The organism is Pseudomonas sp. 65/3-MNA-CIBAN-0223 (assembly GCF_040310425.1).
In the GTDB taxonomy this organism is placed as follows: domain Bacteria; phylum Pseudomonadota; class Gammaproteobacteria; order Pseudomonadales; family Pseudomonadaceae; genus Aquipseudomonas; species Aquipseudomonas gregormendelii.
This window is the reverse complement of the sequence record NZ_JBEOPV010000003.1, coordinates 1-57,671: the sequence shown is the minus strand read 5'-3', so window position 1 is coordinate 57,671 and position 57,671 is coordinate 1. Positions and strand designations below refer to the sequence as shown.

Genomic DNA, 57,671 nt, shown 5'->3' with positions numbered 1-57,671 from the left:
CTGGCCAACTGCTCGAAGCTCAGCGGCTGCATGCCGTTGGCGGTGAGTTTGCCGTCGACCCAGTGCGCGTCTTCCCGGCGCACCACGTAGGGGTTGGCCTGGCCGCCATAAGGTCCCTGGCGCCAGATCTGCAGCGCGGCCGGCCACAGGCCGTGGTTGAACAGCACGCGTGCCGCTTCGCGGGTGGCGTGGCTGAAGTAGTAGGCCGAGTTGGTGGCCGACGAAGCCGACGCGAGTTTGCCGACCCAGCGCGGGTTGCGCAGCAAGGTGTCCTGCTCGGCCTGGCTCATGATGTACGGGTTGCCGCCGGTGATCAGCTGCAGCTCTTGCCATTCAGTCTCGCCGGTCTTCACTTCGTGAGCCGGGCTGCCGAGGAAATCGGCCACGACCATGGCTTGGGAGGTGGACATGCCGGTGCCGATTTCAATCCCGATATGGCGCAGGTGAATGCGCCCTTCGGCGTTGAATTCGATGCTCGCCATCGGCGCTTCGGAACCGGTGCCGAAGTCCTTTTGGCAAATGGCGAAGCCGACGCCGTACCAGTGGTCCGGGTCCTGGGCTTCGCGTTGCTGCTTGAGCTTGTCGCGGTTTTTCCAAACCTCGTGCACAGCCGCTTTGTCGAGAATCTCGTGCAGGCGCAAGGCACCCGCCGGCACCGCACCCTGGGTATTTTTCATGCCCGAGACCATGGCGTTTTTCTTGCGCAGGTCGATGGCGTCGATGCCCAGGCGACCGGCAATTTCGTCAACCATCATCTCGGTCGAAGCCATGCTCTGCAGGGTGCCGTAGCCACGCATCGAGCCGGCTTCCACAGCGCGGGAATGGTAGGCCGTGACCTGCAGATCGTTCTGCGGCATGTAGTAGATCGACTGCGCCGCTGTGGCGCCAACCGCCGCTACCGACGGGCTGTAGTTGACGCGTCCGCCACCGTCGACGCTCATTTCGGCGCGGAAAATCTTGAAGCTGTGATCGGTCTTGTCCACCGCCAGTTGATAGCGGATATCGAACGGGTGGCGCTTGATGCCGCTCTGGAACTGCTCGTAGCGGTCGTTGGCCAGGCGCACCGGCACACCAGCCCCGTACAGGGCGGCGAGGGCTGCGTAATAGACAAAAATATTGTGGTCTTTGGAACCGTAACCCACGGTGTAGCCCGGGTGCATGTTGAGGTTGGCCAGGCCGAAACGCGACGGCGCGATCATCTTCGCGGTCTCGGTGGCGGTCTCCAGCGGGCACTGGGTGGCCACCACGAAATGCAGGGTCTTGGTCGCAGGGTCGTACCAGCCGTTGCCGTTGTCCGGCTCCATGGCTGCAGGCTCGATGGACGGCGTCTTGTAGCGCTCGTCGAACACCAGCCAGTTGTCGGGCGGGGTGTCGATCTGCTGCTTCATGCGATCGGCATAGAACAGCCCGCGCTCGGTCAGGTTGCCGTGCAGGTTGGGCTGCGAATCCCAGACCGGACGACGGTTGCGCAGCATCGGGAACAGGATCGAATCCTTGAGGCTGGCGAATTCATCTTCGTCAGCCGAAGTCGGACCGCCGACCCGCACGTAGCGGAAGCTGCCGTAGGGATCACCTTCGTAGTACGGCACCTGGGCACCGTAGCGAATGGCCTTGTCGTTGAACTTGAGTTTGGCCTTGGCCTGGCGGAAGCGCTCGAAGTCATTCCAGATGAGTATCGCGACCGGATGACCGATGAACATCGGCACCTTGCCGACTGGCAGCAGCGGGTCCGGGGCATGCTCTTCGGGGAAGACGATGCCGTCTTTCTCCAGGTCTTCTGCGGTGACGATACGGTCCGGCTGCAAGTCGGCACCGAGCCACGCCAAGTCATAACCGGCGTATAGGCGGTCGGCCTTGGTGATTTTCAGCAGCATGGCGTGACCTTGCTGTTCGGGCCAGCCCGGCATGTCCTTGGCGCGGATGTCGCGAGCAAAAACCTTGCTGCCGCACACCTTGGACAGGGCATCGTTACGCGAGCGCGCCTTGCCGTTGTTGCCGAGCCATTGCTCGGACGGCACGGTCACGCTGTTCTCCATCAAGGCGGCCAGGGCCTGGGAGCTGAGCGGCGTAAGCGTCACGCTCACCCCCGCCACCAGCCCGCCCTGTAGGAACGAGCGCCGGGATATATCACGGTTGGACATGGATCATCCTCTGAGCGGTTATGGGCCCGCCCTTCTGGTTATGTTCTGGGAATCTCGAGTCTTGCAGGAACCCTTTTAGGACGGAGCAAAGGGCTGTGGTGACAGTGCAAAGCTGACCGAAAGGTTAACTTTAAAGGTTTATGCGCTCGGGGCAAACAACCAGTTACAAAAAACTGACTGGAAGATCAAAATTTCCGGATTTGCGGGGGTGTCTGGGCAGTCAAATTGCTGTCGGATGCACCATCGTCTTCGCGGGCAAGCCCGGCTCCCACAGAGATATCTGCCGTACATAAATGCTGCGCCCACCACCAATACCTATGGGAGCGGCGGTGCGACGATTCGACTTGACCGCGATGGCAATCTTCCTGCCACATCAATGTCGAATATGCAGATGCCATCGCCAGCAGGCTGGCTCCCACAGTGGTCTGCGCCGAACACAAATACTGCGTCCACCACCATTCCACTGTGGGAGCAACTGTCTTCCCCCTGCCGATGACACCTGAACCGGGGTCATCGCAGGCAAAGGCGCGTGAGCGATCCTAGAAATCCACTGTCGCCGAAAGCAGGTACGTGCGTGGCGTGGATAGCGTCAAGCCAGGCTCGCTGTCATCTGAGGCGCCTGCGGAGCTCCAGTAGCGTTTGTCCGCGACGTTCTCGACGTTGCCGCGCAGGGTGATGGTCTTGTCGTCGACCTTGAACGCGTAGCGGGCGCCCACGTCGAAGCGTTCCCAGGAGTCGATTTCCTTGTTGTTGGACTGGTCCAGGTACTGCGAGCTGGAGTAGATGCCACGCGTGGTCAGGGTCAGGCCCTGGACGGTGGGCACGTCCCACTCGGCACCGAGGTTGACGTTGTATTTGGGCGTTGCGGGCGCGCGGTTGCCGTCGAAAGTGCCGTTGGTGGTGTGGGTCAATTCGCTGTCGATGTACATCACCCCACCGAGCAGGCGAAAGCCATCCAGGGGTTCGCCGAACACACTCAGCTCCACACCTTTGTTCTCGCGTTTGCCGTTCGGGCCGAAGACCCGTGTGGTCGCGTTGGTTTCGTATGCCGGCTGCTTGATGCGGAAGACCGCCGCCGTAACCGCGAACGGGCCGGCGTCGTATTTGGCGCCGACCTCGACCTGGCGGCTGACAAAGGGCGGGAAGATTTCGTCTTCGTTGACCGAGGTCGACGGGGCGATCTTGCCCTGGCTCAGGCCCTCCATGTAGTTGGCGTACAGCGACAACTTGTCAGTGGCCTTGAACAGGATACCGCCCGACGGCGAAACTTTTTCTTCGTCATAGGCAGTGGCGCCCTTGATGTTGTCGGACCAGTCATCGACCTTCACCCGCTGCCACCGCGCGCCGAGGGTCAACAGCAGGCGATCCTCGAAGAACCCCAGGGTGTCGGACAAGGCCACACCGCTGAAGCGGTTCTCGGTGTAGACCTTGGCATCCTGGCGGGTTGGCCTGGCCGGGGTGGGGGTTTGCACCGGATCGTAGAGATTGCTGGGCGCGGCAGCATAACGGGCGCCGCCGTTTTCGAAATCCATGTAGAAGTAGCTGGCCGCGAGATTGACCTCGTGGCTGACCGGGCCGGTTTTAAACCAGTTACGCACGCCGGCCGTGGCCGTGCGCACATTCTCGTCGCGGGTGAAGTCGCGGGGTTGGACGCTGAAATCGCCAGCATCGTTGGTGACCGAAACCGCATGCCGGAGGAAGTCATGATTACTTTTGCGTGCGCCAACTCCGCCATACAGCATGACCGAATCGTTGACGTCGAACTCGCCATTGACGGTGCCGAACGTGTCTTCGGTGCGCGCCTTGCTCCAGGCCTGCGCGTAGTTGTGGCGGACATCGCCTGCCTGCGGGACCTGGGCATTGACGCCAACCTGCACCCGTTCCTGGGGCGCATCGGTATTGCGCTCGGTGTGGCCGATGTCTGTCGAGAGCCGCAGGCGCTCTGCGCGAAAGTCCAGGCCGAGTACGGCCATCTCGCGGTCGATGCTCTGGTGATCCCACTCGGTGTCGCCGGACTGTTTCACGCCGTTGAAGCGCAGACCGAACTTGTCGTCTTCACCAAAGCTTCGACCGACGTCCACGGCGCCGCCGAGCTGGTTGTTGGACGCGTAGCTGCCGGTGAATGAAGTGATCGGCTTGTCGGTGGCACGCTTGGGTACCACGTTGATCCCGCCCCCCACGCTGCCCCGCGGCGAGATGCCGTTGATGAGCTGGCTGGGGCCCTTGAGGATGTCCACGCGATCAGCCATTTCCATATCGATGGTGTATGTCGGCAATACGCCATAGAGGCCGTTGTAGGCGACGTCACTGTTGAACAGGCTCAGCCCGCGAATGGTGAACTGCTCGTAACGCCCGCCGGCAGGGTTGGTGGCGCGAACCGATGGGTCGTTGGCGATCAGGTCACCCAAGGTCCGGGCTTGCTGGTTCTCGATCACCTCGCTGGTGTAGGTGGTCATGCTGAAGGGCGTTTCCATGAAGTCTTTCGAGCCGAGCAAGCCTTGGGAGCCGCGACGCGCAACCTGGCCGCCGGCGAACACCTCGCTGCCCTCCCCGCCGGTGGCGCCGAGAATCGAGGTGGGGGCCAGCTGCAAGCTGCTGTTTTCCGGGGCCGGGGTGAGAATGTACGCTTGCTCACCTACCGCCTGCAGTTGCAGACCGGAACCCTGCAACAACCGGGCAAAGCCCTCCTCGACGGCGAACTCACCGGACAGCCCGCCACTGCTGCGGCCGCTGACCAGGGCCGGGTCCACCGACAGATTGACCCCGGACAGACCGGCAAACCGGGTCAATGCATCGCTCAGGCTGCCGGCCGGCACCTGATAGCTGCGCCGGTTACCGTCCTCGGCCCAGGTTGGCGAGATCAACCATGGACTGGCACTCAGGCCCAGCATCAGGCTGAGGTGCAACAACGGTCGCAGGCGCGGGGAAGAAGCGTTAGGCATTTGAATAGGCTCTCTTGATTCGTTCACATGCCTTCAATGACAGGCGAGTCGAAAAAAGGGGCCAGGTTTTACACACTATTTTTGCGCGGCAGCAACGTGACCCAGTAGCGAGTCCGGGAATGCACCTCCAGGGGCAGACTGGCGGCGAGCAGCGCGAGTACCCGGTCAGTGTCGTCCAGACGGAAGCTGCCGGTGACTCGCAGGGTTTCCAGCTCCGGCTCCCAGCGCAGGACACCCGGTCGATAGGTGCTCAGTTCACGCAGAAAGTCCCCCAGCGGCTGGTCCTTCGCCATCAGCACGCCCTCGCGCCAACCCGGCGCCAAGGTGTCGAATGCGCTGATGGATCCGGCACCGGCGGCCTGCAGGCTGACCTGCTGGCCCGCGCGCAAGGCCAGGGCCGCCCCATGCAAAGGCTGTAACTGGACGGCGCCGTTGTAGACCGAAACCCGACAGCCGCGTGCGTCCTGGCGAACGCAGACTTCACTGCGGCTGACGATGACATTGCCAAAACGGGTCTGGATCGTCAGCGGCGAATCACCGGGCACTGTCAGGGACATTTCGCCCTCGATCAGCTTGACGCGGCGTGCCTGCAGGTCCACATCGACCGCGCTGGCCGTGTTGAGCTGCAGCGCGCTGCCGTCGGCAAGCCGGGTCTGCTGACGCTCGCCGGTGGCGGTGTGCAAATCGGCGCGCCAGGCATCCAGCGGCAGTTGCCGACTGATCAGCCACGCCGCCGGCACCAGGGCCACCGCGCCCAGGGCGCGCTTGAGCACTTTGCGCCGCGCCGGATCCGGACGATCCAGGCTGCTCAGTGCCAGCCCCGATGGCAGGTCGGCAAAACGCTGGCGCAGCGCCTGGGCTTTCTGCCAGGCCTGCTCGTGGGTGGCGCAGGTATCACGCCAGCGCTGCAAGTTCGCGCGATCCTGCTCGTTGGCACCGCCGGATTCCAGCAACGCAAGCCATTGCGCGGCTGCACGAACGGCCTGGCGCGAGTCGGACGCCTGAGTGTTCACAGGTCCACCAACAGGCAATGTTCATAAGCCTGAGCCATGTAACGCTTGATGGTACGTTCGGACACTTGCAGGCGTTCCGCGATTTGCCCGTAGGTCAGGCCTTCGAGCTGGCTCCACAAAAACGCCCGGCGCACCGCCCGCGGCAAGCCGTCGAGCAGCTCATCCAGCGCTTGCAGCGTTTCCAGCAGCAGCCAGCGTTGCTCGGGGGATGGCGCACAGTCCTCCGGCATCGCCGCCAAGGCGGCGAGATAGGCCTGTTCCAGGCTCCGGCGCTGGTAGAAGTTGCTCAGCAGGCGTTTGCCCACAGTCAGCAGATAGGCACGGGGCTCTTGCAGGTCCGCGATCCGCTGCGAACTGGCAAGCACCCGCAGGAAAGTGTCCTGGCTCAGATCAGCCGCATCGCAGCCGTTGCCCAAGCGCCTCCCCAACCAGGTTTCAAGCCAGCCACGGTGATCGCGGTACAGGTCGTGAAGCGTTGGCTCCTTCGGCATCACTGCATCACTCATCTAGAAGCCCTGTGCCAGGAGTTATCGTAAATGAGAGTGATTCTAATTAATGTCGGTGCCGGGAAGGAAGCTCTTTATGCATTGAGCGCGCAGAAAGGCCCTCCTGCAGGGGCGAGCTTGCTCCTACAGGACGGGGGCAGCAGTTCAGGAAAATGGCAAATCGCAGACACAAAAAACCCCGGTCTTTCGACCAGGGTTTTTGCTATCGACTCGAAGTCACCAACGGCTTCTTCGTAGCTCCAAGGCGTTCAGTGGGCCTTGTAGCAGATATGGCGCAGCGGACGGGACTCGAACCCGCGACCCCCGGCGTGACAGGCCGGTATTCTAACCGACTGAACTACCGCTGCGTATCGCTTTGGACTTGCGTCCTAACTCGTCTGATCAAAAGCTCCGAGATTTTTCAATCTCTCTTTTGATCTCGAATCAGGTCAGACCTGACTCGGAAAATATGGCGCAGCGGACGGGACTCGAACCCGCGACCCCCGGCGTGACAGGCCGGTATTCTAACCGACTGAACTACCGCTGCGCGTCGGTGGAGGCTTTTAAGGCTTCCATCTTGCTTTCGCAAGACTCTCAGAAGTGGTGGGTGATGACGGGATCGAACCGCCGACATTCTGCTTGTAAGGCAGACGCTCTCCCAGCTGAGCTAATCACCCGTTTGCATCTCCGAGGCCGCGAAATTTACGCAGGTAGCGAACCTAAGTCAATAGCAGGATTGAAGTTTTTCTGAAAAAGGCAAAATCGTGTCAGTGGCGAATGGTTATGCCGTCAGACCGCTTTCGCGAGCAAGCCCGCGCCCACAGCGGATTGTGAGTGAACACAGGCTATGGGTCCGACACAAAGCCACTGCGCGAGCGGGCTTGCTCGCCAAAGCTGCAGAGCATCCAGCATCAATGCGGCTGCCGGTCACTCGCTGTAAATCATCTTCTTGGTCATGCCGCCGTCCACCACAAACTCCTGTCCCGTGACAAAGCCGGCGTTCCTCGACAGCAACCAGGCCACCATTGCCGCGACATCCTCCACCGTCCCCACCCTGCCCGCCGGATGCTGGGTGTGGTCGGCGTCGGACAACGGCTCGGCGCGGCGCGCTGAAGGGTCGCGTGCATCGATCCAGCCCGGGCTGACGGCATTGACCCGAATCTCCGGCCCCAGGCTGATGGCCAGCGCATGAGTCAGGGCCAACAGGCCGCCCTTGCTCGCCGCGTAGGCTTCACTGTCGGGTTCCGACTGGCTGGCGCGGGTCGAGGCCAGGTTGACGATCGAGCCGCTGTGAGCACGCAGGTACGGCGCACAGTGCTTTGCCAGCAACATAGGGCCACTGAGATTGACCGCCAGCACCCGATTCCAGTAGGCCAGATCGAGACTTTCCAGGGTGATGTTGTGTGGCTCGGCTACTGCCGCGTTGCACACGAGCGCATCGAGCCGCCCGAACTGCCCGAGCACCTCGGCCACCCCCAGCGCTACCTGACCCTCGTTCGAGACGTCCATGGCGATGAACCAGGCGTTATCACCCAGCACCTTCGCCACTTTCGAACCACGGACCCGATCCAGGTCGGTCAGCACGACTTGCCAGCCTTCGCTAATCAACCAGGCCGAAATGCCCAGGCCGATGCCGCGCGCAGCACCCGTGACCAGCGCGACGCGGCCATTGGTGCCCGTGCCGGGCGCAGACATTTCGATCACAGCGCAGCCAGGCCGCGCGCCAGATCGGCTTGCAGGTCCGCCACGTCTTCCAGACCCACCGCGACGCGGATCAGGCTGTCGCGGATCCCTGCGGCTTCACGCTCCTGCGGCGCCAGGCGGCCGTGGGAGGTGGTGCTTGGGTGGGTAATGGTGGTTTTGCTGTCCCCCAGATTGGCGGTGATCGAGATCAGGCGAGTCGCATCGATAAAGCGCCACGCACCCTCTTTGCCCCCCTTGACCTCAAAACTCACCACCGCGCCAAAGCCCTTCTGCTGGCGCAAGGCCAACTCATGCTGTGGATGGCTCTTGAGACCGGCGTAATGGACTTTCTCGATACCGTCCTGCTGCTCCAGCCATTCGGCCAGTTGCTGGGCGTTGGCGCAGTGCGCCTTCATGCGCAGGCCGAGGGTTTCCAGGCCCTTGAGGAAGATCCAGGCGTTGAACGGGCTGAGGGTTGGCCCGGCAGTGCGCAGAAAGCCGACGACTTCTTTCATGTGCTCGCCACGACCGGCAACCACGCCGCCCATGCAACGACCCTGGCCGTCGATGAACTTGGTCGCCGAGTGCACGACGATGTCCGCGCCCATCTTCAGCGGCTGCTGCAACGCAGGGGTGCAGAAACAATTGTCCACGACCAGCATCGCGCCCTTGGCATGGGCAATTTTCGCCAGTTCGGCGATGTCCACCAGCTCTGCCAGCGGGTTGGACGGCGACTCGACGAACAATAATTTGGTATTGGCCTTGATGGCCGCATCCCAGCCGGACAGTTCCGCCAGGGGCACGTAATCGACCTCTACGCCGAAACGCTTGAAATATTTTTCAAACAGGCTGATGGTCGAACCGAATACGCTGCGCGACACCAGCACATGATCACCGGCGCTGCACAGGCTCATGACCACAGCCATGATCGCTGCCATGCCGGTGGCAGTGGCCACGGCTTGCTCGGCGCCTTCAAGCGCGGCAATGCGCTCTTCGAACGCACGCACGGTCGGGTTGGTGTAGCGCGAGTAAACGTTGCCCGGCACTTCCCCGGCAAATCGCGCCGCGGCGTCGGCAGCGGTGCGGAAGACGTAGCTGGAAGTGAAGAACATCGGATCACCGTGTTCGCCTTCCGGCGTGCGGTGCTGGCCGGCGCGTACGGCCAGGGTATCGAACGCTACGCCTTCGAGGTCGCTGTCCAGCCGACCGGCATCCCAATCCTGACTCATGCTGTCACTCCTTGCCTTACTCGGTAATGGATACTAAACCGGCCTGTGAGAACAACGCTCGCCCGCGATGGCGTCTTTACAAACGCCATCGCGGGCAAGCCTTGCTCCCACAGGCCGGCCAGTTACTCAGTTGTTGTACAGATCAATGATCGCGCTGACTGCCTGGGTCTTGACCTTGGAGGCATCGTTGCGTGCCTGCTCGATCTTGTTCAGGTAAGCCTCGTCGACATCACCTGTGACGTACTGGCCGTCGAACACCGCGCAATCGAACTTGTCGATCTTGATCTTGCCGCCACCGACCGCTTCGATCAAGTCAGGCAGGTCCTGGTAGATCAGCCAGTCAGCACCGATCAGGTCAGCCACGTCCTGGGTCGAACGGTTGTGGGCGATCAGTTCGTGCGCGCTCGGCATGTCGATGCCATACACGTTCGGGTAACGAACGGCCGGTGCCGCGGAGCAGAAGTAGACGTTCTTGGCGCCGGCTTCGCGGGCCATCTGGATGATCTGCTTGCAGGTCGTGCCGCGAACGATCGAGTCGTCCACCAGCATGACGTTCTTGCCGCGGAATTCCAGTTCGATGGCGTTAAGCTTCTGGCGTACGGATTTTTTCCGCGCTGCCTGGCCCGGCATGATGAAGGTCCGGCCGATGTAGCGGTTCTTCACGAAGCCTTCGCGGAATTTCACGCCCAGGTGGTTCGCCAGTTCCAGGGCCGCGGTGCGGCTGGTGTCCGGAATCGGGATGACCACGTCGATGTCGTGATCCGGACGCTCGCGCAGGATCTTCTCGGCCAGCTTCTCGCCCATGCGCAGGCGGGCCTTGTAGACCGATACACCGTCGATGATCGAGTCCGGACGCGCCAGGTAGACGTGTTCGAAGATGCACGGGGTCAGGGACGGATTGTTTGCGCACTGGCGGGTGTGCAGCTTGCCGTCTTCAGTGATGTAGACCGCTTCGCCGGGTGCCAGGTCGCGAATCAGGGTGAAACCGAGCACGTCCAGGGACACGCTTTCGGAGGCGATCATGTATTCGACGCCCTCGTCGGTGTGACGCTGGCCGAAGACGATCGGACGGATGCCGTGCGGGTCACGGAAACCGACGATGCCGTAGCCGGTCACCATCGCCACGACCGCGTAGCCACCGACGCAACGATTGTGCACGTCTGTGACCGCGGCGAACACGTCTTCTTCGGTTGGCTGCAACTTGCCGCGCTGGGCCAGTTCGTGAGCGAACACGTTGAGCAGTACTTCCGAATCGGAATTGGTATTGACGTGGCGCAGGTCAGATTCGTAAATCTCCTTGGCCAGCTGTTCAACGTTGGTCAGGTTACCGTTGTGCGCCAAGGTAATGCCATAAGGCGAGTTGACGTAGAACGGTTGAGCTTCGGCCGAAGTCGAGCTGCCAGCGGTCGGGTAACGGACATGGCCGATACCCATGTGACCGACCAGACGCTGCATGTGACGCTGATGGAACACGTCACGCACCAGGCCATTGTCCTTGCGCAGGAATAACCGGCCATCATGGCTGGTCACGATACCGGCAGCGTCCTGGCCGCGGTGCTGGAGGACGGTTAGCGCGTCATACAGCGCCTGATTGACGTTCGACTTACCGACGATACCGACGATGCCACACATGCGACGCAACCCCTACTTAATGGATCTGAACTGAGCAACACTCACTGCGGCGTTTTGGCCGTCGGCAAGAGTTGCTCCTTGAACGGTATCTCAGCGGGTACGCTGATACCGCTGGCAAGCCACTGACTGCTCCACCCGAGAATCAGGTTCTTGGACCAGTCTGCGACCAATAGAAACTTAGGTACGAGCTGTGATTCTTTCCACCACCCGCCCTGCTGTACCGGCCCCAGGCTCAACAGCCCGACCGCCACGACCACCAGCAACACGCCACGCGCAGCGCCGAAGGCCATGCCGAGGAATCGATCGGTCCCGGATAACCCGGTGACACGTACCAACTCGCCGATAAGATAATTGATCATTGCGCCTACTATCAAAGTGGCGACAAACATGATGGCACAGCCCGCGATCACGCGAGCCGATGGCGTTTCGATGTATCCGGCGAGGTACTCGGACAATGAACCACCGAACATCCAGGCGACGACTCCTGCGATGATCCAGGTCACCAGCGATAATGCTTCCTTGACGAAGCCGCGGCTAAGACTGATCAATGCGGAGATGGCGACAATTGCAACGATCGCCCAATCAACCCAGGTAAATGGCACAGTGCAGCCTACAGACGGATAAGGCGGCGCATTTTAGCAGAGCGCATGCCTGTCGGTAAGCTGCGATTAGCAGTGCATTTCAATCGCAGCGATAGTTTTTAACCGCGCTCGGGCTGGAAACGCACCACAAACCCCTTGAGGTTCTGCTGGCGGCTCAATAAATCGCGCAAACGGTCGGCCTCGGCGCGCTCGATCAGCGGCCCGACAAATACCCGATTCTTGCCATCAGCGGTGCGAATGTAGGCGTTATAGCCCTGGGCTCGCAGGGATTTCTGCAGGCTTTCGGCACTGGCACGGTTCGACAGGCTGGCCAGTTGCACCGACCAGCTGACCGACAGGCCATTGGCATCGACGCGGCTTTGGCTGGTGTCCGGCTTGCCGGGCGTCGCCGTGATTGGCTGGGCCGGTGGCGTGCTTGGCTTGGCGGCCAATGCCGGCACGGGTGCCGGGGCTGGCGCGACTGGCTTGGCTGCCGGGGCCGGCGCAGGGGCGACGGGCACCACAGGGGCGATTGGCGTCGACGGCGCTTGCTGCTCGGCGATTTCTTCGTCGCTCGGCACCGGCTCCTGCGGCAGCACCTGAGGCTCAGGTACGACCACCGGCTCGATCTGCACCTGAGGCACCGAAGGCGCTTGCGGGGCAGCAGGCGCCTCGACAGTTACCTGGCGCTGCTCATCCTGACGGGAAAACAGCATCGGCAGGAAAATCACTGCCAGCGCGACCAGCACCAGGGCGCCGACCATGCGTTGTTTGTAAGCCTTATCCAGCAATGCCATTTGCCGCTTCCTCCGTGGAGCGCCGGGCCAACCACTCAAGGGCCTCGGCGACACAATAAAATGATCCGAACAACAGAATTTCGTCGTCGCTCGTCGCTCGTGCGCACTGCCCTTCCAGGGCGGCGGCCACGCTGGCATAGGACGTTACTGAAGCGCCAAGGTTCTGCAGCACCTCTTCTAAATCAGCCACCGGGCGCGCCCGGGGCGAATCCAGCGGTGCAACCGCCCAATGCTCGACACTGGCATTCAACTGGCCAACGACACCGTCCAGATCCTTGTCCGCGAGCAAGCCGAACACTGCCAGACGCTTGCCGACTGGCGGACGACTGGACAGACGGCGAGCCAGGTATTCGGCCGCATGAGGATTATGCCCCACGTCGAGCAACAGGTGCAGACGTTTGCCCTGCCAGTCGAACGCCCGACGGTCGAGGCGCCCCACCACGCGAGTCGCCTTCAAGGCTTCAATGATCTGTGCCTCTACCCAAGGCAGACCCAGCAGCAGATAAGCCTGCAAGGCCAGCGCAGCGTTCTCCATCGGCAGGTCCAGCAGGGGCAGGTCCCGCAGTTCGACTACCCGGCCCTGGCTGTCAAGACCGCGCCATTGCCAGTGGTGATCGGTGACACCCAGGTCGAAGTCACGACCACGCAGGAAAAACGGGCAGGCCAGCTCGCGGGCTTTGTCCAGCAGAGGTTGCGGAGGATTCAGATCGCCACAGAGCGCGGGGGCGCCTTGGCGGAAGATGCCGGCTTTTTCGTAGGCCACGGACTCGCGGGTATCACCCAGGTAATCGGCGTGGTCGACGCCGATGCTGGTGACCAGCGCCATGTCCGCGTCCACCACGTTGACCGTATCCAGGCGCCCGCCCAGGCCGACCTCGAGCACCACGGCATCCAGCCCCGACTGCTGGAACAGCCAGAACGCCGCCAGGGTGCCCATTTCGAAATAAGTCAGGGAGGTATCGCCACGGCCTGCCTCGACTGCCGCGAAGGCCTGGCACAGCTCGGCGTCAGTCGCTTCGACGCCGTTGACCTGCACCCGCTCGTTGTAACGCAGCAGGTGCGGAGAATTGTAGACACCGACTTTAAGGCCCTGCGCGCGCAGCAATGAAGCCACGAACGCACAGGTAGACCCCTTGCCGTTGGTGCCGGTGACCGTGATCACCCGAGGCGCCGGCTTGCCCAGTCCCATGCGGGACGCTACCTGTTGCGAGCGCTCCAGCCCCATGTCGATGGCCGAAGGGTGCAACTGTTCCAGGTAGGCGAGCCACTCGCCAAGGGTACGTTGGGTCATATGTTGGCAGGCACCGGCGGAACCACGATTGGCTCGATTGGCGCGGCGACGAACTTCGGCGTCGGCAGGCCCATCATCTGTGCCAGCAGGTTGCCCAGGCGTGGACGCAGTTCCTGACGGTGAATGATCATGTCGATCGCACCGTGCTCCAGCAGGAATTCGCTGCGCTGGAAGCCTTCCGGCAGTTTTTCGCGCACGGTCTGCTCGATCACGCGCGGGCCGGCGAAGCCGATCAGGGCCTTTGGCTCGCCGACGATCACGTCGCCCAGCATCGCCAGGCTGGCGGAAACACCACCGTACACCGGGTCGGTCAGTACGGAGATGAACGGAATGCCTTCTTCACGCAGACGCGCCAGTACCGCGGAGGTCTTGGCCATTTGCATCAGGGAAATCAGCGCTTCCTGCATCCGCGCGCCACCGGAAGCGGCAAAGCAGATCATCGGGCATTTGTTTTCCAGGGCGTAGTTGGCGGCGCGAACGAAGCGCTCGCCCACGATGGCACCCATGGAACCGCCCATGAAGGAGAATTCGAACGCCGAAACCACCACCGGCATGCCCAGCAGGGTGCCGCTCATGGACACCAGCGCATCTTTCTCGCCGGTGGCTTTCTGGGCTGCGACCAGGCGGTCCTTGTACTTTTTGCCGTCGCGGAACTTGAGACGGTCCACTGGCTCCAGGTCAGCGCCCAGTTCGGCACGGCCTTCAGCGTCGAGGAAGATGTCGATGCGTGCGCGTGCGCCGATACGCATGTGGTGATTGCACTTTGGGCAAACATCCAGGGTCTTTTCCAGCTCCGGACGGTAAAGCACCGCCTCGCAAGATGGGCATTTGTGCCATAGACCTTCAGGCACCGAGCTCTTCTTGACCTCGGAACGCATGATCGAAGGGATCAGTTTGTCTACCAACCAGTTGCTCATGCTTTCTTTCTCCAGTACCGGCGGCTCGAACGCTTTGGTTCGCAGCCCCGCGTATGCCCTTGAGCTAAATTCATATGTGCGGCGATGATCCATGGATGGCCGGATCAGAGAATCGTGACCTGCGTACCACCCAAAAACCCTCAGCCATGCCTGTGGACGGCGGCAGTCTGCCAGCCGTCACATCAACGTGCCGCGTACCGCGTTGATGAATGCGTGAATCCTTGCGTGATCCTTGATGCCTTTGCTCTCTTCCACCCCGCCGCTGACGTCCACCGCGTAAGGCCGCACTCGGCTGACCGCCTCGGCGACGTTATCCGGTGTCAAGCCGCCCGCCAGGATGATCGGCTTGCTCAGGCCTTGGGGAATCAGAGACCAGTCGAACGCCTGCCCGGTTCCGCCCGGCACGCCTTCGACATAGGCATCGAGCAGAATACCGCTGGCGCCCGGAAATGCATTGCAGGCTGCCGCAATATCATCGCCGGCCTTGACCCGCAGCGCCTTGATATACGGTCGATGCCAGCCCTCACACTCGGCCGCGGCCTCATCGCCGTGGAATTGCAGCAGGTCCAGCGGCACGGCGTCGAGGATTTCCCCCAGCTCGCAGCGACTGGCGTTGACGAAAAGGCCAACGGTGGTCACGAACGGAGGCAGTGCCTGGATGATCGAGCGTGCCTGCTGAAAGGTAACGGCGCGCGGGCTCTTGGCATAGAACACAAAACCTATGGCATCCGCCCCCGCCTCGACCGCTGCCAGCGCATCCTCTAAGCGGGTGATCCCGCAAATCTTGCTGCGAACGGCTGACATGTCGATATAACCCCAAGCTAATTCCGGGAAAGTCCCGGATGGTAACAAATGCGTTCGAGGGCGTCAGCCGTCAAGTTCGGCGAAACCGGTAAGGAAGTGTGGGCCAATGTAACGCTCGGGCAACTGGAACTCGTCGCGGTATTCCACCTGCACCAGATACAGCCCGAACGGATGTGCTGTTACCCCGCCAGAGCGACGGATGCGGCTTTCCAGCACTTGCTTCATCCACTCCACCGGACGCTCGCCGGCGCCAATGGTCATCAACACGCCGGCAATGTTGCGCACCATGTGGTGCAGGAACGCGCTGGCACGGATGTCCAGCACGATCATCTTGCCGTGGCGAGTGACGCGCAGGTGGTGCAGTTCCTTGACCGGAGACTTGGCCTGGCACTGGCCGGCGCGGAAGGCGCTGAAGTCATGAGTGCCGACCAGGTATTGCGCCGCTTCGGCCATGCGTTCGACGTCCAGCGGCCGGTGGTTCCAGGTGATCTCTTCGTTCAGGTGGGCCGGGCGGATCTGATCGTTGTAGATAACGTAGCGATAGCGCCGGGCGATGGCCTTGAACCGCGCGTGAAAATGCGCAGGCATGACCTTGGCCCAGCTGACGCTGACGTCGTGGGGCAAGTTGATGTTGGCGCCCATGACCCAGGCTTTCATCGAGCGCTCGACCTGGGTGTCGAAGTGCACCACCTGGCCACAAGCGTGCACACCGGCATCAGTGCGCCCGGCGCAGAGCAGCGAGACTGGCGAGTTGGCGACTTTCGACAGGGCATTTTCCAGGGTTTCCTGCACGGTGAGCACACCGGATGCCTGGCGCTGCCAGCCGCGATAGCGCGAACCTTTGTACTCGACGCCCAGTGCGATGCGGAAAAAACCTTCAGGCACCATTTCGGCGGCCGGATTATCTATATTTGCCAAGGGGTGACAGCCTGCTGATGTGCGCAAAGGCGGGCATTATAAGGCTGTGGGACGGGGATGCCAGCCAAAGTCAAAAGATCGTCTTTCAACAACAAAAAACGGCAGCCTCAATGGCTGCCGCTGTTGTTCACGCCCTATTCATCAAACCAGCCGCGACAGCATGTCCTTCGCTTCGCTCTTCTGCCCGTCATCGCCTTCGCTCACGACCTCATTGAGGATATCGCGCGCGCCATCGCTGTCGCCCATGTCGATGTAGGCCTGGGCCAGGTCGAGCTTGGTTGCGACTTCGTCGGTGCCCGAGAGGAAATCGAACTCGGGCTCGTCGTCTGCGGAAACCAGCGCGTCGTCGGCGGTAAAGGTCGGCGCGCTGATATCCCGGGACAGACGATCCAGTTCGGCGCTCAGGTCGTCCGGTTCAGCAGGCAAGGCTTCAGACGTACCCTGCGCATCCATCTCGTCAGCCAGCGACAGGTCGAAGTCATCCGGCAGTTCCAGGTCGTCCTGCGGCACTTCGGGAGTACCTGGCACGTCAGCGACAGGCAGGTCCTTGGCGCCTTCGTCCAGGTCCAGGAGGAAGTCATCCTCGGCCAGGATCGCCGGGGAGGTATCACCGCCGAGGTCCATGTCCAGATCGAAATCCGACAGGTCGTCGAGGTTTTCCTTGATCTCGGTCTGCTGTTGCAACACCGACTGGAAGCTCAGGTCATCGTCGGACGGGAATTCGTCCAGCTCACCAAGGGCATCCGGCTCAATTTCGGGTGCAACCACTGATGGAGAGGCGGCTTCCAGGTCATCCAGGCTCAGGTCGAAGCTTTCGTCCAGCGCCTCATCAGCCACCGGCGCCGGCTCTGCGGCTGGTTCCTGTGGCTCGTCCAGCATCAGGTCCTTGACGTACTGCGCATCCATTTGCGCAGCCAGGGCTGCGGCAGCAATACCGCCCGCGGCGACCATCGCCATGGCCGGGAAGCGGCTTTTGAGCTGTTCGACCTGGGCGTAGTTATCGCCATTGGCTACCAGCTTGCGCTCCTGAGCGACGAAGGCTTCGCGATCGCCCTGCCGGCCGTAGATTTCCATCAGCTTGAGGCGCAAGTCGCTGCGCTGAGGCTCTTGCTTGATGCCGTCTTCCAGCAACGCGCCCGCCTGGTTGAACCGACCGGCGTTGATATGCGACTGAGCCCGGGGCAAGACGTCGTCGGAGTGCTCTGCAGCTGGCGAGATCAGTGGCGCTGCGATGGGTGGAGTAACGATCACCGGAGCGATTACCGGCGCGGGTGCAGGTGCTGGCGCCGGAGTCGGCTCGGGCATAGTCGCCATTTTCACGCTCGGCGGTGGAACTTCCAGGCCTTCGAAGCTGCTTTCCGGCAGATCGTGATCGACCGAGAACTCTTGCTCTTCGGACAAGGCGCGAGCCATGCGCAGGTGTTTCTCAGCTTCCTGCTGGGCCTTGCGGCGACGGGCCAGCAGCAACAGCAGGAGCAGCAGAACGATTGCCCCACCGCCAACCATGCCCAGAAGCCACGGGTTGGTCAGCAGGTCGTTGTATTTCTGCTCGTCCGTGGCCGTCGCCGTCGCCGTAGCCGGTGCAGGCTCGACCGGCTTGTCCTCGACCACCGGTGTAGCTTCGGGGGTCGCTGCGGGTGCTGGTGGCACGGTTTCTGGTGCCAGGCCCTGTTCCGGAGCAGTCACTGCAGGATCGGTGGCCAGTTCGGCGTTGATCGCCGGGGCAGCCGCCACATCCGCAGGCGCGTCCTGACCTCCTTCTGCCTGCAACTTGGCCAGCTGATTGTTCTTCAGTTCGATCAGCTTCTGCAGCTTGTCCAGCTGGCTCTGCAGATCGGCCATGCGGCTTTTCAGTTCTTCGTTGTCCCGACGGGTGGTGTCGAGGCTTTCCTGGGTCACCGCCAGCTTGTTGCTCAAACTCTTCGCGTCGCCCCCCGCGCCTTTCGCACCGGCCTTGCCGGCTTCGGCCGAGACCAGGCTGAGGTTATCCCGGGCAGCCTGCGTTGAAGGGGCGTCACCGCGAGGCCGATTGGTCGCGTCGAGCTGCTGCTGCCCGGCACCGGGCTGCGGCGCATAACGACGGCCCTGACGCCAGGCGGTGTTCTGCGCGGCGACTTCGGCGATGGCTTTGGATTGCGGCAGGCTGGTGCTCTGCGCCTGGTCTGGCAGACGCAACACCTGCCCGGTTTTCAACCGGTTGATGTTGCCGTCGATAAACGCATCCGGGTTCAGGGCCTGGATTGCCAGCATGGTCTGCTGCACCGAACCGCCATTGCGCGCCTTCGCGGCGATCTCCCACAGGGTGTCGCGGCGGGTGGTGGTGTACTCGGTCGGCTTGGTCGCACCCGTGACCGGCGCGGTGACGGTTTGGCTCGGTGCCGGCTGCGCGGCGGCATCAGCGGTCTGCGGCGAGAACTTGGATGGGTCGAGCAATACGCTGTAGTCGCGCAGCAAGCGACCGTTGGGCCACATGACCTGCACGAGGAATTTCACCATCGGTTCGGACAATGGCTTGCTCGACGTGACGCGCAGGATGCTTTTGCCGCCGGGGTTGAGCACCGGGGTAAAGGTCAGGTCGTTGAGAAACGCCTGGCGATCGACCCCGGCCTTGGCGAAATCTTCTGCCGAAGCAAGGCTAGGCACGACTTCGGCCGCTGTCAGCTCCTTGATATCAAGGAGCTCGATCTCCGCGACCAGCGGCTGGTTCAGGGTGGACTTCAGGGTCAACTCCCCGAGCCCGAGGGCATGCGCCATACCGGAGGACAGCGCCGAGGCGGCCGCTATTGCTAACACCAGTTTGCGAACTTGAACCATAGCCTCATCCTTAGTTTGAACCGCGCTGTCGACCACTGCGGGCAAGCATAGCGCCCGACAGCATTCAGTCGACAAATTATTGGCAAGTATCTTTTACGAAAGGTCTTTTATCAACAATTCGGCCACCTGCACTGCATTGAGGGCCGCACCTTTGCGTACGTTATCTGACGTCAGCCACAGATTTAGTTCCGACGGGTCGTCGATTCCCCGGCGAACCCGGCCGACATAGACAACGTCCTGCCCTACTGCGTCACCGACCGCAGTCGGGTAATCACCGGCCTCGACCAGCTCAATCCCGGGCGCATCGTCCAGGGCCGCGTTGACTTGCGCCAGATCGACCTCGCCTGCAGTCTGCAGGGTCACGCTATAGCTATCGCCGAAAAACACCGGGGCTTGAATGCAGGTGACGGAAATTTTCAACGAAGGCAGCGCCATGACCTGACGCACTTCGCGTACCAGGCGTTTTTCCAGCTGCGTGTGGCCCTGCTCGTCAGGCTTGCCGACCTGGGCCAGCAGGTTGAATGCCATCTGCCGATCAAAGAAGCTGGGCTCCAGAGGGCGCACATTGAGCAGCTCGGCGGTCTGCCGGGCCAACTCGGTGACGGCTTCGCGGCCCTGGGCTGACACAGCGAGGCAAGCGGTCAGATTGATGCGCTGCAGGTCGATAATGCCCAGTAAGGGTGCCAGCACCACGGCCAGCGTGGTGGCCGACGGGCTAGGGCTGCTGACCTGAAACGGAGTTTTCATCCCGTCGAGCAGGTGGGCGTTGGCTTCGGGCACCACTTGCGGAGCCTGATCGGCCGGGAAGGCGCCGGACAAGTCGATCACCGAGCAACCGGCAGCCGTGGCGCGCGATGCGAAACTGAGGGTGACAGCGGGGCCGGCGGCGAAGAACACCAGCTGGACCTTGCTGAAGTCGAACTCGTCGACTTCACGCACCCGCACGTTCTTGCCGCGAAACGGCACCGAATGCCCGGCTGACTCGCTGCTGGCGAGCAGGTGCAGGTTGCCCACCGGGAAGTCGCGCTCTTCGAGAATCTGCACCAGCGTTTCGCCGACCGTTCCGGTGGCGCCAATTACGGCAATATCAAAGGACTGGGTCATGGTGCTACCTCTGGCGGAACGGGGGGAGCGGCACTTTACCGGGTGGTGGGGGCGCAGGCAATTTCATAAAAAAACCCGCACCTCTTTCAAGGCACGGGCTCTTTGTTTACTTCAGTCGATCAACGCTCAAGCAGGATCCGCAGCATGCGCCGCAGCGGTTCCGCGGCGCCCCACAACAGCTGGTCGCCCACGGTGAATGCGCCGACGAACTGCGAACCCATGTTCAGCTTGCGCAGACGGCCCACCGGTACATTCAGGGTGCCGGTGACCTTGGTCGGGCTCAGTTCCTGGATGCTGGCTTCACGGTTGTTCGGCACCAGCTTGACCCACGGGTTGTGCTGGCTGATCAGCCCTTCGATATCGGCGATCGGCACGTCTTTGTTCAGCTTGATGGTCAGCGCCTGGCTGTGGCAGCGCATGGCGCCGATGCGCACGCAGATGCCGTCCACCGGGATCGGGCTCTTGAAGCGACCGAGGATCTTGTTGGTCTCGGCCTGGGCTTTCCACTCTTCACGGCTCTGACCGTTCGGCAGTTCCTTGTCGATCCACGGGATCAGGCTGCCGGCCAGCGGTACGCCAAAGTTTTCGGTCGGGTACGCGTCGCTGCGCATCGCTTCGGCCACACGACGGTCGATGTCGAGGATCGCGCTTGCCGGGTCAGCCAGTTGATCAGCGACAGCGGCGTGGGTGGCGCCCATCTGCTTGATCAGCTCACGCATGTTCTGCGCGCCGGCACCGGAAGCCGCCTGATACGTCATGGCGCTCATCCACTCCACCAGGCCAGCTTCGAACAGGCCGCCCAGGCCCATCAGCATCAGGCTGACGGTGCAGTTGCCGCCGATGTAGTTCTTGGTGCCCGCATCGAGCTGCTGGTCGATGACCTTGCGATTCACCGGATCCAGCACAATCACCGCGTCATCCTGCATGCGCAGGCTGGAAGCGGCGTCGATCCAGTAACCCTGCCAGCCGGCTTCGCGCAGTTTCGGGAAGACTTCGCTGGTGTAGTCGCCACCCTGGCAGGTCAGAATCACGTCGAGGGTCTTCAGCTCTTCAATGCTGTAAGCGTCCTTGAGCGGAGCAATGTCCTTGCCCACGGACGGGCCTTGGCCACCGACATTCGAAGTGGTGAAAAACACCGGCTCGATAAGATCGAAATCCTGCTCTTCCAGCATCCGCTGCATGAGCACGGAACCGACCATACCGCGCCAACCGATCAGACCTACACGTTTCATCGCAACTACACCTTCTTTAAAAAGTGGGCCGCTGCTTTCGAAGTTGAAAGTGGCAGCGGGCCCGAGAGATTACAGATTCCGCAGCGCGGCGACTACTGCGTCACCCATTTCCTGCGTTCCGACTTTAGTGCAACCGGTCGACCAGATGTCGCCGGTGCGCAGCCCCTGGTCCAGAACCAGGCTGACTGCTTTTTCGATGGCATCGGCCGCAACCTGCTGGTTGAAGCTGTAACGCAGCATCATCGACACCGACAGGATGGTCGCCAACGGGTTGGCAATGCCTTGGCCTGCGATGTCCGGCGCCGAACCGTGGCAAGGCTCGTACATGCCCTTGTTGTTGGTGTCCAGGGACGCCGATGGCAGCATGCCGATGGAACCGGTGAGCATCGACGCCTGGTCGGACAGGATGTCGCCGAACAGGTTGTCGGTGACGATCACGTCGAACTGCTTGGGTGCGCGCACCAGCTGCATGGCAGCGTTGTCGACGTACATGTGGCTCAGCTCGACTTCAGGGTAGTCCTTGGCCACTTGCTCGACGATTTCACGCCACAGCTGGCTGGATGCCAGAACGTTGGCCTTGTCCACCGAGCACAACTTCTTGCCACGCACCATGGCCATGTCGAAACCGACACGGGCAATACGGCGGATTTCGCTTTCGCTGTATGGCAGGGTGTCGTAGGCCTGGCGCTCGCCGTTTTCCAGGGTGCGGGTGCCGCGTGGCGCGCCGAAGTAGATGCCGCCGGTCAGTTCGCGAACGATCAGGATATCCAGGCCCGCGACGATTTCCGGCTTGAGGCTCGAAGCCTCTGCCAGTTGCGGGTAGAGGATCGCCGGGCGCAGGTTGCCGAACAGGCCCAGTTGCGCACGGATTTTCAGCAGGCCGCGCTCAGGGCGGATGTCACGCTCGATGGTGTCCCATTTCGGGCCGCCCACGGCGCCCAGCAGCACAGCGTCGGCCGCGCGGGCACGCTCCAGGGTTTCGTCAGCCAGGGGCACGCCATGCTTGTCGATGGCAGCACCGCCGATCACGTCGTGGCTCAGCTCGAAACCCAGGTTGAACTTGTCGCTGGCCAATGCCAGGACCTTGACCGCTTCGGCCATGATTTCCGGGCCAATACCGTCACCTGGGAGAATCAGAATCTGCTTGCTCATGCTTTCCTCTTGTCATCAGTCGGTGCGCCCTTGGAGCACACCCGGAAAAATTCTATCGTTGCGTGACTCATTTTTCGGCGAACAGCACCAGCACGTCGGTGCTGAACGAACCATCGGCCTCAATCTCGAAATACTCGCGCACCTCGCTGCCCATCGCCTGCTGCAACTCGCGGATCGCGGCGCGCATCACCTGGGGTGTGCGCATGCGCTCAACCCAGCTGCTGTATTCCAGGCGCAGGCGTTGACGCGCGGTGCTGCGGGTGTGCAACCCTGCCTCGCTGACCTGGCGCAACCACTCGCCGGCGGAATAATCGCGCACATGGCTGGTGTCGCGCAGCACTTCAACGCTTTGCAGGTAAGTGTCGAACAACGGACTGCCCGGTGACAACACATCGATGAACGCGGCCACGCCACCCGGTTTCAGCACCCGCCGAACTTCCCGCAACGCCACACCGAGATCGCTCCAATGGTGCGCCGAGTACCGACTGAAGACGAATTCGAACTCGCCATCGGCAAACGGCAGGCGCTCGGCGGCACCATTGACCGTGGTGACATTGCCCAGACCACGATCGACAGCCGCGGCGGTGACCACATCGAGCATTTGCTGCGACAGGTCGTACGCCACTACTTCCTTGACCAGTGGCGCCACCTGGAAGCTGACATGACCGGCACCGCATCCCAAGTCCAGCACGCGGGCGTTGCCCTGCCCCGCCAATTCAGCCTGTAGCAAAGCGAATTCAGTGCCTTGAGCGTGGACGGCGCTGCTCAGATAGGCCGAGGCCTGTTCACCGAATTGCTTCTGGACTACCTGGCTGTGCTGGGCGGTGCTGGTCATGGGGACTTCCTTTTTGGGGTGAGTCTTTGTGTTGTTTATTCGGGCCTCATCGCGAGCAGGCTCGCTCCCACAGGGTTTTGTGAACGCCGCACATCCAATGTGGGAGCCAGCCTGCTGGCGATGGCGTCATCACGCCTTACGCAAACTTATGCGTCGCGAAACAACCAAGGCTGGCTCGCGCGGTGCTTGGCTTCAAACGACGCAATTGCCTCGTGGTCCATCAACGTCAGGCCAATATCGTCCAGGCCATTGAGCAGGCAATGCTTGCGGAACGCATCGATCTCGAAGCTCAGCACCTTGCCATCCGGGCGAGTCACCGTCTGCGCTTGCAGATCAACCTGCAACTGGTACCCAGGGTTGGCTTCAACCTGCTGGAAAAGCTCATCGACTTCAGCGTCGCTCAAGATGATCGGCAACAAGCCATTCTTGAAGCTGTTGTTGAAGAAAATGTCGGCGTAGCTCGGCGCGATGATGCTGCGAAAGCCATATTCTTCAAGGGCCCACGGCGCGTGTTCACGGCTGGAGCCGCAACCGAAGTTCTCACGGGCCAGCAGAACACTGGCGCCCTGATAACGTTCGGCGTTAAGCACGAAGTCCTTGTTCAACGGACGCTTGGAATTGTCCTGATACGGCTGCCCCACATCCAGGTAGCGCCATTCGTCGAACAGGTTCGGGCCGAAACCCGTGCGCTTGATCGACTTGAGGAACTGCTTCGGGATGATCTGATCGGTGTCGACGTTGGCACGATCCAGAGGCGCGACAAGTCCAGTGTGCTGGGTAAAAGCTCTCATTCTGCGCTCCTTTAGATCAATTCACGGACGTCGACGAAACGACCGTTTACTGCGGCGGCGGCGGCCATGGCCGGGCTCACCAGGTGGGTACGACCACCGGCACCCTGACGGCCTTCGAAGTTGCGGTTCGAGGTGGACGCGCAATGCTCGCCCGACTCCAGACGGTCCGGGTTCATCGCCAGGCACATCGAGCAGCCTGGCTCGCGCCATTCAAAACCGGCCTCGAGGAAAATCTTGTCCAGGCCTTCGGATTCAGCTTGCGCCTTCACCAGGCCCGAGCCCGGCACCACGATGGCCTGCTTGATGGTCGACGCCACTTTGCGGCCCTTGGCGATCACGGCAGCGGCGCGCAAATCTTCGATGCGCGAGTTGGTGCAGGAGCCGATGAACACGCGGTCCAGCTGGATATCAGTAATCGCCTGATTGGCAGTCAGGCCCATGTATTTCAAGGCGCGCTCGATGGAGCCGCGCTTGACCAGGTCCGGTTCCTGAGCCGGGTCTGGCACGTTTTGATCAACGGCCAGGACCATCTCCGGCGAAGTGCCCCAGCTGACTTGCGGCTTGATCTGCGTGGCATCGAGCTCGACGACGGTGTCGAACTTCGAGTCCGCGTCAGACACCAGGTCTTTCCACGCCTCGACAGCCAAGTCCCACTCCGCGCCTTTCGGAGCAAATGGACGGCCCTTGACGTAGGCCACGGTTTTTTCATCCGCCGCCACCAGGCCCACGCGTGCGCCGGCTTCAATGGACATGTTGCAGATGGTCATGCGCCCTTCAACCGACAGGTCGCGGATCGCGCTGCCAGCGAACTCGATGGCGTGGCCATTACCGCCGGCCGTGCCGATCTTGCCGATCACGGCGAGCACGATGTCCTTGGCCGTCACGCCGAACGGCAATTCGCCTTCGACCGACACCAGCATATTCTTCATTTTCTGGGCGACCAGGCACTGGGTGGCGAGCACGTGCTCGACCTCGGAAGTGCCAATACCGTGAGCCAAAGCGCCGAATGCGCCGTGGGTCGAGGTGTGGGAGTCGCCGCAGACCACCGTCATGCCCGGCAAGGTGGCGCCCTGCTCCGGGCCAATGACGTGGACGATGCCCTGGCGCACGTCGTTCATCTTGAACTCGACAATGCCGTATTCATCGCAGTTGTCGTCGAGGGTCTGGACCTGCAGACGCGAGACCTGGTCCGCAATCGCTTCGATGCCGCCCTTGCGCTCCGGCGTGGTCGGTACGTTATGGTCCGGGGTCGCGATATTGGCATCGATGCGCCAAGGCTTGCGCCCGGCCAGGCGCAGGCCTTCGAAGGCTTGCGGCGAGGTCACTTCATGGATGATGTGACGGTCGATGTAGATCAGCGCAGAACCATCGTCGCGCTGTTTGACCAAATGCGAATCCCAGAGCTTGTCGTAGAGCGTTTTGCCGGCCATCAGACGGTTTCCTCATCATTTGTTTCTATGCCCCGGGTTTTGAACGACTCAATAACCCTTTGGCTTGTGAGGTCGATCCTAGGGGGTTACATTAAATAACTCAAATTCATATTTTTTATGCTTTGGATAACCATCTGGAATACCGCAATGGATCTGGCCAACCTTAATGCTTTTATCGCGATTGCCGAGACCGGCAGCTTCTCTGGCGCGGGAGAACGACTGCACCTGACGCAACCGGCGATCAGCAAACGCATCGCCGGGCTGGAACAACAGTTGAAAGTGCGGCTGTTCGATCGGCTGGGCCGCGAAGTCGGCCTGACCGAAGCTGGCCGCGCCCTGTTGCCGCGGGCTTACCAGATTCTCAACGTGCTGGACGACACCCGCCGCGCCCTGACCAACCTGACCGGCGAAGTCAGCGGGCGCCTGACCCTGGCCACCAGCCACCACATCGGCCTGCACCGCCTGCCGCCTTTATTAAGGGAGTTCACCCGACGCTACCCGCAAGTAGCGCTGGATATTCAGTTCCTCGATTCGGAAGTGGCCTACGAAGAAATCCTCCATGGCCGCGCGGAACTGGCGGTCATCACCCTGGCCCCCGAACCTCACTCCCTGGTCAAAGCCACCCCGGTGTGGGACGACCCGCTGGATTTCGTGGTCGCACCGGAACATTCGCTGATCAGCAATGGCGCGGTGAGCCTGGCAGACATCGCCCTGCGCCCGGCCGTGTTCCCCGGCGGCAACACCTTTACCCACCACATCGTCCAGCGCCTGTTCGAGGCTCAAGGGCTGACGCCGAACATCGCCATGAGCACCAACTACCTCGAAACCATCAAGATGATGGTGTCCATCGGCCTGGCCTGGAGCGTGTTGCCGCGCACCATGCTTGATGAGCAGGTGGCGCGCATCCCTTTGCCGGGCATACAGCTCACTCGCCAGCTAGGCTATATCCTGCACACAGAACGGACGCTGTCGAACGCGGCACGGGCTTTCATGGCTTTGCTGGACGCACAAATCGATCAGCCAGGGACACATGGCTAACTTGTGCTACTCCTATAGTGCCGCGAGACCCAGCGCCTAACGCCCTATTCAGTCTAAGGCTTGCCAATGCCGAAATCTGTTGACCGTATTCCGCCGATGCCGCGTATCCAGGCGCTGGACCCCAAACGGTCCGAGCAAAGTTGGGAAAGCGCGCCACAGTTGCTCGCGGCCCTCAACGGTGCCCGCCTGGGCGCCTGGTATTGGGACATCGAGCGTGGGCAGATCAGTTGGTCGCGGGGTACCCAGGCGCTGTTTGGCTTCGACCCCCATACGCCGCTGCCCGCCGACCTGGAATACCTCGACCTGCTGCCGCCGGAAGACCGGGCAAAAACCGTGCGCGCATTCCATGCAGTGATCGCCGGCGCGCCGCTGGAACAGGCGATGCACCACCGCATTCGCTGGCCCGATGGCAGCCTGCACTGGCTGGAGATCAATGGCAGCCTGCTGCCAGACAAGGACGGCCGCCCGCGAATGATCGGCGTGATCCGCGAAATCACCCACCAGCGCCAGCGCGAACAGGCCCTGAGCAGCTCGGAGAAACGTTTCGCGACGCTGTTTCACCTGTGCCCGAACATGGTGCTGCTGACCCGCCAGGAAGACGGCCTGATCACCGAGGCCAACCAGTATTTTGAAAGCCTGTTCGGCTGGCCGGTACAGAACGCCATCGGCCGAACCACCCTGGAGCTGGGCCTCTGGGTGCATCCCGAGCAGCGCGAGCGACTGGTCAAGGCGACCAAGGCCAAAGGTGAACTCATCAGCATGGAGGTGCAGTTTCGCGCCAGCAACGGGCAGATCCACGACGGCATTCTCAGCGCGCAGAAGGTCGAACTCGAAGGCCAACCCTATCTGCTCAGCACCTTCCTCGACACCACCGAACGCAAAGCCGCCGAGCTCGCCCTCAAAGACAGCCAGGAGCGCCTGGACCTGGCGCTGGATTCGGCGCAACTGGGTACCTGGGATTGGCACATCCCCAGCGGCATGCTCTATGGCTCGGCACGCGCTGCGCAGTTGCACGGGTTGGAGGCAATCCCTTTCCACGAGTCCTTCGACGAGTTTTTCGAAGGCGTACCCGATGAAGAGCGCGGCAGCATGCGCGACGCCTACCGCAGCTTGCGCGAGGGCCCGGCCGGCAATTATCAGCTGACCTACCGGGTGCAACTGGCCGACGGAAGCTCGCGCTACCTGGAAAGCCGCGCGCGGCTGTACCGCGACGAAAACGGTGCCCCGCTGCGCATGGCCGGCACCCTGCTCGACATCACTGATCAGGTGGAGCGTGAGCAACAGCTGGTAGCGTCGGAAGAGAAATTTGCCAGCCTGTTCCAGGTCAGCCCCGATCCAATTTGCGTCACTCGCCAGGACAGCGGCCAGTTCATCGAGATCAACTCCAGCTTCACCCAGGCATTTGGCTGGAGCGCCACCGATGTGATCGGGCACAGCGCCGACGAAATCGGCCTGTGGGACGCCTCGGCGAAAAGCCTGCACCGCATTGAACAGGTGATCCGCGAACAGGGCCTGAGTAACGTGGCCATCCAGGTCCAGCACAAAGATGGGCATTCGCTCACCTGTGTGATCTCCAGCCGCCAGATCAGTGTCAGCGACCATCCCTGCGTGGTCACCACCCTGCGCGACATCACCCAGCAGCAGCGGTCTGAAGCGGCACTCAAGGCCAGCGAAGAGAAATTTGCCAAGGCGTTCCACTCCAGCCCGGACGCCATCACCATCACCGAGCGCGACACCGGACGTTACCTGGAGGTCAACGACGGCTTCTGCCGCCTCACCGGCTACCAGGCCGATGAAGTCGTCGGGCGCACGGTGTATCAGGTCGGCATCTGGGCCGAGGAGAAACAGCGCTCCTCACTGCTGGCCGAACTGCAGCTCAACGGCCGGGTGCATCACCAGGAAATGCTCGGGCGCAACAAGCGCGGCGAGTTGCTCACCGTTGAAGTGTCGGTAGAGCCCATCACCCTCAACGAAACCGCCTGCCTGCTGCTGACCGCCCGGGACGTCAGCCTGCTGAAAAACGCCGAGGCGCAGATTCGCCACCTGGCCTACCACGACCCCCTGACCAACCTGCCCAACCGCGCATTGCTGATGGACCGCCTGAGCCAGCAGATCGCCCTGCTCAAGCGCCACAACCTGCGCGGCGCCCTGCTGTTTCTCGACCTCGACCACTTCAAGCACATCAATGATTCCCTCGGGCATCCCGTGGGCGACACCGTACTGAAAATCATCACCGCGCGCCTCGAAGCCAGCGTGCGCATGGAAGACACCGTGGCACGCCTGGGGGGTGACGAGTTCGTGGTGCTGCTCAGCGGCCTGGAAGGTTCGCGCGAGGAGGTCAGCACCCAGGTGCGCAGCCTGGCTGACACCCTGCGCGAACTGCTGTCGGAGCCCATGTTCCTCGACGGACAACGCCTGCAAGTCACACCCAGCATCGGCATCGCACTGATTCCCGATCACGGCTCGACCCCCACCGACCTGCTCAAGCGCGCCGACATCGCCCTGTACCGGGCCAAGGACTCAGGCCGCAATACCGCGCAGATGTACCACAACACCATGCAAAAGGCCGCCAGCGAACGCCTGCGCATGGAAACCGACCTGCGCCTGGCGCTGTCGCGCAACGAATTTCGCGTGCACTTCCAGCCCCAGATCGACGCCCGGGACAACCGCATCGTCGGCGCCGAGGCACTGGTGCGCTGGAATCACCCCGCACTGGGCGCCCAGTCACCCAGCGAGTTCATCAAGGTGCTGGAGGACAGCGGACTGATCCTGGAGGTCGGCAGCTGGATCATCGACGAAGCCTGCCGCGCATTCCAGCACCTGATGGCCGAAGGTCTGATCGACCCGCTCGACTTCAGCCTGTGCGTCAACATCAGCCCGCGCCAATTTCGCCAGAACGACTTCGTCGAACGCGTCGAACACAGCCTGCGCAGCCACGGCCTGCCCTGCTCGCTGCTGAAACTGGAAATCACCGAAGGCATCGTCATTCAGAACCTGGAAGACACCATCAGCAAGATGTGCCGCCTGAAGAAACTCGGCGTGAGCTTCGCCATGGACGATTTTGGCACCGGCTACTCGTCCCTGACCTACCTCAAGCGCCTGCCGGTCGACACCCTGAAAATCGATCAGTCCTTCATCCGCGACGCCACCACCGACCCCAACGACGCCGAAATCATCCGTGCCATCGTCGCCATGGCCCGCAGCCTGGGGTTGAAGGTGATCGCCGAAGGGGTGGAAACCCTGGAGCAGCTGGAGTTTCTGCAGGGACTGGGGTGTTATTTTTACCAAGGGTATCTGCACAGCCGGCCGTTGCCGGTGGAAGCCTTCCAAAAGCTCCTTCAATAACCGCTGAACGTGTAGGAGCTGCCGCAGGCTGCGAACTTTTGATCTTGGCCTGCCAAAAAATCAAAAGATCGCAGCCTGCGGCAGCTCCTACGGGGGAACGCGCATAAAAAAGGGCGCCAATGGCGCCCTTTTCATTGCTCGGCCTTAGTGCTGCAAAGCCGGCTTTTCCATCCCGTTGATCGGGATGCGTTTGGCTTTCGCCTCCTCCGGAATCACCCGCAGCAAATCAATGCTCAGCAACCCGTTACGCAGGTCAGCGGCCTTGATTTCGATGTGATCCGCCAGGCGGAACGACAGCTTGAAAGCACGTTGGGCGATGCCCTGGTGCAGGAAGGTCACGCCTTCGGTAGCGTCGCGTTTGCCGCCACTGATGGTCAGCACGCCCTTCTCGACTTGCAGGTCCAGGTCTTCTTCCTGGAACCCGGCTGCGGCGACCACGATGCGGTATTGGTCGTCACCGTGTTTTTCCACGTTGTAGGGCGGATAGGTGCTGCCTGGCTCATTGCGCAGGGCGGTTTCGAACAGGTCGTTAAAACGGTCGAAGCCTACCGAGGAACGGAACAGTGGGGCCAGGGAAAATGCAGTACTCATGATTCAAATCTCCTGAAAACAATCAGCAAGGTTTATGTCTCCGCGACCCGAATTCGGCATCGCGTACCCCTTAGATATGGACCGCTGATTACATTTCAAGAGATTATCTGAAGATTTTTTTCAGGCCGCTTCGGACACCTGAAGACCCAGTAAACGCGAGACATTATCCAGCTCTGTCTCGCGGCGCAGCACCGTAAACAGCTCGATCGCTTCCGGATAATTGCGGGTCAGCATTGCCAGCCACTGCTTCAAACGCCCCGGCGATTGGCGCGCTGTCATTTGCGCCTTGGCTTGCAGCCAGAAGTCCTGGATCAACGGCAACAACTCGGCCCAGGTCATTTCGACCACCTCCTCACCCGCCCGCGCCGCCGCGATTTGCCGCGCCAGGTCCGGGCGCGAGACAAGACCGCGACCGAGCATGATGTCTTCGACGCCGCTGATTTCGCGGCAACGACGCCAGTCTTCGACATCCCAGATATCGCCGTTGGCAAACACCGGCACCTTGACCACCTCTTGCACCCGCGGGATCCACTCCCAGTGGGCCGGTGGCTTGTAGCCATCGGTCTTGGTGCGCGCATGCACGACGATATGCGCCGCGCCACCTTCGGCCAGCGCGGTGGCGCAGACCAGCGCGCCGTCGGGGCTGTCGAAGCCCAGGCGCATTTTTGCGGTCACAGGAATGTGCGCCGGCACCGCGCGGCGCACGTGCTCGACGATCTGGTTGAGCAGTTCCGGCTCCTTGAGCAATACCGCGCCACCGCGGGACTTGTTCACGGTCTTGGCCGGGCAGCCGAAGTTCAGGTCGATCACCTCGGAACCCAATTCGCAAGCGAGCGCGGCATTTTCTGCCAGGCACACAGGGTCCGAGCCGAGCAATTGCACGCGCAGCGGCACGCCAGAGGCCGTGCGCGCTCCGGTCAGCAATTCAGGGCCGAACTTGTGGAAATAGGCAGGCGTGAGCAGCTGGTCGTTGATGCGGATGAACTCGGTCACACACCAATCGATACCACCGACACGAGTGAGCACGTCCCGCAGGATGTTGTCGACCAACCCCTCCATGGGCGCCAAGGCAATTTGCATGAAAAACACACTCTACGAAAAACGTGCGGCAGTTTACAGGTTTCCCCATGTAGGAGCTGCCGAAGGCTGCGATCTTTTGACTTTGATCCTTAGATCGTCCTATCGCGGCCAGAGCCTTCGGGACGGGTGTCAGGCGGGGACTTGCAACGCCGGGCCATAGCCGTCGATGAACTCCGCTGGCATGCGCTTGGGCTTGCCCGTGGAGAGTTCGATGCACACGAAAGTGGTCTGCGCACGCAGCAGCGTGGTGTTGTCGCTCGGGCGCTTGAGCTGGAAGTGCCGAGTCATTTTCAGGCGTTGGTCCCAGTCGACGATCCAGGTCGCCAATTGCAAGCCGTCGCCTTCGTAGGCGGCCGCCAGGTAATCGATTTCGTGCCGCACCACCGCCATTGCCCGATCCAGGCGTCGATACTCGACCAGGTCCAGGCCCAGGCGCTGGGAGTGGCGCCAGGCGCAGCGTTCGAGCCAGGTGACATACACCGCGTTATTCGCGTGCCCCAGCCCGTCGATGTCCTCAGCGCCCACTTCCAGGTCAATGATGAACGGCGTTGCCCGATCCCAGCCCATGCCCCACTCCAGTCAGATAGTCACCTGGGCAGTGTAACGGATGCTCAGGCCGATTGGCGCGATTGCAGGCTGCGGCCCGCCAGCAGTGACAGCACGCCATCAATGACTCGTGGGTCGGCCAGCACCCGCTGATGACCGCCTTCTTCAAGGCGCAGCAGACGGCTGTCGAACCAGGCCTCGTTGATCAGCTGGGACTCCTTGACCGAGACCAGACGGTCATCTTCGGCATGCACGATCAGCCCGGGCATATCGAGCTGATAGTGCGCGACATCCAGCGTCGCGGCGCGCATGCCGACGTCTTGCTCGACCTGGCGAATGAACGCCGAACGGGCCTTGGGCGGCAGGCCCACATACCGGGCAAATCCGCGCAAAACGCCGAGTATTCGCGATGGCGCGGCAATGGTCACCAGGGTTTCGGTACGCAGACCCAACTGCACTGCCAGCATCGCACTGGCGCCGCCCATGGAGTGGCCGATCACGGCTTGCAGCGGCGGCAGCTCGGCGGCGGCTTCAAGCATGGCGCGGGCGAACAGGACAACATTCGCTTCGCTGCCCGGCGAGCGCCCGTGGGCGGGACCGTCGAGGGCGACCACGGTGTAGCCGGCGTCCACCAGTGCGTTAATCATGCTGGCGAACTGGGTTGGGCGCCCTTCCCAGCCATGCATCAGCAAGACCGTCGGCCCTTTTCCCCAGCGCAGTGCCGAGAGACCGAAGCGCAAGGTGATGCGCTCCGACCTGGCCAGCAAGGGCAGCTCCCAATCCCGCGGGGGCAGCTCTCGCGGAGTCATGAACGCCAGTCGCATCTTGCTTGCGACAAGTTGAGGGGCAAACCAGCCCAAAGTGCCGTTGCCGCCACGAACCCACTTTAACCCGCTCATCGCTCTCACTCCCCAGGCCCAGGCCTTCAGGTCATAGCACCGCCGATTTGGCGGCGCGCAACAGTCGATCGGATAACTCTCCTGGCCCCAGCGCCCGCGCCAGTGCCAAGCCACCCACCATCAAGGCCATGTCGGCCAGGGCCTTGTCGGTTTCTTCCGGGCTGGCCGCCAACTGCGCGACCATCATTTCCACGTGCTCATTCAAGGCCACCCGAAACTCATCGGGCAGCCGGCCCAACTCGCCGACAGACGCCGGGATTGGGCACGCGGAGTCAGACGAATCGCGGTGCTTGCGTGACAGGTAGAACGCGGCCACCAGGGCGCGGCGCTCTTCGCCGGTCAGTTCGGCGTCCATGTCGGCGATCAGGCCACGACGGTGACCCAGCAACTGCTTGAACGCTTCCAGCATCATTGCGTCCTTGCTTTCGAAGTGCGCATAGAAGCCGCCAACCGTCAGGCCGGCTGCGCCCATCACTTCGCCCACGCTCGGTTCGGCCGGGCCGCGCTGGATCAGCGCTGCACTGGCGGCCTTGAGAATGCGTTCGCGGGTTTGAGCTTTTTTATCGTTCATCGTTGCCTCCGAATATTACGACTAGAATATTATTCTCATAATAATTTTCCGCAAGTCGTGGATGTGACCGCTGGTCTGAAGATCAGTTTGAGGTAGAGAGGGGGATTTGGCCAAACGCCAGACAAACAAAAGGGCCATTCAATAATTGAATGACCCTTATAAAATCCCGCAGAGCGGGTAATCGTGGCGTCCCCTAGGGGACTCGAACCCCTGTTACCGCCGTGAAAGGGCGGTGTCCTAGGCCACTAGACGAAGGGGACGCAAAACCTTCTATACAACTGATCAGTGCTGAGTACTGATCGATTCAAGGCCGGTGTGGCCAGACCTTGAACTGTAAAATTGGTGGAGCTTAGCGGGATCGAACCGCTGACCTCCTGCATGCCATGCAGGCGCTCTCCCAGCTGAGCTAAAGCCCCGGATTTTTCGCCTCACGGCGGAGTGACGTCTTGCAACATCACTTCTGTAAAACTGGCGTCCCCTAGGGGACTCGAACCCCTGTTACCGCCGTGAAAGGGCGGTGTCCTAGGCCACTAGACGAAGGGGACGTAAACCCTTCTATACAACAGATCAACGCTGAGTGTTGATCGCTCCAAGGCCGGTGTGGCCAGACCCTGAAGTGTAAATTGGTGGAGCTAGACGGGATCGAACCGTCGACCTCTTGCATGCCATGCAAGCGCTCTCCCAGCTGAGCTATAGCCCCTCATCGCTGAGGACGGGGCGAATCTTAATGGCGGATCGAAAGGCTGTCAAACTTATTTTTAAAATATTTCAAAGTTTTTTGCCGGGATAACAATCACTTACCGCTCCCCCCCGTAAAATGGGGGTACTGGCAACAGCCAGATCAAAAGATCGTCCGATCGCGGCCCGAGCCTTCGGCAGCTCCTACGGGATTGCATTTCAACTGTAGGAGCTGGCGAAGCCTGCGATCTTTTTAGTCGCTGCCCGTAATCAGGCGATATTGGCCAGGAGCTTTTCCCACTCCTTGTTTTCCTTCTTCGACACGCCACCGAGCAAATCGATGGCCTGGCGCAGACGGAAACGGGTCAGGTCCGGCCCGAGAATCTCCATGGCGTCGAGCACCGAGACCGAGCTTGCTTGCCCGGTGATCGCGGCGAACATCAGCGGCATGGCGTCACGCAGTTTCAACTCCAGGGATTCGACCACCGCCTGGATCGTCGCGGTAATGCTGTCCTTCTCCCACTGACGCAGGCTTTCGAGCTTCCACAAGATCAACTGCATCAACTGACGCACCTGATCGCCCGACAGCTTCTTAGACTCGAACAGCTTCGCGTCCGGGTTGACCCCGCCGGCGAAGAAGAACCCGGCCAGCGGAGCGACCTGGCTAAAGGTTTCAACGCGGCCCTGCACGTGCGGCGCGATTTTCATCATGTATTCAGGGTTCAACGCCCAGGTCTGCAGGCGCGAGGCGAACTCGTCCACCGGCAGGTCACGCAGCCACTGGCCGTTGAGCCAGGAGAGCTTCTCGATGTCGAAGATCGGCCCGCCCAGGGAGACGCGCTTGAGGTCGAAGTTGTCGACCATTTCTTGCAGCGAGAACTTCTCGCGCTCATCCGGCATCGACCAGCCCATGCGCCCCAGGTAGTTGAGCATCGCCTCAGGCATGAAGCCCATGCGCTCGTAGAACGTCACCGAGGTCGGGTTCTTGCGCTTGGACAGTTTGCTCTTGTCCGGGTTACGCAGCAGCGGCATGTAGCACAGCTCCGGTTGTTCCCAGCCGAAGTACTCGTAGAGCAGGATCAGCTTGGGCGCCGATGGCAGCCATTCTTCGCCGCGCAGCACGTGGGTGATGCCCATCAGGTGATCGTCGACCACGTTGGCCAGGAAGTAGGTCGGCAGGCCGTCGGTCTTCATCAGCACTTGCATGTCCATGCGATCCCACGGGATTTCGACGTCGCCACGCAGCATGTCCGGCACCACGCAGACGCCTTCGCTCGGCACCTTCATGCGGATAACGTGCGGCTCGCCAGCGGCCAGACGACGGGCCACTTCTTCCGCAGGCAGCAGCAGCGCACGCCCATCGTAGCGCGGGGTTTCGCCCCGGGCCTGTTGTTCGGCGCGCATCTGGTCCAGCTCTTCGGCGGTGCAGAAGCACGGGAAGGCGTGGCCCATTTCCACCAACTGCTGACAGTACTTCTGGTAGATATCGCCACGTTCACTCTGGCGATAAGGACCGTGCGGGCCGCCCACGTCCGGGCCTTCGCTCCAGTCGATACCCAACCAGCGCAGGGCGTCGAAAATCTGCTGTTCGGACTCGCGGGTCGAACGCAATTGGTCGGTGTCTTCGATCCGCAGGATGAACTCACCGCCGTGCTGCTTGGCAAAGCAGTAGTTAAACAATGCGATGTAAGCGGTACCTACGTGGGGATCCCCGGTAGGCGATGGCGCGATGCGAGTGCGGACGGTGGTCATGGCAAGTCTCGAAATGAAGATAAAACAAAGGGCGAATGGTAACAGGCGACACCGGCCCGGCTCCAGTGAGCAGGGCATTTAAGCCAAGTTTGCGTCTGCAACGCGCTTCGCAGCCGGTGAATGGCCGAATATCAACGGTCGGCATTTACCGTTTATCGGCTGTATGCCAGATTGGGCTACTGATACCTTTCCTTACAATTTCTCGACTACAGTCTGCCCATGCCTGCCCAACTCAAGCGTCGCCTGTTTATTTTCCTGTTGCTCGTCCTGCTCATCGCCGGGGCATTCTTTGCTCACTGGTTTTTCAAAGGGCGGTTTTACGAGAGCACCGACAACGCCTATGTGCAGGGCGAGATCACCCGCGTGTCGAGCCAGCTCGGCGCTCGCATCGATCAGGTTTTGGTGCAGGACAACCAGCACGTTGAAAAAGGCCAGTTGCTGGTCAAACTCGAAGGTGATGATTTCCACCTGGCCGTCGACCGCGCCAACGCCGCCCTCGAGACCCGCCAGGCCGAGCGCCTGCAAGCCCAGAGCAAACTCACGCAACAGGCCAGCCTGATTGCGGCCAGCGAGGCGCAGGTGGCCTCCAGCCAGGCCAGCCTCAGTCGTTCGCAAATCGATTTGTCCCGCGCCGAAACCTTGCGCAAACCCGGCTACGTATCAGAAGAACGGGTGACCACCCTCTCCGCCGACAACCATATTGCCCGCTCCCAAGTGACCAAAGCCCAGGCGGATGCCCAGAGCCAGCGCCAGCAGGTGAACTCCCTGAGCGCCGAAATCAAGCGCCTGGATGCGATGATCGCCAATGCCCGGACCGATCTGGCCCAGGCCGAGCTGAACCTGACCCGCAGCGAGATCCACGCGCCCATCAGCGGCCTGATCGGCCAGCGCGCCGCGCGCAACGGCCAATACGTGCAGGCCGGCGCGTACCTGCTGTCGATCGTGCCGGACCAGGACATCTGGATCCAGGCCAACTTCAAGGAAACCCAGATCGGCCACATGCAGCCAGGGCAGAAAGCCGAGCTGACCTTCGACGCCTACAGCGATACGCCGATTGAAGCGCGGGTCGACAGTCTGTTTGCCGCTTCCGGGGCGCAATTCAGCCTGCTGCCACCGGACAATGCCACCGGCAACTTCACCAAAGTCGTACAACGGATCCCGGTCAAACTGACCTTCGCCGCGGATAACCCGCTGCACGGCAAGATTCGTCCGGGGATGTCGGTCACCGCCAAAGTGAACATCAAAGACGCCCCTGACGATGGCCGGTGACCAACTGATCCGCCCGGTCGGCGAGCCGACGCGGCGGGACTGGATTGCGGTCATGAGCGTGATGCTCGGCGCCTTCATGGCCGTGCTCGATATCCAGATCACCAACTCTTCACTCAAAGACATCCAGGGCGCGCTCTCGGCGACCCTGGAGGAAGGCTCGTGGATTTCCACTTCCTACCTGGTCGCGGAAATCATCATGATCCCGCTGACGGCGTGGTTGGTGCAGTTGCTGTCAGCACGTCGCCTGGCGGTCTGGGTCTCGCTGGGCTTCCTGGTGGCTTCGCTGCTGTGCTCCATGGCCTGGAGCCTGGAAAGCATGATCGTGTTCCGCGCCTTGCAGGGCTTCACCGGCGGTGCACTGATTCCGCTGGCGTTCACCCTGACCCTGATCAAGCTCCCCGAACACCATCGCGCCAAGGGCATGGCCATGTTTGCCATGACCGCCACCTTCGCGCCCTCCATTGGCCCGACACTGGGCGGCTGGCTGACGGAAAACTGGGGCTGGGAATACATCTTCTACATCAACATCCCCCCCGGCCTGATCATGATTGCCGGGCTGATGTACGGTCTGGAGAAAAAAGAGGCGCACTGGGAACTGCTCAAAAGCACCGACTACATGGGCATTCTCACCCTGGGCGTCGGCCTTGGTTGCCTGCAGGTTTTTCTTGAAGAAGGCCATCGCAAGGACTGGCTGGAATCGAGCCTGATCGTGACCCTGGGCAGCATCGCGCTGATCAGCCTGATCACCTTTGTGATCGTGCAGGTATCCAGGCCCAACCCCCTGATCAACCTGGGCATCCTGCGCAATCGCAATTTTGGCCTGTCGAGCATTTCCAGCCTCGGCATGGGGGTGGGCTTGTATGGCTCGATTTACCTGCTGCCGTTGTACCTGGCTCAGATCCAGAACTACAACGCCCTGCAGATCGGCGAAGTGATCATGTGGATGGGTGTGCCCCAGCTGTTTCTGATTCCGCTGGTGCCAAAACTGATGAAGTACATCTCACCCAAATGGCTGTGCACGCTGGGTTTTGGGTTGTTCGGCCTGGCGAGCTTCTCGTCGGGGGTGTTGAATCCGGATTTTGCCGGGCCGCAGTTCAATCAGATCCAGATCATTCGCGCCCTGGGCCAGCCGCTGATCATGGTCACCATTTCACTGATCGCCACCGCCTATATCCTGCCCCAGGATGCGGGGTCGGCGTCGAGCCTGTTCAACATCCTGCGCAACCTGGGCGGCGCGATTGGCATCGCCCTCCTCGCCACATTGCTGGATGCGCGAACCAAGACCTACTTCGATTATTTGCGCGAGGCGATCGTACCGACCAACCCGCAGGTGGCGGAGCGCATGGCGTCGATGACGGATAGGTTTGGCAGCGAGACGGCGGCCTTGGGCAAACTGAGCGAAATCGCGCACCAGCAGGCCTCGATCATGGCGTACAACGATGCGTTTCACTTTGTCGGGATTGCGCTGGGGATCAGCATGATTGCGGTGTTGCTGACCAAGGCATTGCCGGCGGGGATCAAGGCTGGGGAAGCGCACTGATTTTGTAGTGCGGCGACTGACCTCATCGCGGGCAAGCCCGCTCCCACAAGATTTAGAGCCGTTCGCAGGATTTGTGGATCGACACAAAACCTGTGGGAGCGGGCTTGCCAGCGATGACGCCAGTCAGGCACCGCACACCTCAAACAGTGATCAGGCGCTCGCGCAGCTTGCCAATCTCGTCGCGCATCTGCGCCGCAGCCTCGAACTCGAGGTCCCGCGCCAAGGCGTACATTTTCTCTTCCAGCGCCTTGATCCGCTTGGCCACTTCGCCCGGTGAGCGCAGTTCGGCTTCGTACTTGGCGCTTTCCTCGGCAGCCTTGGCCATGCCCTTGCGCTTCTTGCTGCGCGAACCCGGCACAGTGGCACCTTCCATGATGTCGGCAACGTCCTTGAACACCCCTTTGGGCGTGATGCCGTTGGCCAGGTTGAAGGCTATCTGCTTGTCCCGGCGACGCTCGGTCTCGCCGATCGCCCGCTCCATGGACCCGGTGATGCGGTCCGCATACAGGATCGCCCGGCCATTGAGGTTACGCGCCGCCCGGCCGATGGTCTGGATCAGCGACCGCTCGGAACGCAGGAAGCCTTCCTTGTCCGCGTCAAGAATCGCCACCAGGGAGACCTCCGGCATGTCCAGGCCTTCTCGCAGCAAGTTGATCCCCACCAACACGTCAAACGTCCCCAGCCGCAGGTCGCGGATGATTTCCACGCGTTCCACCGTGTCGATGTCCGAGTGCAGGTAACGAACCCTTACACCATGATCGGCCAGGTAGTCGGTCAAATCCTCGGACATGCGCTTGGTCAAAGTGGTGACCAGCACCCGCTCTTCCAGCGCTACACGCTTGGAGATTTCCGACAGCAAATCGTCGACCTGGGTCAGCGCCGGGCGGATTTCGATCTGCGGGTCCACCAGGCCGGTCGGCCGCACCAGTTGCTCGACCACCCGCCCCGCATGTTCGGCCTCATAGTTGCCAGGCGTCGCGGAGACGAAAATGGTTTGCGGGCTGATGTGTTCGAATTCGTCGAAGCGCATTGGCCGGTTATCCAGGGCCGACGGCAGGCGGAAGCCGTACTCCACCAGGGTTTCCTTGCGCGAACGGTCGCCCTTATACATGGCCCCCACCTGGGGCACGCTGACATGGGATTCGTCGATCACCAGCAACGCATCGGCCGGCAGGTAATCGAACAAGGTCGGCGGCGCCTCGCCGGAAGCGCGGCCGGACAGGTAGCGCGAGTAGTTTTCGATACCGTTGCAGTAGCCCAGCTCGAGAATCATCTCCAGGTCGAAACGCGTGCGCTGCTCCAGGCGCTGTGCTTCCACCAGCTTGTTGTTGGAGCGCAGGTAGTCCAGGCGCTCCTGCAGTTCGACCTTGATCCCCTCGATGGCGCCGAGCAGGGTTTCTCTCGGGGTCACGTAGTGGCTCTTCGGATAGAAGGTGAATCGCGGCAACTGGCGCGTCACCTCGCCAGTCAGCGGATCGAACGCGGAAATCCGCTCGACCTCGTCATCGAACAGCTCGATGCGGATCGCCTCAAAGTCCGATTCCGCCGGATGGATATCGATCACGTCGCCGCGAACCCGGAATGTCGCCCGGGCGAAATCCATGTCGTTGCGGGTGTATTGCAGGTCCGCCAGGCGGCGCAGCAAGGCGCGCTGATCCAGCTTGTCGCCGCGATCCACGTGCAACACCATCTTCAGATAGGTTTCCGGGCTGCCCAGGCCGTAGATGCACGACACCGTCGTCACGATGATCGCGTCCTTGCGCTCCAGCAGGGCCTTGGTCGCCGACAGTCGCATCTGCTCGATGTGGTCGTTGATCGAGGCGTCCTTCTCGATAAAGGTATCCGAGGACGGCACATAGGCTTCGGGCTGGTAGTAGTCGTAGTAGGAAACGAAATACTCGACGGCGTTGTTGGGGAAAAACGCCTTGAATTCGCCATACAACTGCGCGGCCAGGGTTTTGTTCGGCGCCAGCACCAGGGTTGGGCGCTGAACCTGGGCAATGACGTTGGCGATGCTGAAGGTCTTGCCCGAGCCGGTCACACCGAGCAACGTCTGGTGCGCCAGCCCGGCCTCGATGCCTTCGACCATCAGGCGGATGGCTTCCGGCTGATCGCCGGCGGGCTCGAAGCGGGTGACTAGCTGGAATTCAGACATGCATACCTCTGGGTTCTCGAAGCAGGGAATCGCGCCTGCAGGTTAAACCGGCTGGAACGAGAAAAGCCGCAAACGACTGACGCCGCCCGAGGAAAAAAACTGGATTGTGCTCAATGTGGAGCCGATTGCCTGCGCTTTCAAGGTAAACGTCGTACATCACTCTGGGTCTTTGACGACGCAGTGCGACTAACGGTCGAAAAATAATGCAAAAAACTTACGCGAAAAGCCGAATCGTCTGTCGCCTTCACTCGTTGATGGCCTCTATACTAGCTCCCCGTTTGTGCACCGCTCTAGTGCATTCGGCTGGAGCGCGACACGTCCCTCCACTCCCCATTCAGAGCCGCCGCAAAAATGAGCCTGTTCTCCGCTGTCGAAATGGCACCACGCGATCCAATCCTGGGCCTCAACGAAGCATTCAACGCCGATACACGCACCACCAAGGTCAACCTGGGGGTCGGTGTTTACTGCAACGAGGAGGGGCGAATTCCACTCCTGCGCGCCGTTGTCGAAGCCGAGACGATTCGCGTCGCTCAACACGCGTCCCGCGGCTACCTGCCAATCGACGGCATCGCTGCCTACGACCAGGCCGTGCAAAAACTCCTGTTTGGCAACGATTCGCCCCTGATCGCCGCTGGCCGTGTTCTGACCACCCAGGCCGTCGGCGGCACTGGTGCACTGAAAATCGGTGCTGACTTCCTCAAGCAGCTGCTGCCCGACGCCGTCGTAGCGATCAGTGACCCAAGCTGGGAAAACCACCGCGCGCTGTTCGAAACCGCCGGTTTCCCGGTACAGAACTATCGCTACTACGACGCCGCGACCCACGACGTTAACCGCAGCGGCCTGCTGGAAGACCTCAACGCCCTGCCGTCTGGCTCGATCGTCGTACTGCACGCCTGCTGCCACAACCCGACCGGCGTGGACCTGAGCCCGGCGGACTGGAAAAACGTGCTCGACGTGGTCAAAGCCAAAGGCCACGTGCCGTTCCTCGACATGGCCTACCAGGGCTTTGGCGACGGCATCGACGAAGACGCGGCGGCCGTGCGCCTGTTCGCTGAATCGGGCCTGACTTTCTTCGTCTCCAGCTCGTTCTCTAAGTCGTTCTCGCTGTACGGCGAGCGCGTTGGCGCCCTGTCGATCGTCAGCGAGTCGAAAGAAGAAAGCGCGCGAGTGCTGTCGCAGGTCAAGCGCGTGATCCGCACCAACTACTCCAACCCGCCGACCCACGGTGCAAGCATCGTCGCTGCTGTACTGAACAGCCCTGAGCTGCGCGCGCAGTGGGAAGAGGAGCTGGCTGAGATGCGCCTGCGCATTCGCGCCATGCGCACCCAGATGGTCGACCTGCTGGCGGAAAAAGCGCCGCAGCGTGACTTCAGCTTCGTCGGTCGCCAGCGTGGCATGTTCTCCTACTCCGGCCTGACCACCGAACAGGTTCACCGCTTGCGCAACGAGTTCGGCATCTACGCGCTGGACACGGGCCGCATCTGCGTTGCGGCGCTGAACCAGAGCAACATCAAGGCGGTAACGGATGCCATCGTTCAGGTGATCTGATTCGGCTTGTTGACGAAAAACGGGAAGCCTTTGGGCTTCCCGTTTTTTATTTGTCTGAAGAATGCGGCTCGAAACCTCTAGACTGCATCAGATCTCAACTAACCGTAGGAGCTGTCGAGTGCAACGAGGCGGCTCCTACGGGTTTTGTGTACAGCCTGAATTCCTGCGAGAACGTAGATGAAAAATGATGACCTGCGCGCCGAGCGCGATGACCTGGATGAACTGGACCATTTCGTCCCTCGCCCTGCGGCCAAACGCGGCAACAACCTGGTGCTGCAAGTGGCCGCCGGGGTGTTTCTCGGCGGCCTGGCCCTGTGGCTGGTGCAACTGGCGGTGACGATGGTGTATGGCAAGCTGATGCTTGGCACCTTTACCTTCGGCGGTTAAACCAGTTCGCCAGCCCGCTGACTGGCGGCATCGTCATAAGCGACGTAGAGCGATTCGGCGACCGGGCTCTTGATGGCCTTGGTGCTTTCCAGGCCGAGAACGAAACCTTCGGCCTTGCCGCCCGCACGGTTCAATTCTTCGGCGGTGCTGGCCTGGGTGATGGCGTCGAACAGCTTTTCAGCGTGTGGGCCAACGCCTTTTGGCAGGCTGATCTGGGCGATGCTCATGCGAACACCCCGTTGGCTGGACAGGTGAAAACTGGGTGATTCATGGCGCGTACCTTTTCGGCGAATGGCCGGCAGCGCGTGTAACCGCTTCCGGGCGGCCATGGTAGACCCCTGAAGGGATTCTGGTAACCGCCAAAGTCGGAAAAACCACCCCAGGTCTCGACGAATTGTCGATTTTAACCACAGGTGCTTGACTTCTCTTTTTGAATCAGTAACATACACGCCATTCCGCGATAGCTCAGTTGGTAGAGCAAGTGACTGTTAATCACTGGGTCCCTGGTTCGAGTCCAGGTCGTGGAGCCAGACAGCAAGAACTGAAAAGCCCCTGAATCGAAAGATTCAGGGGCTTTTTTGTGGGCTTGAGTCTGTTGCAGGAGCGAGCTCCTGCATTATTCAGACATGCTCACCCGTCTTGGCCTGCACCGGTCGCGGTTCTCCATGCCCGTGGTCAACCTCCACCACCGGGATCTCCTTGCCATCGCAGTCGTGCAGCTTGCCATCGCTGAAGTAATCGCCTTCACGCAATGCGGCCAGGTCCTGATAACGCAACACCCGCTCGGTACCCGCAGCGAACACCGACTGCTGGTCGGAGTTGCCCGCCGTCAGGTGGTTAAACGCCAGGTTCAGCACGATGGCCATGATCGCCGACGAGCTGATGCCCGAGTGGAAGATGGTCGCGAACCAGCTCGGGAATTGGTCATAGAAGTTGGGCGCAGCGATGGGGATCATGCCGAAACCGATCGAGGTGGCGACGATGATCAGGTTGACGTTGTTGCGGTAATCAACCTTGGACAGCGTCCGAATGCCACTGGCCGCCACGGTGCCGAACAGCACAATACCGGCACCGCCGAGCACAGAGGTCGGCACTGCGGCAATCACCCGCCCCATGAACGGCAGCAGGCCGAGGATCACCAGGAACAACCCGCCCGTCGCTACCACGAAGCGACTCTTGATTCCGGTCACCGCCACCAGCCCGACGTTCTGGGCGAATGCGCTTTGGGTGAACGAGCCAAAGATCGGCGCGATCATGCTCGACAGCATGTCCGCGCGCAGACCGTTGCCCAGGCGCTTGGAGTCGACCTTGGTCTCGATGATTTCGCCCACGGCGAGAATGTCCGCCGAGGTTTCCACCAGCGTCACCATGACCACAATGCACATCGACAGGATCGCGGCGAAGTGGAACGTCGGCATGCCGAAGTGGAACGGTGTAGGGAAACCGAACATCGGGCCCTGGGTCACGGACGAAAAGTCTGCCATGCCAAGGAACACCGCGATGACCGTGCCGATCACCATGGCCAGCAGGATCGACAAGCGGGAGATGGTCGCGCTGCCGACCTTGCTCAGCAGCAATACCAGCACCAGCGTCACTGCCGCCAAACCGATGTTGGCCATGCTGCCGAAGTCAGGCGCGTGACTGTTGCCCCCCATGGCCCAGCGCGCGGCCACCGGCATCAGCGTCAGGCCGATGGTGGTGATCACGATACCGGTCACCAGCGGCGGGAAGAACTTGGTGATACGCGAGAACACCGGGGTTATCAGTAACCCAATCAACGACGCGGCAATTACCGCCCCCAGGATCGACTGGAACCCGCCCTCCCCGCCGCTGCTGACAATCGCCACCATGGTCGCGACGCCGGAAAACGAGACGCCCTGGACCAGCGGCAACTGGCAGCCAAAAAACGGTAAACCAAGGGTCTGCAGCAACGTTGCCAGGCCCCCTGCAAACAGTGACGCAGCAATCAACAAACCGATGTCCGCCGGCGACAGCCCGGCCGCCTGTCCGATAATCAACGGCACCGCAACGATGCCGCCGTACATGGTCAGAACGTGTTGCAGGCCATAAGCCATATTCGCGCCGATCCCAAGGTTTTCATCCTCAGGCCGTTGGTGTGAAACATGGGGCGTTTTCATGATTGGGGGGTTCCCTGGTTTTTTGTTATGCGCACACTGTATGCAAGACTCAGGACAAATGTCTATAGAGTTGTATACAACTAACCAGTCAGATTATGGACACATGTCCATCCCACCCTTGTTTGCACTGGGCTCCACCAGAAAAATTCCTTCACTATTTTTCGCCTGACAACTCTCTCGCCCCCCGCTGTTTTTTAGCTTTCAGGCGTTGAGCGAGATCCCGCGAGTGTTCAAAACCTGAGCCGGTCGCTGAAGGCGATCAGCTCGGTCACTTACTGAGGCTGGAAGTACGGCCTCTAAGCGCCGCTCACCAGGCGGGCCAAGGTTTGCCTCAATCCCGCATGCGCTGGCAGCCGAATGCCGAACTCGAGCTGTAGCAAGTCGATGAGTTCTGCGACATCAGCCACTTCATGCCGATCGCTGGCATGGCCGGTTCGATGGATGGCAAAACTGCCGTTGTTGAGCGTGCGCCGCCAGCCATCCCCGGTCCGCGCCACCATCAGTTGCCTTGAGAAAGACGAGTCTGGATGAGTCGAGACGTACCAGTTGCCGACGGCGTAATCGACGTCCTCCTGGCGCTGCAGGTCGAAGATGTACATCGGCCGCCATTCATCCCCGACCTTGGCGCGCAAGGTAAAGCCATCCTTATGCTGGTCGATCCGGTAGGGTTCGTGGGGCGTGGGCTGCTCGGCCCTGGAGTCGAGTAGCAGTGGCGCAGTGGGCACCATGCCGCCGAAGCCAACGTCGATGATGTAGCGCACGCCGTCCAGGTGCACCAGGCTCAAGCGGTGAGTGCGGGCGGTCCAGGCGCCTTCGGGCTGGCCCATTACCACCCGACCGGTAATGCCCTGAACATCGAAGCCGAGCTCTTGGAGCAACACGAAAAAGATGTGGTTGAGTTCGTAGCAATAGCCGCCACGCTGTTCCTGCAGCAGTTTTCGCTCGATGGACGGCAAGTCGATCAGCACCGGTTCTCCCGCCAGCGTCGCCAGGTTTTCGAACGGGAACACGCCGGTGTGACGCAGTTGCAGCTGACGCAAGGTATCGAGTGTCGGCGCGGGCGGTGCTTCGAAACCTAGAAGTTGCAGGTAGTGCGCAAGGTTGCTCAGGCGTGTCTCGCTCATTGCTCAGTCCTGTACGGGTGCTGCGGATCGCTCCGCCGATGGGCCACAGGTATAGGCCAAAAACGCCCCGGACCGACAATTGATTTCCCCAATCAGCCTTTTTTGAAATCAACGACGCTTGCGTGAGCCCAGGCGAATCCAGGTCGGGGCATGGTCGCTGGCGTGGGGTTCATTGCGCACCCAGGCGTCCACGCCAGCCTCCTCCAGGTAAGGACTCGACGCCGGGTTGAGCAACAGGTGGTCGATGCGCAGGCCCGAGTTCTTTTGCCAGTGCTGGCGGAAGTAATCCCAGAAGGTATAGAGCCGATCTTCCGGGTAGAGATGACGCAGGGAATCGGTCCAGCCCTGCTCGAGCAGGCGCTGGTAACACTCGCGACTTTCCGGCTGCAGCAAGGCATCCTTGAGCCAGGAGCGCGGGTTATAGATATCCATGTCGGTGGGCACTACGTTGTAATCCCCGGCCAGCACCACCGGATGGTCGCTGGCCTGAAGGTCCTTGGCATAGGCGATCAATCGCTCGAACCAGGCCAGCTTGTAATCAAATTTGGGCCCGGGCTGCGGGTTGCCATTAGGCAAGTAAAGACACCCCACCAACACCCCGTGCACGGCGGCCTCGATGTAGCGGCTGTGCGTGTCGCTGTCATCGCCTGGCAACCCGCGCCGGCTTTCCATCGGTTGCGCATCCCGCGCCAGGATCGCTACCCCGTTCCACGACGACTGGCCCTGCCAGATCGCGCCATATCCGGCAGCTTCAAGCTCGGCAGCGGGAAAAGCGCTGTCCACTGACTTGAGCTCCTGCAGGCAGACAACGTCCGGTTGCTCGCGCTCGAGCCAGGCGAGCAGGTTCGGCAAACGGGCGCGCATGCCGTTGACGTTGAACGTGGCGATTCGCAATTTTTTCATGGGCCGGCGCTCCTGCTGGCTAAGTGGACGGCGTGGTTTCCAAGGTTGTGACAGCTGGCTTTTTGCGGGGTTGCGTCGGAATGGGTTGGTACCTGTCCGCTGCGCGCACCTCACGACCACTCGTCATCCAATCGGCACCAACCCCCTCCCGCGCCACCCCAACATCAGGTAACGACTCATTTTCGGAGACGTACCATGAAAAATCTCAAGATCTCCTCACTGCTTCTGGCCGGGTTGATGTCCGTGGCGTCATCGGGTGCCTATGCGGCATCCGGCGATGGAGCGGACGCTACCGGGACCAAATCGGGATCCGTCGGTGGCTCGACCATGTCCCCCAATAACAACCCTGGCATGCCTTCCGGCACCTCGGGTGGCAGCAACAGTAGCTCGACCCCATCCACCGGCAGCGGCAGCGGCAGCGGCAGCAGTACCGGCGGCGGCACCGGCACCAATGGCGGCACCAGCGGCTCGGGTGCAGGCGGCGGCACCGGGGCTCCGGGTGGTGGCACGGGCGGTGCGGGCGGTGGCACGGGCAGCTGAACGCGTAAAGGCAGCCGATGAACTCGACTGCCTGCGTTGCCCTGACCGTATAATCGCTGTATCAACGATCTGAGCGTATCAGCGCCTCTTCGGCGCCTTCCATCGAAAGCACCGCCACCCGGTTGCGGCCGGAATGTTTGGCTTGATACAACGCTGCATCCGCGCGCCCGATAAACACTTCGATACTGTCGCGCCCGTTTGGCACGAACGAGTAGCACCCCAGGCTCACGGTGATGTATCCCGTGGGCGATTCGGTATGGGTGATGTTCTTGCCCATGACTCTTTGGCGAATTTCCTCTGCGATAATCTTAGCCCCGCGCAGATCGGTGTCAGGCAGCAGTACCGCGAATTCCTCCCCGCCATAACGCACCGCAAGATCAGCCTTGCGCTGACAGCATGCTTTCACCGCACCCGCCACTTCAGCCAGGCAATGGTCACCGACAACGTGACCGTAGGTATCGTTGTAGCGCTTGAAAAAATCGATGTCGAGCATGATCAGGCTGAGCGGACTGGCTTGCCGGGCCCCACGCCCGAACTCGATGTCCAGCGCGCGCTCGAACAACCTCCTATTGGCCAGCCCCGTCAGGCTGTCGTGGGTGGCGATCAGCTCCAGCGTTTCCTGGGCCGCGCGCAAATCCGCCTCGATGCGCTCGCCATTGCGCACCTGATGGATGAACACCCAACCGAAAAGGCAAACGCCCAGCACCACCAGGCCGACGATCATGCTGGACTGGAATGCGGTGTCTGACCAGCGCTTGAGAATCGCCGTTTGCGAAGAAGCCGCGGACACCACCAGCGGATAGGCGTCCAGCTGCCGGTAACCGTGCAGGCGTATCACGCCGTCCACCATCGAGCTCACCATGGCATTGCCGGAAGACGCACCGGGCAGCCATTTCTGGAAGATTTCCCCCTGGGCCAGGCTCGAACCAATCTGCGCTTCCACGAAAGGCCTGCGCGCCAGCAGGGTGCCATCGGTCATGGCGAGGAACATCGAGCCGTTGTCATCGATGCTGAAGCTTTTGAAGAACTGGTCGAAATACGACATCTTGATCCCGGCCATCAACACGCCCAGGAACTTGCCATCCTTGTCGTTTACGCGCTTGGACAGCGGAATGATCCACTCGCCATTCTCGCGACTGCGAATCGCCGGGCCGATGTGCGCCTGCGAAGAAATGTTCTGCTGGTGGAACTTGAAGTAGTCACGATCCGCCACGCCCTTGCCACGGGGCAGGTCTTCGAACGACGTCACCACCCATTGCCCCTGGCGGTCGAACAGGAAAATGCCGTGCAGCTGATTCAGCGCCGCCACTCGCCGGGCGAATGTCCTCTGCAGCCTTGGCACTTGCACAGCGCCGTAGCCGTCAGCCTGAATCCAGTCGGCCAGGCTGCTCAACACCAGGTCAGCCTTCATGAAGGTATCTTCAGCCTGCTGTGCCATGGCACGGGTCAGATTCTGCGACGCCACTTGTGCCTGCTCCAGATCGTCACGGCGTGACTGGTCCAGTTGCAGGTACAGCAAACCCACAAGGGTCAGGCACACGGCTACGATGAACAGCACCGCCGCCTTGAGCAGCGGCATTCGTTTCAGCGGCCGGCCGGAGCTGGGCTGGTGGTCATACATGGGAATTGGCAAGGAAACTCATCCTGGGAAAGGCGCGTCAGGCGCCGATCATTCTGTCGACATCTTCAAAGGTCACACGAGGCACCAGTTCAGCAGGGATCCTCGAAGTGCTGGACAGGTTGTAGACCTGGAAGTCCGGATTCATCACGTATTTCGACAGAATCTTGAACGACGGCAGGATCCGGGTGTGGAAATGCTCATCCAGCGTGCAAGGCGAAACCAAGGCCCCCGGAGTCTCGTAGAAGCGTTTCACTGATTGATTCAGATCGACACCCACCAGGAACACCTTGGAAAAACCCAGGTGATAAGCAACCTGCAGGGCCACATAAGCCACCGTGCGCGCATCAAAAAAACCACGCTTAAGATTCTTGCTGAAACCCAGGCTGCGATTACGCCCTGCCCCCAGCTTGCGGCTTCGGATCAGTTCCCTGTCACGCCGGCCCAGCAGCCCCAGCCATGACAGCCTGGGCGCGCGAGTCAACAGATACAGCTCCCCCTTGGGGTTGAGCGCCTGGTAATACGCGTGACTTTGCGGCACCGCAACCCGCTGGCTCAAGCGCATGGCTTCAGCGAACAGACGCGGCTGCTCCCTGTAGAACGCGTCATCCGAGCACATGAAAAAGTACGGTTTGATGCCCGTACCGATGAACATCGATATAGCACCGTTCATGGTAATCATCGGCACGTCAGCATACTTCTTGAGAGGAAAGTCCTTGGCTGACGCACCCGAGGCGATGATAAACACCGCCCCGTTACTTATATTGCGACACTCATCCAGGTCATGCACCTGGACCCGACTCTTGACCAGTTCCGTGGCTTTTTGCGCAACATCCATATTCAGCCCCCTTATTTCGGGTTGAGCACCACGGCGGGAGCTCCTGCCCGCAGCAAATCCAGAATCGGTAACTTGGAGGGCAGGTTCAACCCCCGCAGGACAGCCGAATCGTAGCCGTACACATCGGGCTTGAACGTCACTCGCCCGTCATTACTCAGGTCTACCGTCCAGTACGCCAACAGCACCGGCACCTTCACCGGCAGCCGAATATTTTCGGTCTTGCCCTTGGCCAACTGTTTCTGGATGCCGGCACTGTCCCAGCGCACCGGATCGTTGAACAACAGTTCGACCAGCTGCAACGGGTTTTCCACGCGAATGCAGCCGGAACTGGTGGCGCGCATCGATTTGGAGAACAACTCGCGATGGGGCGTGTCGTGCAAATAAATCGCATAGTCGTTGGGAAAACGAATCACCACCTGCCCCAGCGAACTGTCGGGCCCCGCATCCTGGCGCAGGCTGACGCCACGCGGGTTGCTCCAGTCGACGCTCGACGGATCCAGCACCGCACCCTCGCGATCGATCACGCGAATGTGGTTGGCGGCGAGATACCCGGGATTCCTCTGGATCTTGGGGATCACGTCTTCCTTGAGGATGGTGGGGGGCACCGTCCAGGTCGGGTTGAACGTGACATAGGTGATCTCGGACTGGAACACCGGCGTGTTACGGAACGGCTTGCCCACCTGCACCCGCGAGCGCCAGATGGGCTTGCCGTCGCGGTACATCGCGACTTTATACCCGGCTATATCAACAATCACGAAGGTGCCTTGCAGCTTGTACAGCAGCCAGCGCGCCCGCTCCATGTTCACCCGGACCTGATCGATGCGCGCGTCGACCGACACATTCAGCGCCGCCAGCGTGGTCGCCCCGGCCACACCATCAGCCCCCAGGTACTGCTCGGCCTGATATTTCTTCACTGCCGCAATCACTGCGCCGTCATATTTGGTTCCACGGGCCAGGCGCGGTTCGAGAAAACCACCGGCGACCAACCTGGCCCGCAACTGGGCGACGGCAGGGTCATCCATGCCCGGCTTGAGCGATTGACCTTCGGCCACTTTTGGCCAGCCACCCACGTCGTGCACCTTGCGCAACTGCGCCAGGCCTTCGCGCAAGCCGCGATACACCGCCTCTTGCGGTGGCGCCTGGGCAAAGGCGCCGGCCACGTCATGGGCATCCAGGGCGATGAAGAATTTATTCACGTCTTCCCGGGGATCGACGTCCGCAGGGTCGAAATTCCAATGGATATCCAATCGGGAAGGATCGACCTTGCCGCGACGCAACTGCAGCAATGCCGTGAGAAAAGTATGAGTGGCCGCAACATCGAATGCCGCCCGCTGTTCAGGTGTCGCCGAATCAGCCTGCATCAATGTCCGCGACGCGGCCAACTCGTCGATATGAAAATCCGCCGGGTTCAAGCCATCGACCTGAGTGGCCCGCAAGCTGGCAAACAATTGCGCGGTATCGCCTTCGTTGGTCCACGCCGCGCGATAGCCGCGATGGGAGTAGAAATCCAGGACCATGCGGCTGACATCGACCCGCTTATGCCGCGGCGCAGTCAGTAAAGGAGGAAAAGATGTCGTCAGGGGCGAAAGGTGCGCCTGGATCGCCTGCCCGACGTTGTCATCCGCTGCCGCATCCCTTTGGATGATGGGAGCAATTGCCCCCTCGTTCGACGAATTTTCTCCATGCGCAGCACCGCTGATCAGAAAGACCATAAAAAAGACGCGGCTTATGACGAATAACCTTGTTAATTGCACCATGGATAATCCTTAATCTCCCGATTTCAACGGCTAGCTTCCCGCAAACAGCTAGACTCGAACCTATCACGATGAGACATCTATATGGCGCCAGCTCGCATTCGTCTGCTTCTCTCGGCCCTGCTGCTGACATCCCTTTCAGTACCGGCAGCCTACGCCGATTCGCTTGCCGCCGCCCTCGTCAAAGCGGCTCCAGATGCCAACGCCGCCGTTATAAACCTGGCAGTACGTGCTTCACAATGTACGCAGGCCCAGGGTTCAGCTCCAGCCCAACGCCTGGCAGTCATCGATTACTCCCTGCCTTCGACCGAACAACGCCTGTGGGTGTTCGATCTGAAAAAGAGAAAGTTGCTGTTTCGTGAACTGGTCGCCCATGGCCGTAACAGCGGCGAGAACATGGCGGTCAACTTTTCCAACCAGAACGAGAGTTTCGCCACCAGTTTAGGGTTGTATCGCACACAAGCCAGTTACGTCGGGCAGAACGGTTATTCCCTGCGCATGCAAGGCCTGGAACCAGGCTTCAACGATAACGCGTTTGACCGGGCAATCGTCATTCACGGTGCACCATATGTCAGCCCGGTACTGGCACGCGCCAACGGCCGGATTGGTCGAAGCCTGGGCTGCCCGGCCGTGAGACCTGCCGTTGCTCGCCCGTTGATTGACTCGATGAAAAATGGGCAGTTGTTGTTTTCTTATTATCCGGACCAGCGCTGGTTGAAGTCATCGCCTTATATTAACTGCAGTGGCGCTACGGTTGCTTCGGCGGGTAAGGCTACGTCTCGGAAGTAGGCTGGGGGTTGCGGATTATTCTTGGAGTTTCCGTTGCAGTGTTGGAAACACGCGGATGTGGCAGCGTGACGGCTCAAGTCGCACCTGCCCCACCCTGACGAACTGCTGGCTCCTTAGCGCTACCGATTCAGATTTCCCAATGCCTTCAGCTATTGCCTCACCCGTACAGCTCTCTCGCGGCTTTTATGTCGCGCCGATTATGGATTGGACTGTTCAACCAGCTATTACGATGCCGTGAGGCTATGTCGTGTGATTGATGTGTAGTCGTTTGTACACCTTCGACAAACCGCTCCGCCACCACCCATTCGACTGGAATGAATCTGATTGGACAGAACGGCAGCCTACGCGGTAAGTCGAATGCATCTTTGGTGTCTTTCACCAGAATCAATTTTTCACTAATGGCTGCGAATGATGAATGCACCATCGGACATCCACACGCTGCAAACTGTCCTTGTCAGCTCCATACCGCAACGTTGCGAACCTGGTCAATACACGGTCAATGCCAGCAACCCGATCGCCAGCTTGCGTTCATCTTCGCTGATGCCCAACTCATGTGGGCTTATTGCATGGGGGAAATGAAACTGGATACGCAGGACACCTTGCTCCGCGACAAGCTCTTGCACGCTCGCCGGCAGGACAATATCAATCTTATTGGCGGTTGCATTGGTCAGACGGGTGGAGAGAATTGAGACATTGTTGATCCTGACATCCACCGCCTGATGTGAGTGTTTATCAGCCAGCAAAGCATTGGCTTCAAGTGACAACGAACTCACACGAGCTGTCGGCCTCAGGGTGATTTCAGCATCGAAACCTGATGACCAGGTTCCCCATGATTCGGGAGGCCACCAACCTTTTGCGAGAAGTTCGGCTCCCGCACTCCCCCCCATGAACTGTATTTTCTCGCCTGGCCGGAATGTCGGAATTAGCTCCCGAGGATCAGCAAGATTGATAGCTGGCCCCTCAGAGCTTTGCTTCCAGCCAGGAGCAAGCACATAAAAGCCGTCGATTTTAGCCAGCATATCGGCGTTGCGATCTAGGCTCACAGCCGCTTGAAGAAATGACTGCTGATCAAGCAGATAGAGCGAGTCGACATCATACTTTCCGGAGGCAACCGCCATATCTGCCGAGCGCTGCGCGCCCCCTTGGGCCACGGCACTCACTCTTCCCAGGTAAACCGCATCCGTCGCGAGGTGGTACCGGCCTGCAAAATCGGAAAGCGTCATCCAATGGGCCGAAAGATTTTGAGGGCTCACCCAACGAACTTTCTGATAGCGAGATGCTGCGCTTTGCCAAAAAGGATCAACCAATGGGGTTTTCCAAGTTGTACTCGGCGAGGCCATCAACAAACTGCGTATATTTACCCAGCCTGCACGCGTATCGGACACCTGAATCACCAGCGCTATCGCCAACAGCATGATCGCCGCACGTGGCTTATATCCACGAACAGTCAAAAATATCACAGCAAAGATAGTTGCATACATAACAGGCCAGACCATCCGTCCTGATGCGCGAAAAATACTCGCCATGGAAATGACGGACTCCGGCAACCAATAGTCGAACTCATATGGCCCTACGCCTATTTTGTTGGAAAGCGCGAAGACCATCAACCCAAAAAGTACAAGCAATAATATCAATCGCTTACGCATTACAACGATGAAATTGCTGTTGCCCGACAGTATGTGTAGGAACGCGCAAACGGTTAGTAACATCACTCCAAGGCCGGGAAATGCGATGCCATCTCCATCGCCTGGGACCCCTGGCATATCGTTCAGTACGTACGACCACCCAGCAGGGTCAAAGTAAGTCAGCGCATTCGCACGAAATAATCCAAAGCCGAAGGAACCCAGCCCATCACCTTCGACAGTGAAATATCCCGCTTGCCAGCAGCAAAAACCAGTTACAAACAAAAGACTGACCAGTTCGACAATTGACTTTCGAGGGATCAGTTGCTGTTCAATTGTTCTGGCCAAAAGATCGGCTATCCAAATCAAAGCGACCATCACCAGCAGGTATGCATGTACCAGTGCAGATATAGCCAACAATGTCCCCCACGCCAGATAGTGCTTACCAATATGAGGACGTAGATTCAGGTACAAGGCGGCTAGGATCAGAAAATGTCCCGCCAGGGACATATGTACCCCCATCCGCAGAATCATCACAGGGTTAAATAGAAACAGAGCCGCGCCAAGCAGGCGCAATGTCACATTGTCAGTGACCACCCCCATCAGCTTCCAGGCAAACCAGCTCTGGAGAACAAAACACATCAGTAACCAAAGACCAACGTACTGAAACGGTTCGGGAAGTAGGGTCGCAAAGGGTTTGAAGATCAACGCAAGCAGTGGATTTGAATCAGAAAATATGACGGCGTTACTCAGTTCCAGCCCATAAGACGGATTGAGCCCAAGCGGAAACGACCAAGATGAGTTTCTGAAAAAACCCAGCCAAGATAATGAGTTGCCGGATCACCCCTCCCCAACCAGGCAATGTTTTGAGGATTCAGCGCCCTCGGCCCGACGACTATGAAAAAGGCCAGAATACCAATCAACAGCGGTAATAGCGTGACCGCAAGGCGCTTACCTGAATCTTTCATCGATACGTCCAGAAGATATGCAACACAAAGGTGAAGGCCGGAAGGGTTACCGCGACGGCACCGATCCCCAGCAAGTAATCGAGCCCGGCAACTTGCGCCGCCCAGGCCACGAGCATCGCCAGCAGGAAACCTGCACCGGAAACCGTCATGAAGCGCAGCAACGTGCGGCCCCGCAAGCGCGCAGAAAAGCTCCAGGTCGTGTTAATCAAATAAGACACCACCGTTGCTACGGCGAATGCCACGCCGTTAGCCAGTGGTGGCAATGGCATCACGAAGTTGATGAACAGCACGGCGACAACCGCGTGAAGAGCGGTAACAAGCAAACCGGTCAAAGCAAACCTCAAGGCCGTTTTGATCAGCGCAGAATTTTCCGCTGACGTCACGGCTTCTGCGCCAGCACGAACGCCGTCAGACCGGCCAGACGATTCGCACCCATGAACGGCAGTTCAATACGGCACAAGGTCTTCAGTATCGAATTCACCACGGGATGATGCTGCTTGAGATGCGAACGTGGCGGCGATGGTTGTGTGCCTTTCCGCAACAACCGAAGCGTCGCCGCAATCGGGAACACCGCACCGAAATAATAGGCGCCCTGCACCACCGTCAAACCGGCGTCCCGGGCTACTGTTTCAAATTGCGCCAAGGTATATCGGCGCTTGTGGTCCAGAAAGTCATCGTGCCCGCTCCAGAGAAACTGAAACGCCGGCACGGTCATCAAGAAACGGCTGCCGGACGGGACTTTATCGACGTAAGCCTTAAGCAAGCCGACGTCGTCATCGACATGCTCCAACACATCCATCAGCAGCACCAGATCTGCGTCCACCGCATCGATGCCACGCCGGTAATGCACCGGTTTTCCGGTAGTGCTGGCGTCGGAGTCAGCGTCATAGCTGATGTCCACGCACCACGCTTCGCTCGCGGCGGTGTGGTTCAGTAACTGATGGGTAAAAAACCCGGAACCAGCCCCGACATCAAGAATCTTTTTGATTGGCGTATTGCCCAGCAGACGCCTGGTGGCCGCTGCTTTTGACGAGTAATACCAGTGATGGTCAATGCTCGAACCGAGGATGTCGGTTTCCTTGAGATCCATGCTTCAGTCCTTGGGGTCATAGACACGACGCACCAGATAAACCGGTCGGCGTTTTGACTCGATGTAGGTGCGGCCCAAATACTCGCCAAGCACCCCGATGCCGACCAGTTGCAGACCACCCAGAAAAGTCACGGCTACCATCAACGAGGCGTAGCCCGGCACGTCGACACCGGTGATCACCGTACGCAGCACAATGAAAATTGCGAAGGCAAAAGACACCACGGACACGAACAACCCCAGATAGGTCCAGACCTTGAGCGGGTCGGTACTGAAGCTGGTGATGCCCTCCAGCGCGAAATTCCACAGGCGCCAGCCGTTGAACTTGGAGGCGCCCGCTACCCGCTCCGGACGCTCGTAATCTACATGGGTGGTGCGAAACCCGACCCAGGCAAACAGGCCCTTCATAAAACGCCGAGACTCGGGCAAGGTCTGCAAAGCATCGACCACGCAGCGATCCATCAAGCGGAAATCACCGACATCCTTTGGCAGCGGTTGATCAGAGATTCTGTTGTGCAGACGGTAGAACCAGTTGGCCGAGGTTTTTTTGGCCCAGGAGTCTGTTTCGCGACTCACACGATGGCCCAACACTACTTCATAACCTTGTCGCCACAGGGCAATCATCTGCAGGATTACTTCCGGCGGGTCTTGCAAATCGGCATCAATCGGCACCACCACCTGGCCCTTCGCCGCCTGCAAGCCCGCGGTCAACGCCGCTTCCTTGCCGAAATTTCGGCTCAGGTCCACGATCCGAATACGCGGATCAGTCTTCTGATGCTCCAAAAGCAGCTCGAGTGTCCCGTCAGTGCTGCCGTCATTGGCGAACACCATCTCCAACCCCACCAGCGCCTCATTCTTGAAAAGGCCAGTAACCCGCGCGATGAACAAATCAATGGTCGGCGCTTCATTGAACACTGGAATAACGAGCGAAAGCTCTACATGCCCGGCCAGTTGCGTTCCGTATTGATGAGTCAATTGATCGCTCTTTTTATAGTGTTTTTTCAACAATATTCGGTCGCCTAGGGAAACTCTGAAAAAGACTTCCCGATCTGGTGAAATACGCACCTCACACGAACAGAACGGTTGAGCCCCGATGAAAC

The 57,671-nt window shown here is 60.5% G+C and carries 45 protein-coding genes, 8 tRNA genes and 1 pseudogene (1 of these 54 running past the window's edge); 9 read left to right on the top strand and 45 right to left on the bottom strand.

Features of this window, described 5'->3' with window-relative positions; translation table 11 throughout:
• From AAEZ09_RS03560 to leuC, 23 genes are all read right to left on the bottom strand, one after another.
• Positions 1-2,141: the 5' portion of a xanthine dehydrogenase family protein molybdopterin-binding subunit gene (locus tag AAEZ09_RS03560; RefSeq protein ID WP_350598166.1), read on the bottom strand. The gene continues 691 nt to the left of window position 1, outside the view; the window shows 2,141 of its 2,832 coding nt (coding positions 1-2,141); it begins with the start codon at positions 2,139-2,141; its stop codon lies beyond the left edge, outside the window.
• A gap of 539 nt (positions 2,142-2,680) precedes the next feature.
• On the bottom strand, positions 2,681-5,083 hold the full coding sequence (locus AAEZ09_RS03555) for a TonB-dependent siderophore receptor (RefSeq protein ID WP_350598164.1): 2,403 nt from the start codon (positions 5,081-5,083) through the stop codon (positions 2,681-2,683).
• Between the two features lie 68 nt (positions 5,084-5,151).
• Positions 5,152-6,096 carry a FecR domain-containing protein gene (locus AAEZ09_RS03550; RefSeq protein ID WP_350598162.1) on the bottom strand — a complete coding sequence of 315 codons (945 nt, stop codon included), beginning with the start codon at positions 6,094-6,096 and terminating at the stop codon, positions 5,152-5,154.
• The gene (locus AAEZ09_RS03545) at positions 6,093-6,602 is read right to left on the bottom strand and encodes a sigma-70 family RNA polymerase sigma factor (RefSeq protein WP_045057936.1); all 510 of its coding nucleotides are present in this window, start codon (positions 6,600-6,602) and stop codon (positions 6,093-6,095) included. The genes AAEZ09_RS03550 and AAEZ09_RS03545 overlap by 4 nt, the downstream gene beginning before the upstream one ends.
• A gap of 270 nt (positions 6,603-6,872) precedes the next feature.
• Positions 6,873-6,949: transfer RNA gene (locus AAEZ09_RS03540), tRNA-Asp, on the bottom strand.
• A gap of 102 nt (positions 6,950-7,051) precedes the next feature.
• Positions 7,052-7,128, bottom strand: a tRNA-Asp gene (locus AAEZ09_RS03535).
• A 54-nt stretch (positions 7,129-7,182) separates the two neighbouring features.
• Positions 7,183-7,258 (bottom strand) — tRNA-Val (locus AAEZ09_RS03530).
• Between the two features lie 250 nt (positions 7,259-7,508).
• On the bottom strand, positions 7,509-8,276 hold the full coding sequence (locus AAEZ09_RS03525; RefSeq protein WP_177328522.1) for an SDR family oxidoreductase: 768 nt from the start codon (positions 8,274-8,276) through the stop codon (positions 7,509-7,511).
• A 5-nt stretch (positions 8,277-8,281) separates the two neighbouring features.
• Positions 8,282-9,493: an O-succinylhomoserine sulfhydrylase gene (locus tag AAEZ09_RS03520; RefSeq protein ID WP_350598160.1), complete on the bottom strand. Its 1,212-nt coding sequence runs from the start codon at positions 9,491-9,493 to the stop codon at positions 8,282-8,284.
• Positions 9,494-9,619: 126 nt separating this feature from the next.
• Complete coding sequence (gene purF, locus AAEZ09_RS03515) at positions 9,620-11,125, bottom strand: amidophosphoribosyltransferase (protein WP_045057939.1); 1,506 nt, start codon at positions 11,123-11,125, stop codon at positions 9,620-9,622.
• A 41-nt stretch (positions 11,126-11,166) separates the two neighbouring features.
• A complete protein-coding gene (locus tag AAEZ09_RS03510) occupies positions 11,167-11,727 on the bottom strand; it encodes a CvpA family protein (RefSeq protein WP_350598157.1) in 561 nt (186 codons plus the stop codon).
• Between the two features lie 98 nt (positions 11,728-11,825).
• Positions 11,826-12,503, bottom strand: a complete 678-nt coding sequence (locus tag AAEZ09_RS03505) for an SPOR domain-containing protein (protein ID WP_045057941.1) — start codon at positions 12,501-12,503, stop codon at positions 11,826-11,828.
• Positions 12,487-13,794 carry a bifunctional tetrahydrofolate synthase/dihydrofolate synthase gene (folC, locus tag AAEZ09_RS03500; protein ID WP_350598156.1) on the bottom strand — a complete coding sequence of 436 codons (1,308 nt, stop codon included), beginning with the start codon at positions 13,792-13,794 and terminating at the stop codon, positions 12,487-12,489. Before folC ends, AAEZ09_RS03505 begins: the two co-directional genes overlap by 17 nt.
• Entirely contained in the window at positions 13,791-14,711 is a 921-nt protein-coding gene (accD, locus tag AAEZ09_RS03495) for an acetyl-CoA carboxylase, carboxyltransferase subunit beta (protein WP_045057943.1), read from the bottom strand. The genes folC and accD overlap by 4 nt, the downstream gene beginning before the upstream one ends.
• 177 nt (positions 14,712-14,888) lie before the next feature.
• Positions 14,889-15,515, bottom strand: a complete 627-nt coding sequence (locus AAEZ09_RS03490) for a phosphoribosylanthranilate isomerase (protein WP_350598155.1) — start codon at positions 15,513-15,515, stop codon at positions 14,889-14,891.
• A 63-nt stretch (positions 15,516-15,578) separates the two neighbouring features.
• Positions 15,579-16,403 carry a tRNA pseudouridine(38-40) synthase TruA gene (gene truA, locus AAEZ09_RS03485; protein WP_045057945.1) on the bottom strand — a complete coding sequence of 275 codons (825 nt, stop codon included), beginning with the start codon at positions 16,401-16,403 and terminating at the stop codon, positions 15,579-15,581.
• Positions 16,404-16,574: 171 nt separating this feature from the next.
• Positions 16,575-19,247, bottom strand: coding sequence for a FimV/HubP family polar landmark protein (locus AAEZ09_RS03480; RefSeq protein ID WP_350598152.1), 2,673 nt, complete (start codon positions 19,245-19,247; stop codon positions 16,575-16,577).
• A gap of 93 nt (positions 19,248-19,340) precedes the next feature.
• A complete protein-coding gene (locus AAEZ09_RS03475) occupies positions 19,341-20,351 on the bottom strand; it encodes an aspartate-semialdehyde dehydrogenase (protein WP_350598150.1) in 1,011 nt (336 codons plus the stop codon).
• Positions 20,352-20,470: 119 nt separating this feature from the next.
• On the bottom strand, positions 20,471-21,583 hold the full coding sequence (asd, locus tag AAEZ09_RS03470) for an aspartate-semialdehyde dehydrogenase (RefSeq protein ID WP_045057948.1): 1,113 nt from the start codon (positions 21,581-21,583) through the stop codon (positions 20,471-20,473).
• A 69-nt stretch (positions 21,584-21,652) separates the two neighbouring features.
• On the bottom strand, positions 21,653-22,735 hold the full coding sequence (gene leuB / locus AAEZ09_RS03465) for a 3-isopropylmalate dehydrogenase (protein ID WP_045057949.1): 1,083 nt from the start codon (positions 22,733-22,735) through the stop codon (positions 21,653-21,655).
• A gap of 67 nt (positions 22,736-22,802) precedes the next feature.
• The gene (locus tag AAEZ09_RS03460; RefSeq protein ID WP_350598148.1) at positions 22,803-23,570 is read right to left on the bottom strand and encodes a class I SAM-dependent methyltransferase; all 768 of its coding nucleotides are present in this window, start codon (positions 23,568-23,570) and stop codon (positions 22,803-22,805) included.
• Between the two features lie 146 nt (positions 23,571-23,716).
• Entirely contained in the window at positions 23,717-24,361 is a 645-nt protein-coding gene (leuD, locus tag AAEZ09_RS03455; RefSeq protein ID WP_122838208.1) for a 3-isopropylmalate dehydratase small subunit, read from the bottom strand.
• Positions 24,362-24,372: 11 nt separating this feature from the next.
• Positions 24,373-25,791 carry a 3-isopropylmalate dehydratase large subunit gene (leuC, locus tag AAEZ09_RS03450; RefSeq protein WP_045057952.1) on the bottom strand — a complete coding sequence of 473 codons (1,419 nt, stop codon included), beginning with the start codon at positions 25,789-25,791 and terminating at the stop codon, positions 24,373-24,375.
• Between the two features lie 147 nt (positions 25,792-25,938).
• Between leuC and AAEZ09_RS03445 the strand changes: the two genes are divergently transcribed.
• Positions 25,939-26,829, top strand: coding sequence for a LysR family transcriptional regulator (locus AAEZ09_RS03445; RefSeq protein ID WP_350598147.1), 891 nt, complete (start codon positions 25,939-25,941; stop codon positions 26,827-26,829).
• Positions 26,830-26,895: 66 nt separating this feature from the next.
• On the top strand, positions 26,896-30,174 hold the full coding sequence (locus AAEZ09_RS03440; RefSeq protein WP_205893212.1) for an EAL domain-containing protein: 3,279 nt from the start codon (positions 26,896-26,898) through the stop codon (positions 30,172-30,174).
• Positions 30,175-30,318: 144 nt separating this feature from the next.
• Here AAEZ09_RS03440 and AAEZ09_RS03435 read toward each other — a convergent pair whose 3' ends face one another.
• From AAEZ09_RS03435 to gltX, 10 genes are all read right to left on the bottom strand, one after another.
• Positions 30,319-30,765, bottom strand: coding sequence for an Hsp20 family protein (locus AAEZ09_RS03435; RefSeq protein WP_045057955.1), 447 nt, complete (start codon positions 30,763-30,765; stop codon positions 30,319-30,321).
• A 120-nt stretch (positions 30,766-30,885) separates the two neighbouring features.
• Positions 30,886-31,845 (bottom strand): tRNA dihydrouridine synthase, encoded by a 960-nt coding sequence (locus tag AAEZ09_RS03430; protein ID WP_045057956.1) that lies wholly within the window; start codon positions 31,843-31,845, stop codon positions 30,886-30,888.
• A gap of 129 nt (positions 31,846-31,974) precedes the next feature.
• Positions 31,975-32,412 (bottom strand): acyl-CoA thioesterase, encoded by a 438-nt coding sequence (locus AAEZ09_RS03425; protein ID WP_205893220.1) that lies wholly within the window; start codon positions 32,410-32,412, stop codon positions 31,975-31,977.
• 44 nt (positions 32,413-32,456) lie between these two features.
• Positions 32,457-33,290: an alpha/beta fold hydrolase gene (locus tag AAEZ09_RS03420; RefSeq protein WP_350598144.1), complete on the bottom strand. Its 834-nt coding sequence runs from the start codon at positions 33,288-33,290 to the stop codon at positions 32,457-32,459.
• Between the two features lie 31 nt (positions 33,291-33,321).
• On the bottom strand, positions 33,322-33,861 hold the full coding sequence (locus tag AAEZ09_RS03415; RefSeq protein ID WP_122838200.1) for a TetR/AcrR family transcriptional regulator: 540 nt from the start codon (positions 33,859-33,861) through the stop codon (positions 33,322-33,324).
• A 184-nt stretch (positions 33,862-34,045) separates the two neighbouring features.
• Positions 34,046-34,121 (bottom strand) — tRNA-Glu (locus AAEZ09_RS03410).
• Between the two features lie 80 nt (positions 34,122-34,201).
• Positions 34,202-34,277: transfer RNA gene (locus AAEZ09_RS03405), tRNA-Ala, on the bottom strand.
• Between the two features lie 53 nt (positions 34,278-34,330).
• Positions 34,331-34,406: transfer RNA gene (locus tag AAEZ09_RS03400), tRNA-Glu, on the bottom strand.
• Positions 34,407-34,485: 79 nt separating this feature from the next.
• A tRNA-Ala gene (locus AAEZ09_RS03395) sits at positions 34,486-34,561 on the bottom strand.
• A gap of 248 nt (positions 34,562-34,809) precedes the next feature.
• Complete coding sequence (gltX, locus tag AAEZ09_RS03390) at positions 34,810-36,291, bottom strand: glutamate--tRNA ligase (protein ID WP_045057786.1); 1,482 nt, start codon at positions 36,289-36,291, stop codon at positions 34,810-34,812.
• Positions 36,292-36,510: 219 nt separating this feature from the next.
• Between gltX and AAEZ09_RS03385 the strand changes: the two genes are divergently transcribed.
• Both AAEZ09_RS03385 and AAEZ09_RS03380 read left to right on the top strand, forming a co-directional pair.
• Positions 36,511-37,560, top strand: coding sequence for an HlyD family secretion protein (locus AAEZ09_RS03385; RefSeq protein WP_350598141.1), 1,050 nt, complete (start codon positions 36,511-36,513; stop codon positions 37,558-37,560).
• The gene (locus AAEZ09_RS03380; RefSeq protein ID WP_350598139.1) at positions 37,550-39,100 is read left to right on the top strand and encodes an MDR family MFS transporter; all 1,551 of its coding nucleotides are present in this window, start codon (positions 37,550-37,552) and stop codon (positions 39,098-39,100) included. The genes AAEZ09_RS03385 and AAEZ09_RS03380 overlap by 11 nt, the downstream gene beginning before the upstream one ends.
• 139 nt (positions 39,101-39,239) lie before the next feature.
• On the opposite strand, the gene uvrB is transcribed toward AAEZ09_RS03380, so the two are convergent.
• Positions 39,240-41,255, bottom strand: coding sequence for an excinuclease ABC subunit UvrB (uvrB, locus tag AAEZ09_RS03375; protein WP_045057783.1), 2,016 nt, complete (start codon positions 41,253-41,255; stop codon positions 39,240-39,242).
• Between the two features lie 351 nt (positions 41,256-41,606).
• On the opposite strand from uvrB, the gene AAEZ09_RS03370 reads away from it, so the two are divergent.
• Positions 41,607-42,803, top strand: a complete 1,197-nt coding sequence (locus tag AAEZ09_RS03370) for an amino acid aminotransferase (RefSeq protein ID WP_205893230.1) — start codon at positions 41,607-41,609, stop codon at positions 42,801-42,803.
• A gap of 177 nt (positions 42,804-42,980) precedes the next feature.
• Entirely contained in the window at positions 42,981-43,190 is a 210-nt protein-coding gene (locus tag AAEZ09_RS03365; RefSeq protein ID WP_045057781.1) for a hypothetical protein, read from the top strand.
• On the opposite strand, the gene AAEZ09_RS03360 is transcribed toward AAEZ09_RS03365, so the two are convergent.
• On the bottom strand, positions 43,187-43,417 hold the full coding sequence (locus AAEZ09_RS03360) for a hypothetical protein (protein ID WP_350598137.1): 231 nt from the start codon (positions 43,415-43,417) through the stop codon (positions 43,187-43,189). The genes AAEZ09_RS03365 and AAEZ09_RS03360 overlap by 4 nt on opposite strands.
• Before the next feature lie 227 nt (positions 43,418-43,644).
• Here AAEZ09_RS03360 and AAEZ09_RS03355 point away from each other — a divergent pair.
• A tRNA-Asn gene (locus AAEZ09_RS03355) sits at positions 43,645-43,720 on the top strand.
• 90 nt (positions 43,721-43,810) lie between these two features.
• Here AAEZ09_RS03355 and AAEZ09_RS03350 read toward each other — a convergent pair.
• From AAEZ09_RS03350 to AAEZ09_RS03340, 3 genes are all read right to left on the bottom strand, one after another.
• Entirely contained in the window at positions 43,811-45,328 is a 1,518-nt protein-coding gene (locus tag AAEZ09_RS03350; protein WP_122838195.1) for a nucleobase:cation symporter-2 family protein, read from the bottom strand.
• Between the two features lie 296 nt (positions 45,329-45,624).
• Positions 45,625-46,452, bottom strand: coding sequence for an arylamine N-acetyltransferase family protein (locus tag AAEZ09_RS03345; RefSeq protein ID WP_205893234.1), 828 nt, complete (start codon positions 46,450-46,452; stop codon positions 45,625-45,627).
• A 108-nt stretch (positions 46,453-46,560) separates the two neighbouring features.
• Positions 46,561-47,355, bottom strand: coding sequence for an exodeoxyribonuclease III (locus tag AAEZ09_RS03340; RefSeq protein WP_350598134.1), 795 nt, complete (start codon positions 47,353-47,355; stop codon positions 46,561-46,563).
• Between the two features lie 195 nt (positions 47,356-47,550).
• Between AAEZ09_RS03340 and AAEZ09_RS03335 the strand changes: the two genes are divergently transcribed.
• Positions 47,551-47,895, top strand: coding sequence for a hypothetical protein (locus AAEZ09_RS03335; protein WP_350598132.1), 345 nt, complete (start codon positions 47,551-47,553; stop codon positions 47,893-47,895).
• 61 nt (positions 47,896-47,956) lie between these two features.
• Here AAEZ09_RS03335 and AAEZ09_RS03330 read toward each other — a convergent pair whose 3' ends face one another.
• Genes AAEZ09_RS03330 through AAEZ09_RS03320 form a run of 3 tightly spaced genes read right to left on the bottom strand, consistent with a single transcriptional unit; the run spans position 47,957 to position 52,108 of the window.
• Complete coding sequence (locus tag AAEZ09_RS03330) at positions 47,957-49,528, bottom strand: sensor domain-containing diguanylate cyclase (RefSeq protein WP_502947561.1); 1,572 nt, start codon at positions 49,526-49,528, stop codon at positions 47,957-47,959.
• A 25-nt stretch (positions 49,529-49,553) separates the two neighbouring features.
• Positions 49,554-50,351, bottom strand: a complete 798-nt coding sequence (locus tag AAEZ09_RS03325) for a WaaZ-like lipopolysaccharide core biosynthesis protein (RefSeq protein WP_350598131.1) — start codon at positions 50,349-50,351, stop codon at positions 49,554-49,556.
• A gap of 11 nt (positions 50,352-50,362) precedes the next feature.
• Entirely contained in the window at positions 50,363-52,108 is a 1,746-nt protein-coding gene (locus tag AAEZ09_RS03320; RefSeq protein ID WP_045057774.1) for a L,D-transpeptidase family protein, read from the bottom strand.
• An 81-nt stretch (positions 52,109-52,189) separates the two neighbouring features.
• Here AAEZ09_RS03320 and AAEZ09_RS03315 point away from each other — a divergent pair, with 81 nt between their 5' ends.
• Positions 52,190-52,894, top strand: a complete 705-nt coding sequence (locus AAEZ09_RS03315; RefSeq protein ID WP_350598129.1) for a murein L,D-transpeptidase catalytic domain family protein — start codon at positions 52,190-52,192, stop codon at positions 52,892-52,894.
• A gap of 485 nt (positions 52,895-53,379) precedes the next feature.
• Here the strand turns inward: AAEZ09_RS03315 and AAEZ09_RS03310 are convergent.
• From AAEZ09_RS03310 to AAEZ09_RS03295, 4 genes and pseudogenes are all read right to left on the bottom strand, one after another.
• Positions 53,380-55,484, bottom strand: a pseudogene (locus tag AAEZ09_RS03310) (DUF6311 domain-containing protein).
• Complete coding sequence (locus AAEZ09_RS03305) at positions 55,481-55,867, bottom strand: GtrA family protein (protein ID WP_350598127.1); 387 nt, start codon at positions 55,865-55,867, stop codon at positions 55,481-55,483. The pseudogene AAEZ09_RS03310 and the gene AAEZ09_RS03305 overlap by 4 nt, the downstream one beginning before the upstream one ends.
• Positions 55,864-56,574: a class I SAM-dependent methyltransferase gene (locus AAEZ09_RS03300; protein ID WP_350598126.1), complete on the bottom strand. Its 711-nt coding sequence runs from the start codon at positions 56,572-56,574 to the stop codon at positions 55,864-55,866. The genes AAEZ09_RS03305 and AAEZ09_RS03300 overlap by 4 nt, the downstream gene beginning before the upstream one ends.
• 3 nt (positions 56,575-56,577) lie before the next feature.
• Positions 56,578-57,546, bottom strand: a complete 969-nt coding sequence (locus AAEZ09_RS03295; RefSeq protein WP_350598412.1) for a glycosyltransferase family 2 protein — start codon at positions 57,544-57,546, stop codon at positions 56,578-56,580.
• Between the last annotated feature and the right edge of the window lie 125 nt (positions 57,547-57,671).

Excerpts from the sequence above, each read along its gene's own strand:
- leuD (WP_122838208.1), bottom strand. The coding sequence starts at position 24,361 with ATGAGAGCTTTTACCCAGCACACTGGACTTGTCGCGCCTCTGGATCGT.
- AAEZ09_RS03460 (WP_350598148.1), bottom strand. The coding sequence starts at position 23,570 with ATGACCAGCACCGCCCAGCACAGCCAGGTAGTCCAGAAGCAATTCGGT.
- folC (WP_350598156.1), bottom strand. The coding sequence starts at position 13,794 with ATGACCCAACGTACCCTTGGCGAGTGGCTCGCCTACCTGGAACAGTTG.
- purF (WP_045057939.1), bottom strand. The coding sequence starts at position 11,125 with ATGTGTGGCATCGTCGGTATCGTCGGTAAGTCGAACGTCAATCAGGCG.
- AAEZ09_RS03360 (WP_350598137.1), bottom strand. The coding sequence starts at position 43,417 with ATGAGCATCGCCCAGATCAGCCTGCCAAAAGGCGTTGGCCCACACGCT.
- AAEZ09_RS03335 (WP_350598132.1), top strand. The coding sequence starts at position 47,551 with ATGAAAAATCTCAAGATCTCCTCACTGCTTCTGGCCGGGTTGATGTCC.
- AAEZ09_RS03490 (WP_350598155.1), bottom strand. The coding sequence starts at position 15,515 with ATGTCAGCCGTTCGCAGCAAGATTTGCGGGATCACCCGCTTAGAGGAT.
- AAEZ09_RS03420 (WP_350598144.1), bottom strand. The coding sequence starts at position 33,290 with ATGAGCGGGTTAAAGTGGGTTCGTGGCGGCAACGGCACTTTGGGCTGG.
- AAEZ09_RS03440 (WP_205893212.1), top strand. The coding sequence starts at position 26,896 with ATGCCGAAATCTGTTGACCGTATTCCGCCGATGCCGCGTATCCAGGCG.
- AAEZ09_RS03380 (WP_350598139.1), top strand. The coding sequence starts at position 37,550 with ATGGCCGGTGACCAACTGATCCGCCCGGTCGGCGAGCCGACGCGGCGG.
- AAEZ09_RS03545 (WP_045057936.1), bottom strand. The coding sequence starts at position 6,602 with ATGAGTGATGCAGTGATGCCGAAGGAGCCAACGCTTCACGACCTGTAC.
- gltX (WP_045057786.1), bottom strand. The coding sequence starts at position 36,291 with ATGACCACCGTCCGCACTCGCATCGCGCCATCGCCTACCGGGGATCCC.
- AAEZ09_RS03340 (WP_350598134.1), bottom strand. The coding sequence starts at position 47,355 with ATGAAAAAATTGCGAATCGCCACGTTCAACGTCAACGGCATGCGCGCC.
- truA (WP_045057945.1), bottom strand. The coding sequence starts at position 16,403 with ATGGTGCCTGAAGGTTTTTTCCGCATCGCACTGGGCGTCGAGTACAAA.
- AAEZ09_RS03425 (WP_205893220.1), bottom strand. The coding sequence starts at position 32,412 with ATGGGCTGGGATCGGGCAACGCCGTTCATCATTGACCTGGAAGTGGGC.
- AAEZ09_RS03445 (WP_350598147.1), top strand. The coding sequence starts at position 25,939 with ATGGATCTGGCCAACCTTAATGCTTTTATCGCGATTGCCGAGACCGGC.
- leuC (WP_045057952.1), bottom strand. The coding sequence starts at position 25,791 with ATGGCCGGCAAAACGCTCTACGACAAGCTCTGGGATTCGCATTTGGTC.
- AAEZ09_RS03345 (WP_205893234.1), bottom strand. The coding sequence starts at position 46,452 with ATGAGCGAGACACGCCTGAGCAACCTTGCGCACTACCTGCAACTTCTA.
- AAEZ09_RS03525 (WP_177328522.1), bottom strand. The coding sequence starts at position 8,276 with ATGTCTGCGCCCGGCACGGGCACCAATGGCCGCGTCGCGCTGGTCACG.
- AAEZ09_RS03350 (WP_122838195.1), bottom strand. The coding sequence starts at position 45,328 with ATGAAAACGCCCCATGTTTCACACCAACGGCCTGAGGATGAAAACCTT.
- AAEZ09_RS03415 (WP_122838200.1), bottom strand. The coding sequence starts at position 33,861 with ATGAACGATAAAAAAGCTCAAACCCGCGAACGCATTCTCAAGGCCGCC.
- AAEZ09_RS03505 (WP_045057941.1), bottom strand. The coding sequence starts at position 12,503 with ATGGCATTGCTGGATAAGGCTTACAAACAACGCATGGTCGGCGCCCTG.
- AAEZ09_RS03480 (WP_350598152.1), bottom strand. The coding sequence starts at position 19,247 with ATGGTTCAAGTTCGCAAACTGGTGTTAGCAATAGCGGCCGCCTCGGCG.
- asd (WP_045057948.1), bottom strand. The coding sequence starts at position 21,583 with ATGAAACGTGTAGGTCTGATCGGTTGGCGCGGTATGGTCGGTTCCGTG.
- AAEZ09_RS03365 (WP_045057781.1), top strand. The coding sequence starts at position 42,981 with ATGAAAAATGATGACCTGCGCGCCGAGCGCGATGACCTGGATGAACTG.
- uvrB (WP_045057783.1), bottom strand. The coding sequence starts at position 41,255 with ATGTCTGAATTCCAGCTAGTCACCCGCTTCGAGCCCGCCGGCGATCAG.
- AAEZ09_RS03435 (WP_045057955.1), bottom strand. The coding sequence starts at position 30,765 with ATGAGTACTGCATTTTCCCTGGCCCCACTGTTCCGTTCCTCGGTAGGC.
- leuB (WP_045057949.1), bottom strand. The coding sequence starts at position 22,735 with ATGAGCAAGCAGATTCTGATTCTCCCAGGTGACGGTATTGGCCCGGAA.
- AAEZ09_RS03430 (WP_045057956.1), bottom strand. The coding sequence starts at position 31,845 with ATGCAAATTGCCTTGGCGCCCATGGAGGGGTTGGTCGACAACATCCTG.
- AAEZ09_RS03300 (WP_350598126.1), bottom strand. The coding sequence starts at position 56,574 with ATGGATCTCAAGGAAACCGACATCCTCGGTTCGAGCATTGACCATCAC.
- AAEZ09_RS03315 (WP_350598129.1), top strand. The coding sequence starts at position 52,190 with ATGGCGCCAGCTCGCATTCGTCTGCTTCTCTCGGCCCTGCTGCTGACA.
- AAEZ09_RS03370 (WP_205893230.1), top strand. The coding sequence starts at position 41,607 with ATGAGCCTGTTCTCCGCTGTCGAAATGGCACCACGCGATCCAATCCTG.
- AAEZ09_RS03325 (WP_350598131.1), bottom strand. The coding sequence starts at position 50,351 with ATGGATGTTGCGCAAAAAGCCACGGAACTGGTCAAGAGTCGGGTCCAG.
- AAEZ09_RS03555 (WP_350598164.1), bottom strand. The coding sequence starts at position 5,083 with ATGCCTAACGCTTCTTCCCCGCGCCTGCGACCGTTGTTGCACCTCAGC.
- AAEZ09_RS03320 (WP_045057774.1), bottom strand. The coding sequence starts at position 52,108 with ATGGTGCAATTAACAAGGTTATTCGTCATAAGCCGCGTCTTTTTTATG.
- AAEZ09_RS03385 (WP_350598141.1), top strand. The coding sequence starts at position 36,511 with ATGCCTGCCCAACTCAAGCGTCGCCTGTTTATTTTCCTGTTGCTCGTC.
- accD (WP_045057943.1), bottom strand. The coding sequence starts at position 14,711 with ATGAGCAACTGGTTGGTAGACAAACTGATCCCTTCGATCATGCGTTCC.
- AAEZ09_RS03520 (WP_350598160.1), bottom strand. The coding sequence starts at position 9,493 with ATGAGTCAGGATTGGGATGCCGGTCGGCTGGACAGCGACCTCGAAGGC.
- AAEZ09_RS03475 (WP_350598150.1), bottom strand. The coding sequence starts at position 20,351 with ATGACCCAGTCCTTTGATATTGCCGTAATTGGCGCCACCGGAACGGTC.